General features: G+C 38.0%; 54 protein-coding genes and 2 pseudogenes. 32 read left to right on the top strand and 24 right to left on the bottom strand.

What is annotated here, in order from left to right:
* Positions 1–104: 104 nt before the first annotated feature.
* Entirely contained in the window at positions 105–1,346 is a 1,242-nt protein-coding gene (locus A0J48_RS02060) for an HhoA/HhoB/HtrA family serine endopeptidase (RefSeq protein ID WP_200319850.1), read from the bottom strand.
* Positions 1,347–1,529: 183 nt separating this feature from the next.
* Here A0J48_RS02060 and A0J48_RS02055 point away from each other — a divergent pair, with 183 nt between their 5' ends.
* The 7 genes from A0J48_RS02055 to A0J48_RS02025 all read left to right on the top strand — a co-directional run bounded on the left by A0J48_RS02055 (position 1,530) and on the right by A0J48_RS02025 (position 7,471).
* A complete protein-coding gene (locus tag A0J48_RS02055; protein WP_200319848.1) occupies positions 1,530–2,102 on the top strand; it encodes a TetR/AcrR family transcriptional regulator in 573 nt (190 codons plus the stop codon).
* A 146-nt stretch (positions 2,103–2,248) separates the two neighbouring features.
* On the top strand, positions 2,249–2,587 hold the full coding sequence (locus A0J48_RS02050; RefSeq protein ID WP_200319846.1) for a DUF2834 domain-containing protein: 339 nt from the start codon (positions 2,249–2,251) through the stop codon (positions 2,585–2,587).
* Between the two features lie 348 nt (positions 2,588–2,935).
* Positions 2,936–3,580 carry a MotA/TolQ/ExbB proton channel family protein gene (locus A0J48_RS02045; protein WP_200319845.1) on the top strand — a complete coding sequence of 215 codons (645 nt, stop codon included), beginning with the start codon at positions 2,936–2,938 and terminating at the stop codon, positions 3,578–3,580.
* 92 nt (positions 3,581–3,672) lie between these two features.
* Complete coding sequence (locus A0J48_RS02040; protein ID WP_200319843.1) at positions 3,673–4,077, top strand: ExbD/TolR family protein; 405 nt, start codon at positions 3,673–3,675, stop codon at positions 4,075–4,077.
* A gap of 111 nt (positions 4,078–4,188) precedes the next feature.
* Positions 4,189–4,395 (top strand): glycogen debranching protein, encoded by a 207-nt coding sequence (locus A0J48_RS02035; RefSeq protein ID WP_200319841.1) that lies wholly within the window; start codon positions 4,189–4,191, stop codon positions 4,393–4,395.
* A 112-nt stretch (positions 4,396–4,507) separates the two neighbouring features.
* Positions 4,508–5,098 (top strand): methylmalonic aciduria and homocystinuria type D protein, encoded by a 591-nt coding sequence (locus tag A0J48_RS02030; protein WP_200319840.1) that lies wholly within the window; start codon positions 4,508–4,510, stop codon positions 5,096–5,098.
* Positions 5,099–5,545: 447 nt separating this feature from the next.
* Positions 5,546–7,471, top strand: a complete 1,926-nt coding sequence (locus A0J48_RS02025; protein ID WP_200319837.1) for a GAF domain-containing sensor histidine kinase — start codon at positions 5,546–5,548, stop codon at positions 7,469–7,471.
* On the opposite strand, the gene A0J48_RS02020 is transcribed toward A0J48_RS02025, so the two are convergent.
* Positions 7,468–8,532, bottom strand: coding sequence for a potassium channel family protein (locus A0J48_RS02020; RefSeq protein WP_325078170.1), 1,065 nt, complete (start codon positions 8,530–8,532; stop codon positions 7,468–7,470). The genes A0J48_RS02025 and A0J48_RS02020 overlap by 4 nt on opposite strands.
* Before the next feature lie 136 nt (positions 8,533–8,668).
* Between A0J48_RS02020 and A0J48_RS02015 the strand changes: the two genes are divergently transcribed.
* From A0J48_RS02015 to A0J48_RS02000, 5 genes are all read left to right on the top strand, one after another.
* On the top strand, positions 8,669–9,952 hold the full coding sequence (locus tag A0J48_RS02015; protein ID WP_200319857.1) for an aspartate aminotransferase family protein: 1,284 nt from the start codon (positions 8,669–8,671) through the stop codon (positions 9,950–9,952).
* 179 nt (positions 9,953–10,131) lie between these two features.
* Positions 10,132–10,449, top strand: coding sequence for a hypothetical protein (locus A0J48_RS02010; protein ID WP_200319835.1), 318 nt, complete (start codon positions 10,132–10,134; stop codon positions 10,447–10,449).
* Positions 10,446–10,637, top strand: a complete 192-nt coding sequence (locus tag A0J48_RS27560; protein WP_325078169.1) for a hypothetical protein — start codon at positions 10,446–10,448, stop codon at positions 10,635–10,637. The genes A0J48_RS02010 and A0J48_RS27560 overlap by 4 nt, the downstream gene beginning before the upstream one ends.
* The gene (locus A0J48_RS27555) at positions 10,618–10,803 is read left to right on the top strand and encodes a hypothetical protein (RefSeq protein ID WP_325078167.1); all 186 of its coding nucleotides are present in this window, start codon (positions 10,618–10,620) and stop codon (positions 10,801–10,803) included. The genes A0J48_RS27560 and A0J48_RS27555 overlap by 20 nt, the downstream gene beginning before the upstream one ends.
* A gap of 73 nt (positions 10,804–10,876) precedes the next feature.
* A complete protein-coding gene (locus A0J48_RS02000) occupies positions 10,877–11,932 on the top strand; it encodes a YwqG family protein (RefSeq protein WP_200319834.1) in 1,056 nt (351 codons plus the stop codon).
* 285 nt (positions 11,933–12,217) lie between these two features.
* Here A0J48_RS02000 and A0J48_RS01995 read toward each other — a convergent pair whose 3' ends face one another.
* On the bottom strand, positions 12,218–12,916 hold the full coding sequence (locus A0J48_RS01995; protein ID WP_200319833.1) for a hypothetical protein: 699 nt from the start codon (positions 12,914–12,916) through the stop codon (positions 12,218–12,220).
* Between the two features lie 133 nt (positions 12,917–13,049).
* Here A0J48_RS01995 and A0J48_RS01990 point away from each other — a divergent pair.
* Positions 13,050–13,463: pseudogene (locus tag A0J48_RS01990) on the top strand (hypothetical protein); the annotation flags it as partial.
* A 14-nt stretch (positions 13,464–13,477) separates the two neighbouring features.
* Here A0J48_RS01990 and A0J48_RS01985 read toward each other — a convergent pair.
* On the bottom strand, positions 13,478–14,695 hold the full coding sequence (locus A0J48_RS01985) for an RNA-guided endonuclease InsQ/TnpB family protein (protein ID WP_200319832.1): 1,218 nt from the start codon (positions 14,693–14,695) through the stop codon (positions 13,478–13,480).
* 131 nt (positions 14,696–14,826) lie between these two features.
* Here A0J48_RS01985 and A0J48_RS01980 point away from each other — a divergent pair.
* Positions 14,827–15,381: pseudogene (locus A0J48_RS01980) on the top strand (DUF4351 domain-containing protein); the annotation flags it as partial.
* A 188-nt stretch (positions 15,382–15,569) separates the two neighbouring features.
* Here the strand turns inward: A0J48_RS01980 and A0J48_RS01975 are convergent.
* The 3 genes from A0J48_RS01975 to A0J48_RS01965 all read right to left on the bottom strand — a co-directional run bounded on the left by A0J48_RS01975 (position 15,570) and on the right by A0J48_RS01965 (position 17,555).
* Entirely contained in the window at positions 15,570–16,253 is a 684-nt protein-coding gene (locus A0J48_RS01975) for a Uma2 family endonuclease (protein ID WP_200319831.1), read from the bottom strand.
* A 41-nt stretch (positions 16,254–16,294) separates the two neighbouring features.
* Positions 16,295–16,954 carry a tRNA (adenosine(37)-N6)-threonylcarbamoyltransferase complex dimerization subunit type 1 TsaB gene (tsaB, locus tag A0J48_RS01970; RefSeq protein ID WP_200319830.1) on the bottom strand — a complete coding sequence of 220 codons (660 nt, stop codon included), beginning with the start codon at positions 16,952–16,954 and terminating at the stop codon, positions 16,295–16,297.
* A 352-nt stretch (positions 16,955–17,306) separates the two neighbouring features.
* A complete protein-coding gene (locus tag A0J48_RS01965; protein ID WP_200319829.1) occupies positions 17,307–17,555 on the bottom strand; it encodes a Ycf34 family protein in 249 nt (82 codons plus the stop codon).
* A gap of 86 nt (positions 17,556–17,641) precedes the next feature.
* Here A0J48_RS01965 and A0J48_RS01960 point away from each other — a divergent pair, with 86 nt between their 5' ends.
* The 3 genes from A0J48_RS01960 to A0J48_RS01950 all read left to right on the top strand — a co-directional run bounded on the left by A0J48_RS01960 (position 17,642) and on the right by A0J48_RS01950 (position 22,867).
* The gene (locus A0J48_RS01960) at positions 17,642–18,913 is read left to right on the top strand and encodes a tRNA nucleotidyltransferase/poly(A) polymerase family protein (RefSeq protein WP_200319828.1); all 1,272 of its coding nucleotides are present in this window, start codon (positions 17,642–17,644) and stop codon (positions 18,911–18,913) included.
* Between the two features lie 451 nt (positions 18,914–19,364).
* On the top strand, positions 19,365–22,415 hold the full coding sequence (locus A0J48_RS01955) for a PAS domain S-box protein (RefSeq protein WP_200319826.1): 3,051 nt from the start codon (positions 19,365–19,367) through the stop codon (positions 22,413–22,415).
* 158 nt (positions 22,416–22,573) lie between these two features.
* Positions 22,574–22,867 (top strand): hypothetical protein, encoded by a 294-nt coding sequence (locus tag A0J48_RS01950; RefSeq protein ID WP_200319824.1) that lies wholly within the window; start codon positions 22,574–22,576, stop codon positions 22,865–22,867.
* Between the two features lie 152 nt (positions 22,868–23,019).
* On the opposite strand, the gene A0J48_RS01945 is transcribed toward A0J48_RS01950, so the two are convergent.
* Complete coding sequence (locus A0J48_RS01945) at positions 23,020–23,547, bottom strand: cytochrome b (protein ID WP_234300666.1); 528 nt, start codon at positions 23,545–23,547, stop codon at positions 23,020–23,022.
* A 191-nt stretch (positions 23,548–23,738) separates the two neighbouring features.
* Here A0J48_RS01945 and A0J48_RS01940 point away from each other — a divergent pair, with 191 nt between their 5' ends.
* The 3 genes from A0J48_RS01940 (at position 23,739) to A0J48_RS01930 (ending at position 25,428) form a co-directional block, all read left to right on the top strand.
* The gene (locus A0J48_RS01940) at positions 23,739–24,359 is read left to right on the top strand and encodes a hypothetical protein (RefSeq protein WP_200319820.1); all 621 of its coding nucleotides are present in this window, start codon (positions 23,739–23,741) and stop codon (positions 24,357–24,359) included.
* Complete coding sequence (locus tag A0J48_RS01935) at positions 24,337–24,747, top strand: type II toxin-antitoxin system death-on-curing family toxin (RefSeq protein WP_200319818.1); 411 nt, start codon at positions 24,337–24,339, stop codon at positions 24,745–24,747. The genes A0J48_RS01940 and A0J48_RS01935 overlap by 23 nt, the downstream gene beginning before the upstream one ends.
* A gap of 117 nt (positions 24,748–24,864) precedes the next feature.
* Positions 24,865–25,428, top strand: coding sequence for a Uma2 family endonuclease (locus A0J48_RS01930; RefSeq protein ID WP_200319817.1), 564 nt, complete (start codon positions 24,865–24,867; stop codon positions 25,426–25,428).
* Between the two features lie 84 nt (positions 25,429–25,512).
* On the opposite strand, the gene bchH is transcribed toward A0J48_RS01930, so the two are convergent.
* The gene (bchH, locus tag A0J48_RS01925; protein WP_200319815.1) at positions 25,513–29,223 is read right to left on the bottom strand and encodes a magnesium chelatase subunit H; all 3,711 of its coding nucleotides are present in this window, start codon (positions 29,221–29,223) and stop codon (positions 25,513–25,515) included.
* Between the two features lie 209 nt (positions 29,224–29,432).
* Between bchH and A0J48_RS01920 the strand changes: the two genes are divergently transcribed.
* The 4 genes from A0J48_RS01920 (at position 29,433) to A0J48_RS01905 (ending at position 32,655) form a co-directional block, all read left to right on the top strand.
* Positions 29,433–30,377 carry an N-acetylmuramoyl-L-alanine amidase gene (locus A0J48_RS01920; RefSeq protein ID WP_200319813.1) on the top strand — a complete coding sequence of 315 codons (945 nt, stop codon included), beginning with the start codon at positions 29,433–29,435 and terminating at the stop codon, positions 30,375–30,377.
* Between the two features lie 215 nt (positions 30,378–30,592).
* On the top strand, positions 30,593–31,240 hold the full coding sequence (locus tag A0J48_RS01915) for a hypothetical protein (protein WP_200319811.1): 648 nt from the start codon (positions 30,593–30,595) through the stop codon (positions 31,238–31,240).
* A 236-nt stretch (positions 31,241–31,476) separates the two neighbouring features.
* Entirely contained in the window at positions 31,477–31,863 is a 387-nt protein-coding gene (locus tag A0J48_RS01910) for a hypothetical protein (RefSeq protein WP_200319809.1), read from the top strand.
* A 159-nt stretch (positions 31,864–32,022) separates the two neighbouring features.
* Positions 32,023–32,655 (top strand): hypothetical protein, encoded by a 633-nt coding sequence (locus tag A0J48_RS01905; RefSeq protein WP_200319807.1) that lies wholly within the window; start codon positions 32,023–32,025, stop codon positions 32,653–32,655.
* Between the two features lie 190 nt (positions 32,656–32,845).
* Here the strand turns inward: A0J48_RS01905 and A0J48_RS01900 are convergent, their stop codons facing one another.
* Positions 32,846–33,838, bottom strand: coding sequence for a CHAD domain-containing protein (locus tag A0J48_RS01900; protein ID WP_200319805.1), 993 nt, complete (start codon positions 33,836–33,838; stop codon positions 32,846–32,848).
* A 299-nt stretch (positions 33,839–34,137) separates the two neighbouring features.
* Entirely contained in the window at positions 34,138–34,542 is a 405-nt protein-coding gene (locus A0J48_RS01895) for an NIL domain-containing protein (protein ID WP_200319802.1), read from the bottom strand.
* A gap of 67 nt (positions 34,543–34,609) precedes the next feature.
* On the opposite strand from A0J48_RS01895, the gene A0J48_RS01890 reads away from it, so the two are divergent.
* The gene (locus A0J48_RS01890) at positions 34,610–35,200 is read left to right on the top strand and encodes a thioredoxin family protein (protein WP_200319800.1); all 591 of its coding nucleotides are present in this window, start codon (positions 34,610–34,612) and stop codon (positions 35,198–35,200) included.
* Between the two features lie 94 nt (positions 35,201–35,294).
* Here A0J48_RS01890 and A0J48_RS01885 read toward each other — a convergent pair whose 3' ends face one another.
* On the bottom strand, positions 35,295–35,522 hold the full coding sequence (locus A0J48_RS01885; RefSeq protein ID WP_200319797.1) for a DUF6737 family protein: 228 nt from the start codon (positions 35,520–35,522) through the stop codon (positions 35,295–35,297).
* Between the two features lie 276 nt (positions 35,523–35,798).
* On the bottom strand, positions 35,799–36,272 hold the full coding sequence (locus A0J48_RS01880; protein WP_200319795.1) for a hypothetical protein: 474 nt from the start codon (positions 36,270–36,272) through the stop codon (positions 35,799–35,801).
* A gap of 1,040 nt (positions 36,273–37,312) precedes the next feature.
* On the opposite strand from A0J48_RS01880, the gene sat reads away from it, so the two are divergent.
* Both sat and A0J48_RS01870 read left to right on the top strand, forming a co-directional pair.
* Positions 37,313–38,497: a sulfate adenylyltransferase gene (sat, locus tag A0J48_RS01875; RefSeq protein ID WP_200319793.1), complete on the top strand. Its 1,185-nt coding sequence runs from the start codon at positions 37,313–37,315 to the stop codon at positions 38,495–38,497.
* Between the two features lie 102 nt (positions 38,498–38,599).
* Positions 38,600–40,729 carry a caspase family protein gene (locus tag A0J48_RS01870; protein WP_200319791.1) on the top strand — a complete coding sequence of 710 codons (2,130 nt, stop codon included), beginning with the start codon at positions 38,600–38,602 and terminating at the stop codon, positions 40,727–40,729.
* 208 nt (positions 40,730–40,937) lie between these two features.
* Here the strand turns inward: A0J48_RS01870 and A0J48_RS01865 are convergent, their stop codons facing one another.
* On the bottom strand, positions 40,938–41,141 hold the full coding sequence (locus tag A0J48_RS01865) for a hypothetical protein (protein ID WP_200319789.1): 204 nt from the start codon (positions 41,139–41,141) through the stop codon (positions 40,938–40,940).
* Between the two features lie 432 nt (positions 41,142–41,573).
* On the opposite strand from A0J48_RS01865, the gene A0J48_RS01860 reads away from it, so the two are divergent.
* The gene (locus A0J48_RS01860; protein WP_200319785.1) at positions 41,574–42,446 is read left to right on the top strand and encodes an S-methyl-5'-thioadenosine phosphorylase; all 873 of its coding nucleotides are present in this window, start codon (positions 41,574–41,576) and stop codon (positions 42,444–42,446) included.
* Positions 42,447–42,577: 131 nt separating this feature from the next.
* Here A0J48_RS01860 and phnE read toward each other — a convergent pair whose 3' ends face one another.
* From phnE to A0J48_RS01825, 7 genes are all read right to left on the bottom strand, one after another.
* The gene (gene phnE, locus A0J48_RS01855) at positions 42,578–43,399 is read right to left on the bottom strand and encodes a phosphonate ABC transporter, permease protein PhnE (RefSeq protein ID WP_200319783.1); all 822 of its coding nucleotides are present in this window, start codon (positions 43,397–43,399) and stop codon (positions 42,578–42,580) included.
* A 15-nt stretch (positions 43,400–43,414) separates the two neighbouring features.
* Complete coding sequence (locus A0J48_RS01850; RefSeq protein WP_200319781.1) at positions 43,415–44,146, bottom strand: phosphonate ABC transporter ATP-binding protein; 732 nt, start codon at positions 44,144–44,146, stop codon at positions 43,415–43,417.
* A 144-nt stretch (positions 44,147–44,290) separates the two neighbouring features.
* Positions 44,291–45,265 carry a phosphate/phosphite/phosphonate ABC transporter substrate-binding protein gene (locus tag A0J48_RS01845; RefSeq protein WP_200319855.1) on the bottom strand — a complete coding sequence of 325 codons (975 nt, stop codon included), beginning with the start codon at positions 45,263–45,265 and terminating at the stop codon, positions 44,291–44,293.
* 569 nt (positions 45,266–45,834) lie between these two features.
* On the bottom strand, positions 45,835–46,716 hold the full coding sequence (gene ylqF / locus A0J48_RS01840) for a ribosome biogenesis GTPase YlqF (RefSeq protein WP_200319780.1): 882 nt from the start codon (positions 46,714–46,716) through the stop codon (positions 45,835–45,837).
* Between the two features lie 28 nt (positions 46,717–46,744).
* Positions 46,745–47,116 (bottom strand): VOC family protein, encoded by a 372-nt coding sequence (locus A0J48_RS01835; protein ID WP_200319778.1) that lies wholly within the window; start codon positions 47,114–47,116, stop codon positions 46,745–46,747.
* A gap of 155 nt (positions 47,117–47,271) precedes the next feature.
* Positions 47,272–48,078, bottom strand: coding sequence for an ADP-ribosylglycohydrolase family protein (locus tag A0J48_RS01830; protein WP_200319776.1), 807 nt, complete (start codon positions 48,076–48,078; stop codon positions 47,272–47,274).
* A gap of 497 nt (positions 48,079–48,575) precedes the next feature.
* Positions 48,576–49,163, bottom strand: a complete 588-nt coding sequence (locus A0J48_RS01825) for a Crp/Fnr family transcriptional regulator (protein WP_200319774.1) — start codon at positions 49,161–49,163, stop codon at positions 48,576–48,578.
* A 301-nt stretch (positions 49,164–49,464) separates the two neighbouring features.
* On the opposite strand from A0J48_RS01825, the gene A0J48_RS01820 reads away from it, so the two are divergent.
* Positions 49,465–49,947: an RrF2 family transcriptional regulator gene (locus A0J48_RS01820; RefSeq protein ID WP_200319772.1), complete on the top strand. Its 483-nt coding sequence runs from the start codon at positions 49,465–49,467 to the stop codon at positions 49,945–49,947.
* 18 nt (positions 49,948–49,965) lie between these two features.
* The gene (cysK, locus tag A0J48_RS01815) at positions 49,966–50,928 is read left to right on the top strand and encodes a cysteine synthase A (RefSeq protein WP_200319770.1); all 963 of its coding nucleotides are present in this window, start codon (positions 49,966–49,968) and stop codon (positions 50,926–50,928) included.
* A 173-nt stretch (positions 50,929–51,101) separates the two neighbouring features.
* On the opposite strand, the gene A0J48_RS01810 is transcribed toward cysK, so the two are convergent.
* On the bottom strand, positions 51,102–51,785 hold the full coding sequence (locus A0J48_RS01810; RefSeq protein WP_200319768.1) for a cadmium resistance transporter: 684 nt from the start codon (positions 51,783–51,785) through the stop codon (positions 51,102–51,104).
* Positions 51,786–52,129: 344 nt separating this feature from the next.
* On the opposite strand from A0J48_RS01810, the gene A0J48_RS01800 reads away from it, so the two are divergent.
* Complete coding sequence (locus A0J48_RS01800; RefSeq protein WP_200319767.1) at positions 52,130–52,792, top strand: cadmium resistance transporter; 663 nt, start codon at positions 52,130–52,132, stop codon at positions 52,790–52,792.
* Positions 52,793–52,837: 45 nt separating this feature from the next.
* Here the strand turns inward: A0J48_RS01800 and A0J48_RS01795 are convergent, their stop codons facing one another.
* Positions 52,838–53,635 carry a sulfite exporter TauE/SafE family protein gene (locus A0J48_RS01795; protein WP_200319765.1) on the bottom strand — a complete coding sequence of 266 codons (798 nt, stop codon included), beginning with the start codon at positions 53,633–53,635 and terminating at the stop codon, positions 52,838–52,840.
* Between the two features lie 472 nt (positions 53,636–54,107).
* Between A0J48_RS01795 and A0J48_RS01790 the strand changes: the two genes are divergently transcribed.
* The gene (locus tag A0J48_RS01790) at positions 54,108–54,830 is read left to right on the top strand and encodes a phosphatase PAP2 family protein (RefSeq protein WP_200319763.1); all 723 of its coding nucleotides are present in this window, start codon (positions 54,108–54,110) and stop codon (positions 54,828–54,830) included.
* A 263-nt stretch (positions 54,831–55,093) separates the two neighbouring features.
* On the opposite strand, the gene A0J48_RS01785 is transcribed toward A0J48_RS01790, so the two are convergent.
* Positions 55,094–55,570: an ArsC/Spx/MgsR family protein gene (locus A0J48_RS01785; RefSeq protein WP_200319761.1), complete on the bottom strand. Its 477-nt coding sequence runs from the start codon at positions 55,568–55,570 to the stop codon at positions 55,094–55,096.
* Positions 55,571–55,748 lie beyond the last annotated feature (178 nt).

The raw sequence follows: 55,748 nt of genomic DNA, 5'->3' as shown, positions 1-55,748 counted from the left end.
GAGGCAGGGGAGGCAGGGGAGGCAGGGGGAAAATTCATTCTTTCTCCCATACTTCTTCTTTCTCCTGTAACTCCTGAACTCCTGAACTCCTGAACTCCTATTTTCTATCCCTGGTCTTGTGTGGGAAAAGTACCCGTTGTCACAGATAGGCTGATACTCCGTCCATTACGACGTAAGTCTAGACGTAAATCTCCTCCAACAGAAGTTTTTTCCACTGCTTTCTGCACAGCAGCAGCATCTGTAACTGTTTGATTATTAACTTTTTGAATCACATCACCAGCACGTAATCCAGCTTTTGCTGCGGGTGAATTAGCCATAACTTTGACTATTAACACGCCATTATTTTCATCCACAGTTAAACCACTGTTGGGATCTGAGTTGAGACGTTGCTTTAATTCAGGTGTGATACCCACCATTTGAATTCCCAAGTAAGGATGTTGAGCTTTACCTGTACTGATAATTTGATTAGAAATACGTTGGGCTGTGTTGATGGGAATGGAAAATCCTAAGCCCTGCGCTCCTTGAATAATAGCTGTATTCATACCAATCACTTCCCCACGGGCATTCAGCAAAGGCCCGCCAGAGTTACCAGGGTTAATTGCTGCATCAGTTTGAATAAATTCTACTCGTTTATCGGGAACGCCAACTTGATTGCTGGAGCGTCCAGTGGCGCTGATAATGCCTGTAGTTACGGTATTATCTAAACCGAGGGGATTACCAATGGCGATCGCCCATTGTCCTGGTTGTAATTGGTCAGAATTACCCAAAGTTACTGTCGGTAAATTATTAGCTTTAATTTTTACTACCGCAACATCAGTTAATTCATCTTTCCCTACAACTTTACCTTGAAATGTGCGTCCATCCTTAAGGGTGACACTCACTGTATCCGCACCATCAACTACATGAGCATTAGTGAGAATTCGACCATCAGCACTCAGGATAAAACCTGAACCAGTACCCCGTTCTACCCGACTTCTGCCCTCTAATGGTAGTTGTGACCCAAAAAAGCGCCGGAAAAAGGGGTCATTAAATTCTTCCGGTAACTGGCTTTTAACAGTGCGGGATGAGTTAATTCGCACTACCGCAGGCCCTACTTTCTGCACAACTTGAGTAATAAAATTCGGGTCTGTGTTTGCTGGTAAGGGAGGAGCCGCATTTACCTTCTCCACAGCTAGTTTGGAAGCAGTTTCAGATACCTGCTGTTGATTACCAGCTAAATAACCACCTGCTAAAGTCATACCTGATCCCAACAGCACCAAGGATAAAGAAGTTGCTGCTTTTTTCCAAGGTGCATCGTGATGGCTTTTTGGTAAAAGGTTATCTTGGTCTTGTTTTTGGTTTGGCATTTGCTTTCTGGAAGGATATTTAGAGCTATTACTAATGTAGATATTTTTTTTGATATTTTTGTTGCAATTTTGTAATTCTATTGTCAGATTTCTTCGCCTTTTTCAAATACTCGACTTCTTGACAAACTTCTCCACATCCTTTAACTTAAAAATAACGACCGTTCGATATCAATAAGGCGAGTTATGCCGAAAATTGTTGATCACGAACAATACCGCAAAGAATTACTCGGCAAGTGTTTCCATTTATTTGCCGAAAAAGGTTATGGCGCTGTAACCATGCGGCAAATTGCTCAAGGTTTAAATGTTTCCACAGGAACGCTATATCACTACTTCCCCAGTAAACAAGCTTTATTTGAGCAACTGGTGGAAGAGATTAGTCAACAAGATGTAATTACAGCTTTAGCAGAGTTGGGAGGAAAAAAAAATCTATCAGAAATGATGGTAGCGTTGGGTGATTATCTCGTTAAAAATGAAGATTACCTCATTAAATTGACCTATGTATGGGTTGATTTTTGTCAAACTCAAGACTCAAAAACCATGCTGAGTCCTAGCATTGTTTTCCAACGTGCCAACAAAAGATATCAACAAGCAACCTGTGATGTTTTGGGAATTGAAGATAAAGTTTTAGCATCGTTTGTTTTGAGTTTTGTGAATGGGGTAATTCTCGAAAAATTATGGGGTGGTGAAACGATTGATTTCCTTGAACAATGTGAGCTTTTAGGAAAAATGCTGACTGCGTATTTACAAAAAAATTAATATGTAAATGGGGGTTTTATCGGGAAACTCAAATGAGTTGCAATTACAAACAGCAATTAAGTTGTAAAGTTAATTTGCCGGAAAAATAACGAATGTTCGTGATTATTGGTTATCAAAATCGTACAACTACTCGGTGGTAAATATATATGCTCAAATCTATATACCTACTATTAGCTCTTTTGGGTTTAGTGCTTCCTTATTCTCAGTTTATTCCTTTTATATTCGAGCATGGGCTGGATATCAAACTGTTCTTTGCACAGCTTTTTGCTAACAAGATATCGGGCTTTTTTGGGATGGATGTAATTGTTTCTTCCCTTGTATTTTGGATATTTGTATTTACTGAAGGAACAAGACTTAAAATGAAAAATTTGTGGATTTATATCGCTAGTAATTTGCTGGTTGGTGTTTCCTTGGCACTGCCATTATTTTTGTTTATGCGACAAGGGCAGATAGAACAGCAAAATCAGCCCATTAGTCATGAATAGTTGGTGATAAAATTTGTAAGTATTCAGCTATCAGTAATCAATAATCAGCTATTAAGTAAGTCGGCTTGAAAAAACCGAGGTATGTTACAAAAAGTAAACTCTCTGCAAGTCTCTTCCCTCTTGCCTTTTGCCTCTTGCCTTTTGCCTTGCCATAACGATAAATTTTAACGCCTACCTACTTAACAATAATCCTCAAATTATTCTCTGCCCAAAATTTTAGCCATTGACTCAGTAATCCAAACGCGCTTGGAAAATATAAATGGCACTTCCCCTAGCCATGACCTAGTTATGGTGTTCTCTCTGCCCCAATCTGCTAATCTATCTGTGTGGAGACTGAGAACATAGTAAATGGATATTAGCAATCTCTTTAAAGCAGGTGGGGTGGTTATGTTTCCCCTGCTCTTTTTTTCCGTGTTAGCAGTAGCACTAATTATGGAAAGAATCACCTTTTGGGTAAGGTTGAGTGGTCGTCAAAACAACGTAGTCCGAGCAGTGCTAAATTTTTATCGTCAAGGTAATGTGGTTAGTGCTTTAGATCATTTGCAAAAAAATATGGACTTACCCATTGCACGGATTTTTTTAGCTGCTTTAGAGTTAGAAGAACCAACCCCAGAAGAATTTCGCTTGGCCTTAGAAAGTGAAGCACAAGCAGAAATTCCTTTACTCAAAAGATTCCAAAACATTTTTGATACAATTATAGGTCTTGCACCTCTGTTAGGACTTCTCGGTACAGTTTTGGGGTTAATTACTTCCTTCGCTTCCTTGGATATTGGTGATGTCGGTGGGACAAAAACCGCTGGTGTTACATCTGGAATTAGTGAAGCATTAGTATCAACAGCATCAGGATTAGTTGTGGCTATCTTTACACTTTTCTTTGCTAACACCTTTCGAGGACTTTATCTACGCCAAATTGCCTGGATTCAAGAATATGGTGGACAGTTAGAATTACTTTATCGTCGTCAGTATGAGAGAGTAGTTAAGGGGAACAGGTAACTGGAAACTGGGGACTAGGTTGTAGTTGTTTTCCCGTTTACCAATTACCAATTATCAATTATCAATTATCAATTATCAATTATCAATTGCTTATGCGCCTACCCGATGAACCAGATATTCCAGCACAAATCAATATTGTGCCAATGATTGATGTAATTTTTGCGATTTTGACATTTTTCATTATGTCAACTTTGTTTTTAACTCGGTCAGAAGGCTTACCTGTGAATTTACCCAAAGCAGCAACAGCAAAATCACAAGCTTCAGCAGCACCAATCACAGTGACAATTAATCAAGGGGGAAAAATTAGCTTAAACCGTGAACCTATTACCCTCAATGCTTTAGCAAAACAAGTGCGTGAATTGATGGGTAATAAGTCAGAAGTGATGGTAATTATTAATGCTGATCAAAGTGCCACTCATGGACAGGTAGTGGCAGTGATGGATCAAGTACGTCAGGTAGAGGGAGCAAAATTAGCGATCGCTACTCAAAAACCTTAACTGATTAAATGTCATTTGTCAGTTATTTTCTGACAATTGACCACTTTAATAGTATTCTGAAATTATGATATCAATAACTGTTTTACTAAAAAACTTTTGAGGTAATAAGCTATGACGATTTGGGTAAATGAGCAAATCGATCCATCTGGGATGATTCATGCTTGCATTGCCTGTTGTAATGAATCCCAGGCTAAAGAGTGTCATGAATCCTTCCAGAGAAATTTGACAGAAATCCAAAAGGCATCTGGTTGGGTTGCCAAATTAAGAACTGTAGACTCATGGGAGCAAGTTCCTGTCAACGCTTTAAAACTGAATTAAAGAAAATTATTAACAGATAAAGATTTGACAAATTACCAATTACTAAGCTCAACCTGGTGATTAATTTTTGTATAAGTTATCATCATAAAAAACTTGCAAAAACCGAATTAATGTGGTGAACTATTCCAGTGTTTGCAGTTTCACACAAGGCTGTCCCATTAATTTAGTTGGCAAAACGGGACAAGCAGTGCAAATTTCCATTCATACTCCCAGTCAGTATATCTGTGCCAACTGCGAACGGATATTACCAGATTGGAAACAGCAACAGTTTTTGTGGGTAGTGGTTGTTTTACAACAGTCGAGATATCCACTAGTAGAAATTACAGCAGAAACAGAGCAGGAAAAAGAAAAACTGCGAGAAAAGTTTATGCGGTTTGGTTGTGATGTGGCATTTAATTTGCGCGATCGCGGTTATGTGACTGACCTAATTGATCCACGTACTGGTTATCCCCTACTTTCCCATCCTGGCCCAGTTCCCCACGATGATACAGCAGTTGCCAAGGCTTTACTAGATTATCCAGTCATTAAAAATAAATGCACTGTGTTAGTACATCCAGAATGGGGTACCGCTGTTTATCCGAGTATCCTGCTTTCGGAAGCTCCTCCAGATCTGATAGAATCTGTTTGTCAAGCGATCGCTCCTCTGCATGGATGGACACAGACTAGTAATTACAGCAGCATTCAGCAGTCAGTAGGGGTTTAGCTGTTGTAGCAAAACAGAAAGAATTAAGTTGTTTCCTCTGTTTGCGGTGATTCAGACATCTGGCATAAATCTGAACGAAACCCATCTTTACCATAAATTCATTTTTCCGCTTCAACTTAAAAATGTCATAAATTGTGACAGCGATCACCCATCAAAAGGCGTATTAGACATTACACTGTAATCAGTATTTAGCGATAATATTCGTCGGCTCAGGGAAAAAAGAACAAAGGACAGAAAACTTTTAGCCTTTGTCCAAACTAAGTTGCAACTTCAAAACACAAAATCCACAACAGCATTTTATTCAGTGATACAGCAGCTTTCAGCAGTCAGCAGTCAGCAGTAACATCCTTTTGGTACAAGGCTTTGTCATCAAGATTTGTACCTTATTGATTTGTAATATCCTGTATTGCTTCATTTGTTCTTAACTATTGATTAGCATTTCAAGTTATGGTTCTTCTCCCTCCTTCCGTGGAAAAATCTCATCCTACATCTGTTGATCCTGTTTCTCCTTACCAACGCTTAATCAATGTTTTAGGACAACAAGCACTAATTATCAATAGCTATATCTCATTTTGCCAAGTAGTTGTGCAAGCAATTGCTGAGACTTTTGCAGTTGATTATGTAAGAATTTGGGAAGTAGTTTCTGATCGTCATTCTCTACGCCTAGTTACTAATTATGGATTTTCTCCTGAAGGATTAATCAATTATATTAACGTAGATTCTTATCCATCTTTACACGAAATACTCTCTACTGATCAACCGATTTTGTCCAAACAAATTAATCATTCCGGTGATGATTATCCTACACCACCTCCTGCTGGTAGTAGTTGTGGTTTAATTCTACCGATACTAGCTGAATCTCAAATAGCATTAGGAATATTAGAAATATATAGTAAAATTGAGCGTAGCTTTACCCTTGATGAAATTCATTGTTTGCAAGCAGTTTCTCAGTTACTGACTACTGTAGTTGAACGGGAAAGAGTTTCTTATTTAGAGCAAACTCAATCACAGATTTTCCAGGCGGTTGCAGTAGGAGAAAATATATATGCGATATATAATGACCTATGTTTATTATTAGAACAAATATTACCAAAAGCTTATTGTTTTATCTTAACTCGTGATCCTCAAGAAAATCGGTTAAGAGCAGGAGCAGCACCCACTTTACCTACTAAGTTTGCTCAAGGCGTGGATGGGTTAATCATTGCTGAAGGTGCTGCTTCTTGTGGTACAGCAGCTTATCGAGGAGAGTCAGTATTTGTAAATGATATTGCTAATGATCCGTTATGGGCTAATTTGAAAGATCTGGCTTTAAATGAAAACATTCGTGCCTGTTGGTCATCTCCTTTCCTGTCTAAAACAGGAGAAGTTTTAGGAACATTTGCTATTGCTCATTCTGTTGCCTGTGAAGCTACTTTGCAGCATTTAGATATTCTCAAAACAGCGACTCATTTAGCTAGTATAGCTACCGAAAATGCCCGGTATACAACAGCCTTAGAAAAAGAGATTAAAGAGAAGAATCAAGCTTTGGAAGAATTAAAACAAGTCCAAACCCAACTGATCCAAAGTGAAAAACTCTCTAGTTTAGGTGAGCTAGTTGCTCGAGTTGCCCATGAAATCAATAATCCTATTGGTTGTATCACAGGCAACTTAAAACCAGCCCAAGATTATATTCAAGATTTGTTTGATTTAATTAGTCTTTATCAACGGGAATATCCGCAAGCCTCTGGCACAATTCAATCAGCATTAGAAAATTGTGATTTCGAGTTTATTCAAGAGGATTTACCGAAAATATTACAATCAATGGCTGATTCGACTCAACGAATTTACGAAATTAGTCGTTCGATGCGAACTTTTGTCCGTAGTGATAGCGATAAGAAAGTTGCTTTTAATTTGCATTATGGTTTAGATAGCACCTTATTAATTTTAAAGCATCGTCTCCAAAACCAAGATAATCTTCCAGAGATTCAAGTTGTCAAAGAATATGGAAATATTCCGATTTTTAATTGTTTTCCAGGACAACTAAATCAAGTATTTATGAATTTATTAGCTAATGCTATTGATGCCATTGAATCAGCTGGATTTCAAAGACAACATCAAATTACTGTGAAAACAGCTTTAACCAATAATGAAAATGCCATTATGGTAACTATTCAAGACACAGGAATGGGAATGTCTGATGAAGTGAAAAGCCATCTATTTGAATATTTATACACTACAAAAGATGTGGGTAAAGGAACAGGGTTAGGCTTATCTATTGCTCGTGAAATTGTAGAAGAAAAACATAATGGTCAACTCACCTGTACTTCTACATTAGGTGAGGGAACAACCTTTATGATTTTATTACCAATTAATCCGCCAGAATCAAGCTACTAAATATTTTTTGGTCTTCTTACTTGCTTAGAAATCAGGGGACCGAGGACTTGATTTAAATTCCGTAATTGTTCAGCAGTACCCATACAAATTAGGGTATCTCCAGGCATTAAAATGGTGTCTCCAGTTGGGCCACCAATGAGATTACCATCAAGACGACGAATAGCGAGAACTAATGCACCAGTTTGCGATCGCAGTTTTGCTTTGTATAGACTTTGACCTACAAAAGGACACTTAGCCGGGTCAACTAAAAATTCCTCCATATATAATTGACGGTCTGAACCAGAGAGAATCCCATCTACAAAGTCTAAAACCTGTGGTCTGAGTGCCGCTGCTGCCATCCGCTTACCACCAGTAATATAGGGAGAAATCACCGCATCTGCCCCACCACGTTGTAATTTTTGTAAAGCTTCCTCCGTACTTGCCCGTGCGATCGCCCGAATATTGGGATTAAGAGTTTTTGCTGATAACACTGTATATAAATTTTCCGCATCTGAAGGCAAAGCTGCCACAATACAAATAGCTCGTTCTATCCCAACTTTTAAGAGCGTATCATCTAACGTTGCATCCCCTTGAAAGACAGTGTAACCTTCATTTTGCGCTCTCTGTACAGATTCAATCTCGGAATCAATCACCACAAAATACACACTCTCTGCCCGAAACTCCCTGGCAATTTGTCTTCCCGTCCGACTAAATCCACAGATGATGTAATGTCCTGATAGAGATTCCATTAAACGCCTTTGTTGTCTAAGTCTAATTCCTTCTTGAAAGTAGCCTTCAATAATAGCTTCTGTAAATCTATTCACAATGTAACCGATATTGATTACACCCATTAAAATTAAGGCAATAGTAAATAACCGCCCACGACTACCCAAAGGGTTAGTTTCTCCATAACCCACAGTTGCTAAAGTAATAACAGTCATGTAAGCCGCATCTTCCCATGACCAGCCCTCCACCAACCAGTACCATAAAGTACCAATTACAAACACAAAGACCAAGGCCAAAGCCCCAAACATTAACTCTTTTTGAATCCGTTGATATTTTTTTTCTAGGGTAGAATACACAGGCGATTAAAAATAAAAAATTCAAAACTCAAAAACTTCTACTTCTTCCCAGTTATTTCCTCAATAATAATAAATTTTGAAATATTTCCGAGAAACTAGTAGAGTAGACGATAAAGGATTTTCAGGAGGTGCGGTAGTGAGTTTCCAAAGTCTAGTTGAAAAAGCCACAATCCCCCAAGAGTCAGGTCTTATGCCATCCACACCCTTTGATGCAAATAGTTTCAACCAAGTAGTAATGTCTACTTATGGACGGTTTCCCTTGGCTTTAGAACGAGGTGCTGGCTGTCGCGTTTGGGATACCCAAGGCAAGGAATATCTGGATTTTGTGGCTGGAATAGCCACTTGTACTTTGGGACACGCCCACCCAGCGATGATCGAGGCAGTAACGCGCCAAATTCAAAAACTGCATCACGTTTCTAATTTGTACTATATTCCCGAACAAGGTGAATTAGCCAAATGGATTGTTGATCATTCCTGTGCAGACCGGGTGTTTTTCTGCAATTCTGGTGCTGAAGCCAACGAAGCAGCAATTAAACTAGCGCGAAAATATGCTCATACAGTCCTAGATATTGCTAACCCCATTATTTTAACTGCCAATGCCAGTTTTCACGGACGGACTTTAGCAACTGTCACTGCTACCGGACAACCTAAGTATCAAAAGAATTTTGATCCTTTAGTACCGGGCTTTTACTATGTAGATTACAACGATATTGCCGCAGTGGAAGCAGCTGTGACTGAGTTAGATGAAGGTAATTATCGCGTAGCCGCAATTTTAATTGAACCATTGCAGGGAGAAGGTGGAGTTCGTCCCGGAGATGTTACTTACTTCCAAAAACTGCGGAAACTCTGCGATGAAATTGGCATTTTATTGATTTTCGATGAAGTGCAAGTGGGGATGGGACGCAGCGGGAAATTATGGGGTTATGAACATCTGGGAGTAGAACCAGATATTTTCACTAGCGCCAAGGGACTAGGTGGTGGTATTCCCATCGGTGCAATGATGAGTAAGAAATTCTGCGATATTTTCCAACCAGGGGAACACGCGAGTACCTTTGGTGGAAATCCCTTTGCTTGTGGTGTGGCCTTGAGTGTGTGCCAAACCTTGGAAAAAGAGAATATTTTGGAGAATGTCAGAGAACAAGGGGCAAGACTAAGAGAAGGATTAAGAGCGATCGCTTACAAATATCCTGAGCATATCTCAGAAGTGCGCGGTTGGGGTTTAATTAACGGCATGGAAATCAATCCAGAATCTTCCTTAACTGCACCTGATATTGTCAAAGCTGCGATGGATGAAGGTTTATTATTAGTACCTGCTGGTCCGAAAGTCGTCCGGTTTGTACCTCCTTTAATTGTCACTCAGCAGGAAATTGTTCAAGCATTAAAAGCTGTGGAAAAAGTTTTAGAGAAAATCACAGCATAATTCGTAATTCGTAATTCGTAATTCGTAATTCGTAATTCGTAATTCGTAATTTAAGAATTATCAATTACGAATTTTTTTATCTTGATAGATTTAAACATATCCATTTGTCATAAATTAATCAAAAAAGGCGATAAAATATAATATATTATAATATATTTGTTAGTCATACATAACGAATTATGCCAGAAACAAAATCTACTCATACAGTCCGCAGAGGCAGAATCTTCCCCGAAATTCAATGGACTCCAGAACAAAAAGCGCAATGGCAGACTGAACGGGAAGCATTATCTCAAGAATGCAAAATAATTTTTGAGCAGTTACAACCAGAACTAATTCAAACTCACTATAACTGGTACATAGCAATTGAGCCAAATAGCCGTGAATATTTTATTAATGAAGATCCCTTATTAGCCGCACAACAAGCACATCAAAAATACCCAAATGTCAAACTGCACGTTTTCCGAATTAACGAAACTGGAGTGTGTGGCAAAATATGATATCTGGTAAATTTGGTAATGAGGATGAATTATTGTTTGAGATAGATTTGATAGCTGCTGATGGATTAGAACTATCAGTAGAAGCTCTTTTAGATACAGGTTTTTCTTGGTGGTTAGCAATTAACAACCAGGACAGCACTTGGTTGGATATATTTAGAACAACAAACAATGCTCACAGCCCAGGGTGATGCAGAATTTGACCTCTATTTAGGAAAAGTGCAAATTGATGGACAATATTTTGATATTCCTGTCCATGTAGGACAAGGATTGCCTGAAATTTTACTTGGTCGTCAGTGGTTAAAAAATAGACGTTTGGTAGTAGATATATCGTTGGGTTTATTAACGCTGGGATAATACTTACTACCAATAAAAAAAGACTTTCCCAATACACTAATATTATTGATTATCACATCTAAGGTTAATTAACATGAAATGCAATAAAATATTGAGATTAAGTTCCCTCAGAACTTCCATTCATTTAGACGGCTGTACTGTTACCCATTATCAACAACTGCATCAATTCCCTTCTGAAGCAGAAGCCGAAGCTTTTTTTAATCAAAGTATTCAGGAATTACTCACACATGGTTGGTATGATATCGAGTCTATCCCAGTAGAAGAAAATAACAAAGATTTTACTCCAGATGAATTATATGAAATGTTCTTAGAATTAAAAGATCAGGTAGATGAATTTGCCAATACAATTACCAAACCTTTTATAGAAATCACTCCCTATTCAACAACAGAAACTACCCTATGGCAAAGTAAATTTGGTGGTTTACCTTACTTTCCTAAACATCTTGATTATCCCACAGCCCCAGATGGTACTCCCCTTCATCTTTTAGCACAAATCAATTTTTCAGAAACTCCTAAATTAGAAGATTTACCAGAAAAAGGAATACTTCAATTTTATATTGAAGCCGCAGGTCAGACAGCCTATGGAATTGAAGAATATCCCCAATTAGCACAAACAACTTTTCGAGTTCTTTACTTTCCTGAACCAGATTTAAATAGTGATAATCTCCTAGATAACTTTGATTTTTTACCTCCAGGAATAGGTTTACCGTTAGAAGACTGTTTAGCTTTGAATTTCGCTATTAAATCCACTCCTATGAGTGCATCAGATTATCGGTTTAGAACTTTAGTTAAAAGCTATTTTTCTATCTTTCAACAAAGTAATCTAACTAAAGCACAGGAAAATTCTTTAGAAGAACTCCTAGATGATTTGATCAATGAGTATGAAGAAAAATATGAGGAATCATTAGGAGGACATCGTTTAGGAGGATATCCCGCATTTGTGCAAAATGATGATCGAGAAAATGTAGAGGGAGAGGAAGGTTACGATTTTCTGTTATTGCAAATGGACTCTGATGATGAGCATTCCATCATGTGGGGAGATGAGGGAGTTGGTAACTTTTTTATTCAGCCTTCTGCACTTAAACAGTTGGATTTTTCTCAGGTTTTGTACACCTATGCGTGTTGTTGAAATAATGTTCTACTAGTTTAGTGGAATGCGTCAGATTTCAAAAATCTTTTAACAATTAGATCAACTTAATTAAATGTAAGACCAATACTTGTAGGTTAAGCTAAAAACATTAAATTAGGTAGGTTGGGTTGACGCTAGGAAACCCAACATTTACGGACTTTTGTTGGGTTGCGCTGTCGCTTAACCCAACCTACAAAAACTCTTAACCGAACAGTATTGAATGTAAGACCTCTTTCCAAACTTCTCCTTTACTAAGGGAGAAGCTTTGACTTACCATATTACAGACTACACAGTATTCTGTTGTTGCTTCCATTCCTCAAACGTAGATTGCTTAATCTCACTTGAGGAATAAGGATGTAGTTGATGGTCACGAAATTTTATCCAAAGATAAAAGTCTTTCATCATGTTAAAGTGGTCATCAATTATTTTTTCTAAAGGTATTGATTCATTTTTTTTCATATACTCTTTTGAAGTTTTACTCCAATCAAAATCTTGAATTTGTTTGGTGCTAAATTCAAAAGAATAACTCATGTCCATGAGAGGAGGCTTTGATTCTGAATTAGAAAGGTTTACCCGTTTCATTCTAAAGTGTAGAGTCGGAACAGGTACAGCTTTATGTTGAACGTATCTCCGTAAATCTTTCACAAATGAGTTCTCAAAGCTGTCTTTGAGAGATTCACTTAGTTTATTTTCATACTCAACTGCAAAGTTTCTAATTTCCTCTGCTTTACTTTCTTTCAGCTTTTTTTGAATAGCACGCGTGTGATCTACTAAAGAAAGCCATGAGGCTGCATAGTTATGAATTAAGCGCCCAAGTTCTCTTCCACCATAGATGTGTAATTCCATATACTTTTGGTCGTTAGATATAAATTCATCACTTGTCGTGAGTTTTATATAGCTTTGAATAGTTTTTTTAAAGTCCCGATAGTTTTCCTCAAGAATATAAAAACTGTAAAAGCTAATAGCACCAAAATTTTCTACCATCTCATATCCTCAAAAGTTAGCAACCTGTAATTTGTGCGATATTATCATGTATTTACCTAAAAATCCCTGTAAACAGACTTTATTAACCCATCACTAACAATATAAAATAACCTTACTATCTACCAAATAACAAATGACCGAAGAACGAGAAAGAGCCGACCAAGACAGCCCGTGGAAAGAAATATTAGAAGCATACTTTCCCCAAGCGATGCAATTTTTCTTCCCGCGAACAGCCGCATTAATTAACTGGGAACGTCCCCACGAATTTCTAGATAAAGAATTTCAACAAATAGCCCGCGACGCTGAACAAGGAAGAAGATACGCAGATAAATTAGTCAAAGTTTGGCAACACCAAGGACAAGAAATTTGGCTGTTGATACATATAGAAATTCAAGCCAAATCAGAAGAACTCTTTCCTGAAAGGATGTTTTCATACACCCTGCGGATTTTTGACCGTTTCGGCAAACCTGCCATTAGTCTCGCTATTTTATGCGACGCAGACCCCAAATGGCGACCAAACCAATACAGTTATAATTATCCTGATAGTTACTAAAAATATAGTCAAATATTTCTAGCTTGGTAAGGTCTACACCTGACAGGGCTAACTACAAGCCTCTCTACTGAGTTTCTATCAAAGATAGACTCCCCAACTACTTTTCTTAATATATTCAGAGAACCGTTTAAATCTGCTGAATAAGGTTTACCTGACAGGGACTTAAATAAACCTCTTTTAACTCTTTTACCTAAATATTGCTCATGCTTTTTAATTGGTTCAAAATCCAAAAAACTACATTTTGATGTGTAGCTTTCCTCTGTAATTTGTACCTTAATTCCTACAAGTTTAGCTTTGTATTCTAACTGTTGGATGAATCGAGCATGAGGAATATTGGTAAAGTTTTGGTTATTTTTACTTCCTAAGTCAATATTCTGTTTGCAATTCTCATTTTTACCTATAATCAAATGTGTGATATTTTGGCTAACTAGTTGATTAATAAGAAATCTACTAGCTGTGTGGAGGTAGTAATCCACTTTATTATTACGTTTGAGTGTTAATGCTTCTATTTTTCGAGAAGAATTTTGATTTTTAGGTAATTGAGATTGGAGACTAGCTTTAACTTTGTTGTAGAACTGGTTACAAGATTTAATTGCCTTGCCGCAAACAATAAAAGGTTTAAAATCTAAACAATTACTACTAACAGTAGCTAAGTTATTTAAACCTATATCAATCGCTGCGATTCTATTATTAACTTCTATGGTGGCTTCTTTTCTTTCATAAACTGCCTCAATAATGTAGACATTATTTTTAGGAATAATCCTCACTTCTTCAATTTGAGCAAGTTTAGTTTTAATTAAAATTGACAATCCAGAAGGTGAGATTAAACCTTGTTTTAAGGCTTTTTTAGAAACCGCCTGATTATTAAAAGTTAGGACATTTCTACCTTTTTGTTTATGTTTATATTTAGGTAATTTTGGTTCACCTAAAAACTTATCTGGATTTAACTGATATTCTTTCTTTGCCTCCTGGTAAGATTTAAAGCATTTATCAACTTGTTTAAATACCAGTTGAGCGACTTTGCTCGGTAAAGCCTTGTAATCATCAGTATTCTTGAGTGAATGATATATTTGATTGAATGTTGGTATTGGTTGACCGCTAAAAAAAGCCTGACGACATAGATAAACAGCACAGTTAAACAGATTTTTTGATAAAAAAGACATTTTATCAATTTCTCTAAACCTGATGTGATTCTGTTTAATTATATGTCGCTCAACTAATAGCATTGTGACTCCTTGTGCTTAACAATACACTCTGTGTTTCTCTTTCTTTTTAGTCCATATTTTTAACCCTCAAATATAACACAAATGATTATGTTTGACTATATCTGACTAGATTTTTGTTATTTAAACTATATACCAGGTTAAACTTTGAATTTGGCACAGTCAAATTGCTAGATTACCAAAACCGTTGGGCAGAATTAGAAGCCAGTGATAATCCTTTTGCAACGGTGGTAATGGCACATTTAAAGACACAACAAACCAGTAAAAAACCACAAGAACGTAAAACATGGAAATTTAGCTTAATTCGTCGATTGTATGAACAAGGATTGCAAGAAAAGGATATTCGTAACCTTTACCGCTTTATAGACTGGGTTATGATTTTACCAAAGGCATTAGAAGCGGAATTTTGGCAAGATTTTAAACAATTTGAACAGGAGCGTACTATGGCTTATATTACCACCGGTGAGCGCATTGGTTACGAACGAGGAATAACAGAAGGTAAACAGGAAGGTGAGCAAAATCTTGTGGTACGACTATTACAAAAACGGTTTGGAGAGTTACCAAAAGAAACTAAAGCGAAAATTAAAACCCTTTCTCTAAATCAGTTAGAAGAACTGGGTGAAGCATTGCTAGATTTTACAGCTATTGAGGATTTATTGAACTGGTTGGAAACTCATTCACCAGAATAGAAAGTTTACCTTTCATCAATTACTACAGCAAGGTAAAATTTAACAATGGACAATTGACAATTACTTCTTCCCAAAAGTGAGAGGATTAGGAAATAGAAAATTTTTTCTTTTTTTCTTCTTGAAAAGAGAGGTTTTCAACCTTGAATAAAACAATTGTCAATTGTAAATTATCAATTATCAATTGATAACTATCCTAACTTTTCCACAAAACTCTGATGTTCTGCACTTGCTAAACCTTGCTGTAAAATTTCTAATACTTTAGCTAAATTACCTGTCAACAAAGCAGATTTATCCAACCATAAACCAGGAAAAACCTGAGAACAAAAAACACCCTCAGCATTAGCTTCTAACTGGCGATATTCTCCATCTTTTAAAATAAACCAATCAAATTCACCGTCATAAACTCGCCAAATTAAATATTCCTGTACTTGATTTCGACGATATACTTTCAGTTTATCATGGGCATCAATAGCCGCACTACTAGCCGCAATTTCTACAATTAATTCTGGCGCACCTTCAACATAATCATCTTCACTTATCCGTGATTGTCCGTTGTTTTCAATTCTCAAAAGTGCGTCTGGTTGAGGTTCGTTATCTGCATCTAGACGGACAGTGGTATTATCCGCTAGTTCTACCCCTGGTGTAGCTGACTCATAAGTTGCTAACCAACCCATTATATAAGCATGGGGTTTTCCATGACTTCTAATTCTGACAGGTGATGCCATATAAACAATTCCTTCAATTAAATCCGCTTTTTTCACATCTGGCATTGTATGATAACGACGTTCAAACTCAAAACGGGTAAGTCTATCGCCGTTTTCTAGAGGTGGAATTAATTGCACAGGTTTGATAGTATCTTGAGTCAGCGTCATAATTTTTAACCCACGAATTCAACCATTAATTAATTCTATTATTAAAGATCAACAGGATGTTGACCATAATAGGGTAAAGCGTCTGACCAATGAGGACGTTTACCTTGTTGCCAGTCTAAATAAGCTAATTCTAAAATACTCGTTACAGTTGCCGCTAAACCAGATGTGGCTTTAATAAGTTGATATTCAGTTTGCCAATTTGCTAAAATTTCTTGCCATTTCTCTGGTGTAAATACAGTATCTGATAATAAGGCAGTAATACTAGATTTATCTAAATCTATTTGATAAATTGCCCCAAAAACTTGACCTCTTTGGGCTTGCATTTCTACAGCAATAATTGGTTGTGTTTGTTGAATTTGGTTTTTGTGATGCCAAGCAAATGCTGCTAAAGTAGAAACGGCAAACACAGGAATTTCTAACTGTTGTCCTAAAGTGCGGCCAGTAACCAAACCAATACGAGTTCCAGTAAAACCTCCTGGTCCTTTAGCAACAGCGATAAATGCTAAATCTTGCCAAGTTTGGGGTTGAATTAAATCAATTAAATATTGATGGAGATAACTAGATACATCACGTCCCAAATTCCAAACATTGCTGCGGATATCATCTGCAAAGTTGCTAATTACTAAACCTAATTCGGGTGTGGTGGTGTGCAATGCTAAAGCGTATTTTTTGCCAGGTAGAGTTTCTAGATTATTGTTCAAGGTAGTTTATTGATTATAAATAAGTCATGCAAATTATCATAACGTAAGTTGCTAATTAAGGAAACTGTCAGAATCAGGATGTCCAGGATTAAAGGATTAACAGGATGCAACTAGATATTTTATTACTAATAAGCCATGACCATTAACAATACATTCTACAAATATCAGGAAACTGTCAGAATCAGGATGTCCAGGATTAAAGGATTAACAGGATGAAACTAGATATTTTATTACTAATAAGCCATGAAAATTAACAATAAATTACACAAATATAATGTAGAGACATTTTAGGAAACATCTCTACAAATTGAAACCAAACAAAATATCAAATCTCAAATCTCAAATCTCAAATTTAGGTTGGTACTAATTCACCGGGACGCAATTTAGCCCATTTACCCATTTCTTGTTTAAAGCTGAGACAACCAACTACATCCCATTCCATTTCAATTATTTCGCCTTTTGTGCGAATATTGACATTAATGGAAGGTTCGTTGGGATCAAAATCTGGGGTTTCGGTCAAGTGGGGTTGTTGATGCTGAGTTTCTACAGCATTGTAGGTTACACAACGGTCTACATAGTGGCAGTTGACGCAAATACACATAATAGAACCAACTCCAGGAACCTTTATAGTTAATGTAGCTTACGGAAAAATGTTAAGCATTAGTTGGTGGATTGATTTTTATTACAATGAATAATTTAATTGTTGATCGTTTAGATGCCAAAAATTGGCCTTTTAGTTTGGAATGGTTGCCACAACCAGCTTATATGGTGGGTGGTGCGGTACGAGATGCGATTTTGGGTAGAAGTCGGGAATATTTAGATTTAGATTTTATTATCCCAGATGATGCGGTAAAAGTGGCACGGGCGATCGCCAAACATTATCAAGCTGGTTTTGTTTTACTTGATGCAGAAAGAAAAATTGCCCGTGTGGTTTTTCCCCATGCTACTGCTGATTTTGCCCAACAGGAAGGAGACAGTTTATTAACTGATTTGCACAGAAGAGATTTTACAATTAATGCGATCGCCTATAATCCCCATACTCAAGAAATTATCGATCCTCTCCAAGGTTGTGCAGACATAGAAACTGGTACATTACGCATGATATCACCCGCTAATTTGCAAGATGACCCTTTGCGATTAATGCGGGCTTATCGTCAAGCGGCTCAACTGAGCTTTACCATAGAACCATTAACCCAAACTACTATTCGCACCTTAGCAGCAGAGATTAGTAAAGTTGCATCCGAACGAGTACGGGTAGAAATTGGTTATCTCTTAGCTAGTTCTCAGGGTACGCCTTGGCTAACTAATGCTTGGCAAGACGGTTTATTAACTTATTTATTCCCCCATGCTAACCGTGATAGTTTACTAAAATTAGCCGCAGTTGATCAAGCTGCCAGTTTAATTAACAAAAATTACCCACAATTAGGAGAAGAACTACAGCAATATGTCCGTGATACCGTCAAAACCACTTGGCTAGGTATTGCTAAACTAGCTTGTCTTGTTGATCAAAATCTAGAAATTGCAGAAATTCAACTCCAGGAAAATACTTACAGCCGTGTAGAAATTCGTGGTGTTGTTACCGCCCTGCGACTGTTCCCGCAGTTCAAAAGAACTAATCTTTCTCTACGAGAACAGTATTTTTTATTTCAGGACGTAGGAGTTGCATTTACTACTACAATTACCTTTGCTTTGGCAGATGATATGATCATAGAGGCGATGTCTGGCGATAATCCGCTAGGGGTTTATACACCCTTAATCAACCGTTACCTGAACCCTGATGATCTGGTAGCTCACCCCTCACCGTTAGTGAGTGGTAAAGAGGTGATTATAGCACTAAATATTCCGGCTTCACCACTAGTAGGAAAAATTTTAAGTGAAATCGCTATCGCCCAAGCAGAGGGAAAAGTTTCCACACCAGAAGCAGCGATAGAATTTGCCAAGCAGTTTGTGGGCGGTTAGTTGGGGAATCTTGAATTGGCTTGAGTTTAGTTTGGTAACAAAGAGTTTCAAATTAAAATCAAAAGAAATTTCCATTCACTATGATAGTGATATGACAGACGGCCAAAAGTCTATCATCTGGATACAAATATATAGGTAATGGATCAATACTTGTCGGTTAAGCTAAAAACATTAAATCAGGTAGGTTGGGTTAACGTTAGGAAAACCAACACTTACAGACTTTTGTTGGGTTGCGCTTTCTTTGGACCCAACCTACAAAAACTCTTCACCGAACAGTATTGGGTAATTGGTAATTGGTAATTGGGAATAGCAAAGACAAACTATACCAAACTTATGAACAGTAATTAGCCAGATTTGAGATTAGTATTAAAGTAAGATTGAGCATGGCTAATTGATAGATAAAATGATGAGAATTCGGAAAAAATACACTTCAAACCTTGAAAATTAGACAATGCAAGGCAAGAATAATTACCAGGAGCAAATTGCAGCCGAATTATCAGTAATGCACCAACAGGACCAGGAAATTAATTGTACTGAAGAAGGTATGATTTTCCAGCTTGCTGATACCACTATCCAGGCGTGTAATGTTTCTGCCCAAAGAATACTTGGATATACAACTGAGCAAATACTGGGAAAAAATCCCTTTCAATCTCCCTGGCAAATTGTGCATGAGGATGGATCAATTTTTACGCCAGAAACTGTTCCATCTATAGTTAGTTTACAAACGGGTAAGCCATGCAAAAACATGATTATGGGAGTTTGTCAACCGACTGGTGAGCTAGTTTGGTTATTGGTAAATTCCCAGCCTTTATTTCAAGCGAACAACTCTATTCCTTATGCAGTTGTCACCACATTTACTGACATTACAGCAGTTAAACGCCAACAATCTAGGAGTGGTGCTTGTATTACAAACAATAAACAAATAATCACAAACGGGAAACTCAATCAAGCTACACCAATTTCATCACATACTGATAAGCAAAAGCTAGAGCAGCCAGTTGTAAAACCTACATCTGAAAATCGCACCAAAGCTTTCTTATCCATGCAAAACCATATTTTGGAATTGATTGCTACGGGTAATTCTCTGTCTGTGATTCTCAAAAAGTTAGCTCAGTCAATAGAGGAGCAGTTAACTGGGGTTTTCTGTTCCATCATGTTACTCGATGATTCGGGAACAAAACTTTATCCCGGCGTAAGTTCTAGCTTGCCGGAACAATATATTCAAGCATTAAAGAATGGTGTTCCCGTAGGTGCAGATGTCGGCAGTTGTGGTACGTCTGCCTATATCAAACAGACAGTAATTGTCTCAGACATCGCCAGCGATCGCAAATGGGTAAATTACCGTGATTTGGCATTGACTAACAACCTGAAAGCTTGTTGGTCTACGCCTATTTTTGATAGTCAAGGCCATGTTTTAGGAACGTTTGCACTGTACTATCCGACAATTCGTATTCCTCAAGCATCAGAACGGCAACTAATTGAAAGAGCATCTCATCTAGCAGGTGTAGCAATTGAACGTCAAAGATGGCAACTGGCTTTACAACAAAGTGAATATCAATTGCGATTGATGACGGAAACTATTCCCCAACAGGTATGGACAGCACAACCGGATGGTCATGTTGATTATTATAATCAGCGATGGTGTGACTTCACAGGCAAGACGCAAGAACAACTTAAAACTGATGGGTGGGAGCAAATTATTCACCCAGAAGACTTACCAAAGGTAGAAGAACTGTGGGATAAAACGGTGCAAAGCGGGAGTGACTATGAAGTAGAAACTCGGATGCGCTCTGGAAGTGGAGAGTACCGTTGGATTTTGGGACAAGCACGTCCTTTGCGAGATCAACAGGGACAAATTGTTAAATGGTACGGCACTAATACGGACATTACAGACCATATCCAAGCCAGGGAAGCTTTACGAGAAAGCGAGTTAAACTTCCGCACTTTGGCAAATACTATGCCGCAGATATTCTGGACTGCCAAACCAGATGGTTGGGTAGACTACTACAACCAACGCTGGTTCGAGTACGCGGGTATGAATTTGGAGGAAACTCAAGGTTGGGGCTGGCAAGCTATAATACATCCCGACGATGTGCAGTTGTGTGTGGATATTTGGAGTGAGTCGGTTCGCACAGGTAAAGATTATCAAATTGAGTACCGTTTTCGTCGTGCTAGTGATGGACAATATCGCTGGCATCTCGGTCGAGCTTTTCCTCTACGTAATGACAAGGAACAGATTATTAAATGGTTTGGTTCTTGTACTGATATTGATGACAACAAACGGGCAGAGGAAGCATTACGGAATGTTCTACAAGAAAAGCAAGCAGCTTGTGAAGCTGCTGAAAAAGCAAATCGCATCAAAGATGAGTTTTTGGCTGTTCTCTCCCACGAACTTCGTACCCCACTTAATCCTATTCTGGGGTGGTCTCAACTGCTGAAAACTGGCAAACTGGACAAAGTTAAAACTGATGAAGCCCTAAAAAGTATTGAGCGTAATGCAAAATTGCAGGTTGACCTAATTGACGATTTGCTGGATGTGTCCAGGATTTTGCGAGGAAAGCTAACTCTGAATATAACTACAGTTCATTTGGCAGATGTAATTCTCTCAGCATTGGAAACGGTGAATTTGACTGCTGCTGCTAAAAATGTTGTGATTAAAAGCCAACTAGAAAAGAATGTAGGAAAAATTAGAGGTGATGCGGTTCGCTTGCAACAAATTGTTTGGAATCTTTTATCTAATGCGATTAAGTTTACACCTGAAGGTGGACGGGTAGAAGTAAAGCTAGAGCAATTTGGTTCAATGGCTCATATTACAGTTAGTGATGAAGGTAAAGGTATTAGCCGCGATTTTCTACCTCATATATTTGAACACTTCCGACAAGAGGATGGTTCAACTACCAGAAAATTTGGCGGTCTGGGGTTGGGACTAGCAATAGTTCGCCATTTGGTAGAGTTACATGGTGGCACTGTGGAAGCAGATAGTCCAGGAGAAGGACAGGGGGCAACTTTGACTGTGAAACTACCATTAATATCTTCTTGGCCAGAAATAGTCACCGAGCATCAGTGTGAAGATGAATCTATCAATTTAAATGGGATTAAAGTTTTAGTTGTGGATGATGATGCTGATTTACTAGATTTTGTGAAATTTGTGTTGGAATTGTATGGTGCAACCGTCACCACAGCTACATCAGCATTGGCAGCATTGCAAATGTGGGTAAGGTCAAAATTTGATGTTTTGGTGATTGATATTGGAATGCCAGATATGGATGGTTATGAATTATTAAGAAAAATTAGGGTTTGGTCGTCAAACACAGGTGCAGAAATTCCAGGAGTAATTAAGAAGGATGCAAGTATGCCGAAAGCCATTGCGCTGACAGCATTTGCTGGAGAGTCTGCACAACAACAGGCGATCGCCGCAGGATTTCAAATGCATATATCCAAACCTGTAGAACCAGATGCTTTAGCGGCGGCTGTTGCACAATTAGTCCAAAGAAATTTCTAATCCAGCAAGGCTTTACTTTCTACGCAGTCTAGTTACTAATTTTTTGGTGCTGGATAGAACATAAAAATCTATCTTTAGATTCCGTATATTTACAATTGTATTATTCTTTTATAACAGCATACTATGTAGCCCAATAACTTTTCATTATCTCAGGTATTATGAAATCAATTCTACAAACCTACGTAGATCAAGAAATATGGTTATTAATGAGAGATAAATGGTATTTTGGCACAATTATCAAAGTTACAGATGAATTGTTGTGGTTTAAACACAGAACTCACAACAAAGAGACAGAGGAAGATACTTTGTGGGAAAGAGTTGTCAAAATCAGTGAAGTAGTTGCTATTGATAAGGTTTTATCTGTGATTAGTCGTAAACCTGATGTGTTTATATCCAAATTATTGGAAGTTGATAAGCACACCAATAATCATCAGCAAGAACATGAAAAATAATTACAGTAGCTATCAGCAGTCAGCAGTCAGCATTCAGCAATAAAAACCTCTTAATGCAAGGCTGTGCAATTAAAGTTTGTACCTGCACTAGGAATCTGTTGTAAATGAAGGTATTCAGAAGTCAAATGATGCTGATTTCTGAATACTTTTGTTTAATCACTGGATAAAGTCTTTTGAAAATTAATAAGTTTTACAAATTTACGCCACAGCGATCGCACGACTTTTTGCTGTTGGATTGTATGTAAAATAATAAAAGCCAAAAAAGCATAAGCTAACCAAAAATGCAAACTTCTACCGATTTCTACCATTGCCGAATTTTGGGGAAATATATCAGGTAAAAGAATACCAAAAACTTTGACATTATTACTTTTAAAAGAATTAGAAAGCAAAAAACCCGTAACAGGAACAACCCACATAAAGATATATAAACTGGTATGTAGGGCGACAGTTTTTAACCATTCTGGGGTAAATTTAGGAAATCTTTTTGTATATTTGCGCCACCAAACCCGCAACAATACCAAAATTCGCCAAGTGAGAACCGCCATTGTTAAAGCGCCGATTGATTTGTGAAAATCATATAGAGAGGGACGAATAAAAACCTCTCTTGGCAACCTGGCCATTAATGTTCCAGTCACAAATAAAATTAAATAACCAATTGACATCCACCAATGGATAGACATTAGGTGTTTAAATGCGGAATTTTGTCTAGTTTTAGAAGGTGTATTGACTGAAAGCATATATGATGATTGGTTTTTATCTATGATTATGAAGAATTGTAAATTTAGTTAAGCGAAGATTTAAGTTATACGCTCGTGTTTTTGGGTTAAGGTAGATTTAAGGTAGTGGAAAATATCGCCAGGTAAGTAAATCAATGCTATACAGCTTTACATTCCCACAGGAGATAATTGACAGTATTCAGGAAAGGATAAAAGTCCTGGAAAGATGCTTAAATGATGCTAATCCGCAAGATGAAGTGATGGCTGAGATTTTAGAGTTAGCAAATAGTCGGCAAATAACTCTGAGTCAGTTTCAAGATGAAGTGATAAATTTGCTATACAAGCTTAATAAATTTATGAAGCTGGCTGAAGTTGTGAAGGTAAAAGAACAACAGAATGAATTATCAATTCTACTTTTTGTTAGATACATTTTGGGGTTTAAAGACATTTTGGATCAATATTGGGACTTTATGTTTATTGCTTATGGTAAAAGAATCTTCAAAATACTACTTGAATATGTTTACAGTACATACAATATAATTGAAAATCAACGTGCATCTAGCTCATACTCAGAGCAGGAAAAATATATTTTTGAAGAAACAATTAGAAATTTAATGCAATCACTCATCAAATTTAGTTTACGAACTCGGTTAGTAACTGAAGAAGAAGCTAAAGCTTTCAACAAGGAAAATAATATTCCCCAAGAATCAGAAGCTATGCTGATTTCTTTAGCATCTACAAAAAAATGGGATTATGTGTATAGAAAACTGGCATAATCCTGAATTCGTTAATAAAGAAGATGTATTAAGTATACATAAAAAGCAGATTAACCTTTATGGTGGGTTATTTGGTATCCGCGATGAAGGTTTATTAGACTCTGCAATTTATCAGCCTCAAGCAAGTTTTGGGGGAGAACTATTACATCCGACAATTTATGAACAAGCAGCAGCGTATTTATTTCACATCTGTAAAAATCACGCTTTTGTAGATGGTAACAAACGTACTGCTTTTGATGTCATGGTGACGTTTTTAAATATCAATGATTATGAATTGAATTTGACACCAGAGGAAGCATATCAATTAACAATGCGGGTTGCTGATGATAAGATGAGTAAGGAAGATTTGATAGAAATATTGAGAGATTGTATAATAGAATTATTTTAAAAAATGATTCTTGATAAAATTGTAATATCCATAACCCTTGAAAATTAGAACGGAAAAAATCTACTTGAGGTTTTTACATAAAAAAAAACATATTACTTAAAGGCTAAGAGTAGTTAAATGAACACAGTCACCTTAAACCTAGATCCAATTATTCGCCTTACAGATGATCAGTTTTACCAACTCTGTATGGCCAATAAAGATGTAAGCTTAGAACTAAACGCACAGGGAGAATTAATTATTGTGCCACCAGTAGGAGGAGAAAGCGGCCGTAGTGAATCTGACTTAAATTTTAAAGTCAGTCTGTGGAATCACCAAACAAAACTAGGAATAGTATTTAGTTCCTCAACAATATTCCGACTTCCCAATGGTGCAAAACGTTCACCTGATGTTGCTTGGATAAAATTAGAACGTTGGGAAGCATTAACAGAAGAAGAAAGAGAAAAATTTCCCCCACTTACACCAGATTTTATCATTGAACTGAGATCAAAAACCGATAGACTTAAAACCCTGCAAGAAAAAATGCAGGAATATATTGCCAATGGTTTGCGTTTGGGTTTGTTAATTAATCCTCAAGATAAAGAAGTAGAAATTTATAGAATTGGAAAACCTGTAGAAATTGTCCAACTTCCTGCTGTACTTTCTGGAGAAGATGTTTTACCAGGGTTTGAATTACAAATTTGAAACCTAGATTAAAGTCACCTGATTATTAGATAAAACATTTGGTTGGGTTGCGCGTTGCTTAACCCAACCTACATCTGTAATTTTCTAAACCGTTACTCCTTCCAATTCTTCATCACTCAATTCATACAACTGACGCAATTTTTCTAACCTATTTCCATCAGCATTCCATAAACCACGTCCTGATGCTTCCAACATTCTCCCCACAATATTTCTAAAAGCTTCCGGGTTGGCTTTGCGTAATTTTTCCGCCATTTCTGCATCTAAAGCATAAGTATCTGCGGCTTGATCATAAACCCAATGATCTCGAAAATCTGCTGTTCCACCCCAACCTATTAACGCTGTCATACGTTGGGAAATTTCAAAAGCACCACCAGAACCTTGGTTAGCCATTGCTTCAGCCCATTTAGGATTTAATAACTTAGTTCTGTACTCCATTCTTAATAAATCATCTAAATTTCTGGGTGTGGTATCCTTAGAAAAACTTTCCACAAAACTAGCTGTAACTTTTTTCCCGCTTTGTTGTTCGGCGGCTTTTTTCAAACCTCCGGTATTGGCATAATATTCCTGAATATCAGTTAAACCATATTCTACCGAATCTATTTCTTGAACAATGCGATCGCTTGTTTTTAATAAAGTCTGCAATACTTCCGGCCTAGCTTGTCCTTTATCCTGTCTTCCATAACTAAACACATTACGACTTTCCCAAGTTTTACCCAACTCATCGCCACTTTCCCAATTACCATCAACCACCCTATCATTAACCAAAGAACCAAAATCACCAGATGGATTAGAAAACAATCTTGCAGACGCATTTTCCACACCTTGCGCTTTTAATTCCAAAGCGTGTTTTTTAATAAAATTCTGTTCCTCCGGTTCATCAGCATCCGCAGCACGTCGAAATAAATCATCCAACAATTCAATGATATTCACAAAACTATCACGGAAAATTCCTGATAGATTTCCTAACACATCAATTCGCGGATGTCCCACTTCCGAAAGAGGCTTTAAATCATATCTGACAATTCTTCCAGTTCCCTCCTTCACAGGTTCAGCGCCAACCAATTCTAAAAGAATTGCTAAAGACTCACCCTTAGTTTTAATAGCATCCAAACCCCATAACAAAACCGCCACAGTTTCAGGATATTTCTTATGTTCCTGCAAATGCTGATCAATAATTTTTTGTGCTATTTCCCTACCTCTTTCATAAGCAGCAGGAGAAGGCATTCTATAGGGATCTAAAGCGTGAATATTTCGACCTGTCGGTAACACACCCGCACCATCTCTTAATAAATCACCACCAGGCGCAGGAGGAATATATTCACCATTCAAACCCCGTAAAAGATTAGTCAATTCATCAGTAGATTGATTCAATAAACTTACAATTTCTTTTCTTTCTTCTTCTCTTCTTCCTTCGCTTCCTTCGTGCCTTCGTGGTTCATTCTCTTCTCCAAAAAAAGCATCCAAATAACCAGTTAACTCCTCCTGATTCGGTGCTTCACCCAAAGTATGTAACCCAGAAGAAAACAGACGATTTTCTAGAACCTGCAAATACTCATACAACTTCACCAAATAATGATCAAAAGCATGACTACTAAACATTCGCACATTTTCCGGAGTAAACGGAATACCCAACCTTTTCGCATCATCAAAAGGACAATCTACTTCTAACCCAGTATCAACAATCTTCTTACAAATACCCTCCTTCAGCACATAATTTTTTTCTGGATCTTCCCGATATTCAGCAATCAAATCACGTAAATTCACCAACTCCTTATATAAACCAGCCCGACCATAAGGAGGTACATTATGAGAAATTAACACCCCATAACCGCGACGTTTGGCTAAAATTGATTCCGAAGGATTATTAGCGGCATAGATATATAAATTCGGCAGATTTCCTAACAGAATATCCGACCAAGAATAACCAGTATTTCCTAAAGGAGAACCGGGCAACCATTCCACAGTGCCGTGCATTCCAAAATGAACAACAGCATCAGCTTGGAAATCATTTTGCAACCATTTATAAAAAGCCGCATATTGGGGATGAGGAGTTAAATCTCGCTCAAACATTAACCGCATTGGATCACCTTGAATTCCCAAAGGTGGCTGTACACCAATCCAGATATTTCCTAACTGTACACCACCAATATTAAACTCATCACCATAAGTTTTAATCCCGCTACCTGTGAGGTATTTCCATTGTTTTTCAATTCTGGATGTTTGCAGATATCCTAACCATTTTTCTAAAGTTTTAGCATTTACAGTATTAGCATTTGTGGGGAAAGGTTTATTTGATTCCCAGGTTTCTAATTCTTCATCGGCTGCTTTAACTTGTTTAATTAAATCTTCTCCATCTTCAGGAATATCACCAACTGTATAACCCTGTGCTTTAAGTGCATGAAGTAACTTAATCAAACTGCGAGGAACATTTAATAATGCAGCAGTTCCTACCGCACCATAACCGGGAGGAAAACCATATAAAATAATTGCTATTTTCCGATTTTCTGGTGGTGTGTTTCGCAGTTCCACCCAGTTTTTAACTCGATTAATTAAACGCTGTACTCGTTCAGGAACTAAATAAATGTTTTCTCCGACTAAACCACCTAAAGGAATAGTATCAATCGCCCCATCTAATTCGGGAAGTGCATATAAAACCACACTTTGTAAACCACCAATTCCTTGACGAGTCCATGAATAAATATCTTGAATTAATAGAGGTGCAGCAACAATATAAGGTATATTTTTAGCTGTGAGAATGCGTTTAGCAACTTCAATTTGTCGTCCTGCTTCCATTGAACCCGCAGGGCCACCAACTAGAGGAAAACCAATAGTAGAAATTATGGCATCAACTTTGACAGCTTCAGCAGAAAGAGAAGGAGTTTCTATATTTCCTTGTTTTCTTTGTTGGGTTTCATAGTCTGTTGTCATCCAATCTCTAACAGCAACATGACCTTCAACTCCATTAATAAAAATTGGTAAAGGTATTAAACCTGCATCTTCAAATTTTTTAATCAATTGGGGAATATAATTTTGTTTTGTAATCACGTGCTTTCTATAAAGGAGAATACCAATAACTGGGAAATTTCCTCTTACCTGTTCCCTGTTCCCTGTTCCCTGTTCCCTTGTTTTATACCATTCCAAATATAACTTTGGTGATGTAAAAAATCCTTGATAATCTGGATGTAATAATCCCATATTGGGTGTTTCGATAGGTTCTGGTATATCACCAACTTTTAAATCTAAATATTTTTCTGCTAATATCCAAAATAAAGCCGCTACATTCTCTGTTCCTCCTGCGTTCCAGTAACCGTAAATAATTAACCAGTTGCGTAAATCTTGAACTTTTTGTACTGGAACAAATTTTAATAACTTCGGTCCAATTTTTAAGAAACTGATATAACCTGCCAGTTTATCTTCTTCCTTACCGTTGCTGAATTTGTCAAGGATGAATTTAACGGGTTTTGGCATTCCTTTGGGTTTATCACCAATAGAAAATGATCCTATTTTCGTCAAACTCATTAATTCTAGTGCTGACTCAAAAATTAGTCGGATAGGTATATTAACGATGTGTTCCCGCAACCATAAAACTTGGTCATAATCAAAAATTAAACTACCAAAAAACACATCTGCACCTTGGAGTGCTGCTTGCACTTCGTCAGAGTTAGTGCTAATGTTGCGATCGCTAAACACCCGAATATCCAACTCTGGACAGCGAGAAGTAGCTAAAAAAGCCGCTTTTCGGTACAAATCAGCGTTAAACGATTCAAAACCAGCAATCAAGACAATTCGTTTCATGGACTTTGGCGACAAAATATTTCTTTACTCTGATCTTAAACATTGTTGCGGTTTCATGGGGGAATATCTACCTATTGCTGTCACCAAAAAAATCTGAAATGCCAATTCCCATAAATTGCAAATCAGCACTAATATACAATAGGAAACACCACCAGATAGGCAAAATCGGCATTTTTTCACTATTTGGAAAGTAAGTTGAGGACACCAAGATGAAATTTGGCATTGATATGGGTCATAATTGCCCACCAGACACCGGAGCAAAAGGCATTAAATTTGAAGATAATTTAACTGTAGAGGTAGGTACTAAAGTTATAGCTAAGTTAAAAAGTTTAGGTCATGAAGCAATATCCTGTACACCAAATAGTGCAGGTTCAGTCAGTCAATCACTCGGTAGACGGTGTGATATAGCTAATAGAAACAGAGTTGATATTTTTGTTTCTATTCACTTTAATGCCTTTAACGGACAAGCTAATGGCACAGAAGTATTTGCCCAAAGCGATGCTGGTAGAAAAATTGCCCAACCTGTCTTAAATGAAATTATTAAGTTAGGATTTTTTAATCGCGGTGTCAAGAATGGCTCTCACTTGTACGTGATTAGAAATACAAATATGCCCGGTATTCTCATAGAATGTTGCTTTATTGATTCAGCCAAAGATATGCAACTATATGATGGCGAAGCAATGGCTACGGCAATAGTCACAGGGTTAACAGGTAAACCAGGTACTGCAACGGCTGTAAGCACTGTACCAGATGTAGCAACAGATCCAGATACTTCTATTCTCAGACTGCAAAAAGTTTTAAATCAACTCAAAATAACTGATAAAAATGCTAAATCTTTAGTAGAAGATGGCTTCACAGGTCCTGCAACATCTTCCGCGATCGCCAATTTCCAGAAGATTGTCGGAATTATTTCTACAGGGATGATCAACTCTACTACTTGGGATGCAATAAATCAGATATTAGCTAAACGAGTTATACAAGGAAATCAAACCAGTGGCCCAATAATGAGATACTTGCAACATCGTGTCGGTGCTGTTCCAGATGGGATCTATGGATCTAACACAGAAGCAGCAATTAAGAAATTTCAACAGCAAAACAGTTTAACCGCTGATGGTATTGTTGGGCCTGCGACCTGGCAAAAATTAATAGGTTAAGAGAACGGGGTGTAGGGGCAGGGGGAAATTTTCATTCTTTCCTTTTTCCTCTTTCTACTGAACTCCTGAACTCCTGAACTCCTGATAGCGAAGCGTGGCGTAAGCCATACTCCTGAACTCCTTTTTTCCAGAGAGTGCATAAACTAAAAAAGGTCAACCTATAAGTCAATGAAGGGAAAAAACCCCCACTCATCTCACACTTTAGGAGTATGACCATGAAATTACGTCATTTTACTGGCTCTTTCTTAACAGCTACCGCCCTACTCACCACCACATTACCAGCTTTTGCAGGACCCTTTGAAATCAAACCTGCCGGTGTGTTCTCTCCAGCAGTTGTCAACCCTGGAAAAGTTATAGGAAATGGAACACCCAGTACATCCACTCCTAGCAACCCAGTTGGTAACAGTGAAATTCAAGGTTTAGGAGATCATCAATCTTGGGTTGATCCTAAAACTCTCGCTAAAGACCCCCGCGTTTTATGTAGTGATGTTGGTTTAGGTAACAATACTCGCAGTAGTTCCAGTAAAATTGCCTTAGCAACTTCTACCAGCACTCGTTCTAGTTCTTCCAGTAGTCACAATGATGGTGGTGGTGGTGGTGTGAGTTTCTTAGGTATTGGTGTTAGTGGTAGTGGATCTAGTCAAGGTAGTAAAAATCAAAGTCAATCTCGTGACGATCGCACCAACAGCACAGAAGAAAAGACTAGCAGTTCTTCAACAGTCGCTCAAGGTAAGAATTGTGATGCTTTCGTCAATTCCGCTGCTGCTAGAGATATGAACTATCAAGATAATCTCACCAAACGTTATGAAATTAAAACTGGTCGTCGCGGACAACAAGTAAATCAACTTTTAGAAGATAAATAAAGGAATTGATAATTGATAATTGATAATTGATAATTGACAATTGTTTCATTCAAGGTTTAAAGCCTCTCCTTTTAAGGAGAAAAAATAGAAAATTTCCTATTCCCCAATCCTCTCACTTCCTCCTAAAAGGTAATTGTAAATTGTCAATTTTTAATTGTCCATTTTGAATAATTGGTGATGGGTGATTGGGAAAATTTCTCCGCCATCACCTTATTTAGTTTGAGGAAAAATCAACAATGAAAAACTCAATAGGAGGGATAATAATTTCCCTCAGCACAATTTTTTGTTTATCTATGACATCTATTACCAACGCCCAAACACCATCTCGCTCAATTCGTGATTCGGAAATTCTCCCATATCTGCTAGATAATCCTCAAAATAATTCCTCGGTGCGCGTGCGTTGTGTATCTCATCAAACACAGGAAACTAACAAAAAAAGGCGCATTATTAGAGATAGTTTGCTGCAAGACAATACCAACACCGTCACCATTGAAATTGAAGGTAGTTGTCGCGGTGTCAGAATTATTTCTCCAGCAACACCAGAGTTATTTTATCCCTCTGATTTTAACGATCAATGGCTAATTCGTGAAGGTTCAGGTTGGAACTGGTTGTTGAATCATTAACCGCAGGGAACAGGGTGTAGGGTGTGGGGTGTAGGGTGTATGGTGTGGGGAAAGTTGACAGATTCATTTCTGCTAGTGCATAAACTCAAAACTTCAAACCTATTGATTAAGTGAAGGGTTCAAACCTCAAAAATCAACTTACACCACAGGAAAACGGTTATGAAAACACAAATGCTTTTGAGTCTAGTTTGTTCTGTATCTTTATTAGGTTCTCTTTCACTACCCGCTAAGTCCCAAGAAGTTCCTACTCCACCCCCAGTAGTCAGTCAAGAAATTACTATTCCTCAAGATACAGCAATTATTGTCTCTTTTCCTGCACCAGTCACCGTAGATGTGGGACAAAAAAAAGATTATCCTCTCACTGTTCCTTTATCTAGTGCAATTAAAGATGCTCAAGGTAATGTCATTGCTCCAGAAAATACACCTGTAACTATTGTTTTAAAACCTGCTGAGGGTGGTGCTAAAATTGTGGCACAGTCCTTAGTTGTGAATGGAAAAATTGTTACTATTAAAGCCTCAAGTCAAATTATTCCTGGTACTACTATTACCCATAAACGAGCTAATGATAAAGCTGTGGAAAATGGTTCTATTTGGGGCAGAATTGGTGGTAGTACCTTGGGCTTTTTAAATCAAGGTGATCCTGATAAATTTGACCAAGGAGCAATGTTAGGAAGTGCGGTAGGATTGGTTTCTGGTTTACGTTCCGCTGAAAATACCCGTGTTGTACAAATTCCTCAGAGCAGTGTTTATGTGTTATCTTTAGATGCTCCTATTAGCTTATCTTTGCGCTAATAATTTATTTTACAGGCTAATTACTTCCAGCGATCGCTCTTGTTGCTAGTACACACCATGCACTAATCTCTCTTTTCGCTACACTCCCACAATTTTATAGCCGTAGACAATGCCTAAAACTTAGACACCTAAAGGCTTTTATAGCTGTCACCTGTCACCTGTCACCTGTCACCTGTCACCTGCTATATCTCTAACCATTCATAATATTAAGAATTTGCGGAGTTTGTAGTATCACTAAATGAAACCTATGTCTATTTTCCAATTTCAAATATTGTTCTTGTATGGGTTGCCACTGCTGCCATAATTGATAACGATTTGCGGCCAATAAAGTAATTAAACCTCGTAATTGAGTTTTAATTTCCGACTTGAATATATTCACCAACCACTCATTTAAAACCATGCTATCTTGCAACATACCCAAAATCTCTTGAATACCTTTGACTTCGGTAATGTGTTCTGCAAAATCTGCACCATATAATTCCGTAAATAACTCCATTTGATAACGAATACGTTTAGCTTGTTTTCTCAAACTATGCAAAGTTTCACCTTGCAAATGCAGATTTTGTTCTAGCTGTTCTGGTGTCCAGTTAGTTTGAACTACAACTTCTGATTCTACAACTTCAGTTCCAATCATCCACCCTGGATGTAAAAAGAATTTACTTAACTCTGGTAATAGCAAATCTGGTAGCACCTGCTGAATTGGCAAAGATGCTAATGGTTGATAACTAGGTTTTTCTAACCAATCCTCAAAGCCTTTTTTAAAAGATTTATAAAATTCATCTTTAAATGTTTTCTGAACATTAGAAACTTCAATTTCTCGTTGTTTAGCTAAAATAGAAAAAGCTGTTTGTAAAGTGGCTTGTTCTTTCTGGACTAAATGTGGTTTGTAATTATTTTCCAGCATTTCTTTTAGCACATCTAAATCTCGGAGATTTCCCAAGATTCTGGCAATTCTCCCAATATTTTTATCACTGACTGACTTGGGTAAATTTAAAGAGAATCCAAACCGACTAACGGCTGTGCGTAAACGACGCATTCCCACCCTCATTTGGTGAAGTGCTTCTGGGTCTTCATCTTTTTTAACTGATTTTTCCCACTTTACGGTTTTCTGAAAGTGTTTTTCAATCGCTTGATATCCACAGTCTCCTAGAGTTGTGATTGTCGTTTTTGTTGCTATTTTCATAATTGATAACATTTGACTATTTATCGAGTTTCTGCATCATAACACCAGTCAAAAATTTATCTTTATGCTTTTATAGTTTTTTAAACAAAAAAAGTTGATATGGCAATCCGGTTGAGTTCCTGAAATGACTTGTATAGGTGAGGAACAGGGCATAGAGAATAGAGGAAAAATAACGAGAGATGTGTAAAAATTTTCTACATAAATCAAGTAGGAATGTGATGTTATTTATTTCTGTGGATACTTGATATTTTTTTCAAAATATGCATTATTTTCTCAAGCGAAAATCATCAAAATAAAAACTACAGATTAGTAGAAATAGCCTGTACTGGACAGGTGGGGATGCACTGTTCACAAACGATGCAACGCGATCGCGTAAAGGTAAGTTTATATGTCTCTGAATTCAGGGAAAGGGCTTCAGTGGGACAAACTCCAGTACACAAGCCACAATCAACGCATACATCTTGATCAATGAGAATTTCACCTAAATTATGGGAAACGCTGATATGTTGCGATCGCATCCATTCAATAGCCGCATCTAGCTGATCAATATCTCCCAATAGTTCCACCACTAGTTTACCAATTTGATTAGGCGCAACCTGGGCGCGAATAATATTAGCAGCAACATTGAAATCTTTTGCCAGTCGGTAAGTGACAGGCATTTGAATCGCACGTTTAGGAAAAGTCAGGGTAACTCTTTTTTTCATGGGTGAGAGTTTGGTGTTTGGTAAACTAAAATAATAACCACGCTTAACAAGTTGTAATAAATTAATTATGACTAAATCTACACCTGTGAATACTCCCACCAAACCAGAATCTACCCTTGGGGGACGTATTAGAAACCTCTTAATTGTCATTGTAGCGATCGCCCTGAGTGTGGCGCTATTTTTAGGACTGCGAACCCAGACAAATTCAGCATCCCTTACCCAACTAGATCAAGGTTCAACACCCTTAGAATTAGCAGTTAGCAATAATAAACCTAGTTTAGTAGAATTCTATGCGGATTGGTGTACCGTCTGCCAAAAAATGGCTCCCGATATCGCTCAACTCAAACAACAATATAGTGACAAGCTCAATTTTGTCATGTTGAATGTCGATAATAACAAATGGCTACCAGAAATGCTCAAATATCGAGTAGATGGCATTCCCCATTTTGTGTTTTTAGGCCAGGAAGGAGAAGCAATAGCCGAAGCCATTGGTGATATACCCCGTTCCGTCATGGCCAGCAACTTAGAAGCCTTAGTAACAGGTGCTACCCTACCTTACGCTCAAGCCAGCGGCCAGGTTTCCAAATTCTCCGCCCCAGTATCAACAAATGGAAATCAAGATGATCCTCGTAGTCATGGTAGCCAAGTTGTAAATTAATTCGTAATTCGTAATTCGTAATTCGTAATTCGTAATTCGTAATTACTAATTTTCTCTTCTGCTCCCCCACACCCTATACCCCACAACCTACACCCTAACTTTCATCTTCTAAAACACCACTGCGAATCATCAATTGTGGCCAAAGTAACAAAAAGAACCCCATCCAAATTAAAACAGGTATAGCCACGAGGATTGTCAACCAGATAATTTTAAAGATTAACCAGCTACCACCAATCAAAAATACCCCTGTGAGCATAATTGACCAAGGTTGGCACCACCAAGGTTTATAACTCCAGGGGTTAATAAATTTTTTTTCTGACATTGTTGATGTTTAAAAAAGGTTTTTATCAAAAAAGACAAAATGCAAGGAGTATAAAAAACAGAAACCTCATTAGTAGTAGGAATTTAATCTACTACAACTTGTTCAACAATTGATAATTACCTATCCCTAAAGGATAGAGCATGGAAAGCCAGGAAAAGTTTTGATTGCTATTTCTCTTGCAAAAGAGAGGTTTTCTGGCAAATTAAATAATTGTCAATTATCCATTGTCAATTATCCATTGTCAATTATCCATTGTCAATTATCCATTGATAAACTTTAACGTCCATCAGGATTCCATTTTTCCAAAGCTATATATTGATTCTGCACCAAATCCAAAGGTTCAATCACACCGCTAGAACTAGACACACGAAACCAATAAACTGGAATAGTGGTTTTGTCTGGGTGATTCTCAAACACTCTCACTACATAAAAAGGCGTATCGGGAGTGGGAGAACTATCAACAACCGCTGCAACTCGTATACTACCCCTAGAAAGTCTTTCAATTTCTCGTGCTTTGCGTTGCACTTGTGGTAGATTCCACACTAAATTGAAGGCTTTTTTTTCATCTATGGTTGTGGCCACTTTATCTGTTTTAGCCGCAGCTGATAAATAAGCTAATTGCTGATAACTATGGTTTTTCTCACTATGACCAATGTTTTCAATACTGGAATATCCTCCTAATACTCCGAGAATTAAGGACGCAATTAGAGGGTAATAGTTGACTTCTTTCTTAGTGTTACCCCTAAGCATAATGATGCACCTCCGTAACTATGTACTTTTTATCCCTGTATAACTATTATACCAGGGGTGATACCCCTCATGTCTAGTCTTGACAAGATTGTCGATGTGAGTATACGTAATTCCATGAAATTTGGCAAACATTTTTTAACTTACTGGAACTACAAAGCTGGATCAACAATAGCGATCCCCATCTCATACTATCCTATAGCTAATCTGAGATTTATGGGTAGTTGTTTGTTGTGCAAACAATCAGATCCCCGACTTCTTAAATAAATTAAGGATGCTGATAATTTTGCTTTTCATAAATTAAATACGATTCCCAGAGTCATGATTCCCATTTACAGGAAATTACCTAAAATAAGTGATCAAGCCGTGTAGAAACCTGAAATTATTGGTAAGCAGATAAATAAATTTTCTATGTGAGAGCCGTAAGTATTCAGCTATCAGTAATCAGTAATCAGTAATCAGCCAATAGCAAGGATTCAGACTTTTTAAGTTTAGGAATGTCATTTACATCTGTTTCTTTTCATTCTTTGTATTTCAATCTTTCAAGTACATAGCTGACGGCTGACGGCTGACGGCTGACGGCTGAATGCTGACTGAGAGCCTAATTATGAAAACATCGCTAAGGAGTTTCGAGCAAAAAACGTAATACCCAGACCCCCAACTTCTTAAAGCAATCTGAGATTTATCTCGCGTGCGTTTTACGTTTAATTATGTTGACTCACTAAATCTGAAGGAAAAAATTATTTTTCTTACCTACACCCCACACCTTCTAATCTAGGACTTACGCAGAAAAACGAAAAATTAAGGGTTTTGACAAAGAGGTAAAGTGGTCGATAAATCAAGGTCGAAGAGATGAAAACCCTTACACCCCTACACCCCTACACCCTTACACCCAGCCATGACGACAGATTTTGTGCGTAAGTCCTATAATCTCACCCTTTCCTACCAACAAGGGACAAAATTTTTTTGGCAACTTCTACCAAAAAGTACCGAGAATTTGATAACTTAGTACATAGTTTGCAACAATTAGAGAAGGAATCACGTTGAGTTACCATCCAGATGCCATTGCCCCCCACGGTGGAGAGTTAATCAACCGAGTTGCTACACCGGCACAAAAAGAATTATTTCTCTCCAAGGCTGAATTTTTACCGCGAGTGACACTTGATGAGCGAGCCGTTTCCGATTTAGAAATGATTGCGATTGGTGGTTTTAGTCCGCTAACAGGTTTTATGAACCAAGCAGACTACGATCGCGTGGTGATAGAAATGCGGCTGGCTAATGGTCTTGTGTGGTCAATCCCAATTACACTATCTGTCACCGAAGAAGTTGCTACCCCTCTACAAATAGGTGATTTAATCCGTCTTGATAACCCCAACGGCGAGTATATTGGGGTGTTGGAATTGAGCGAAAAGTACACCTACGATAAACAGCGCGAAGCTATAAATGTCTATCGCACAGACGAAGCCAAACATCCAGGTGTTCAGGTAGTCTACAATCAAGGTTCTGTGAATCTGGCTGGGGATATCTGGTTACTGCAACGTGATTCTCATCCCCAGTTTCCCACCTACCAAATTGATCCTGCTGCTTCTCGGCAAATGTTTAGAGAAAAGGGCTGGAAAACTATCGTTGGCTTCCAAACTCGCAACCCCATCCACCGCGCCCATGAGTACATTCAAAAGTGCGCCTTGGAAACAGTCGATGGTCTATTTTTACACCCCTTAGTAGGTGCAACTAAAGAAGACGATATCGCCGCTGATGTCCGGATGCGTTGTTATGAAATTTTGCTAGAACACTACTACCCTTTAGATAGAGTCATTCTGGCAATTAATCCAGCCGCAATGCGTTATGCTGGACCAAGGGAAGCTATTTTCCATGCTTTAGTACGTAAAAATTACGGTTGCACACATTTTATCGTGGGACGCGATCATGCTGGCGTAGGTGACTACTACGGCACCTATGATGCTCAATATATCTTTGATGAGTTTGCGCCTGAAGAATTGGGCATTGTGCCAATGAAGTTTGAACACGCTTTCTACTGCACACGCACCAAACAAATGGCGACAACTAAAACCAGTCCTAGTAAACCAGAGGAACGAGTTCACCTATCAGGGACAAAAGTCCGGGAAATGCTCCGTCGCGGTGAGCTACCCCCACCAGAATTCTCCCGCCCAGAAGTGGCAGCAGAGTTAACAAGGGCAATGCGTATCCAACAACCAGCATTAGTTTAGGATTGGCTCTCAATTAGCAAAAAGTATAGTTAGAAACTTTACTCTACAGATTTTAGCCCTTTAAGCTATGATGCTGAAGGGCTATGGTCTGATAGTTAATTTATGAAACGGCGTGGGTTTTTAGAACGAATTGGCTCCATACTGGCAGTATTGGGACTAACTGAAGCTGAGTGGTTGACTTTAGGAAATCGCTATTATCAAGCTTTGGCACAACCCAAACCGCGCAAGTTAGCTCTATTAATCGGTATAAATCAATATCCACAAAGTCCAGCCCTTAGTGGTTGTTTAACCGATGTGGAATTGCAAAGAGAACTGTTAATTAACCGCTTTGGCTTTGCATCTGCGGATATTCTCACCTTAACGGAGGAACAAGCCAGTCGGGAGTTTATTGAAGCAGCTTTTTTAGACCAACTTAGTAAGCAAGCTAAAGCTGAGGATACAGTAGTTTTTCATTTTAGCGGCTATGGTACTCGTGTTAAATTGGCAACTTCACTAGAGACTGTGGAAAATGCCTTAATTCCTGTGGACGAAAATATCCAAAATAAAAGATTAGTCAATTATTTATTAGAAGAAACTCTGTTATTATTATTGCGATCGCTCCCCACAGATAGAGTAACAGCCGTATTAGATACTAGTTACTATACTCCCACACAGCCCTCCAGTTTGCGATTTCGCGCCCGTCCTGAATTGTCAACAGCAAAATTAGCACTTGAGGAATTGGAGTTTCTGCAACAGCTACAAGCGCAAAACTCAGCAGTTAACAAAGCAATGGTGTTGAGGGCAACTTCAGCCCCAAATCAGCAAGCAGGAGAATCGCTCTTTTCTGGTTTCAGTGCAGGATTATTCACCTACGCTTTAACTCAATATTTATGGGAAACTACCCCAGCCACAACCATTCAAATTCTTCTCTCTCATGTCAGTAGTTCTATCAATAGAGTGGGTAGCCCACAACAGCCCGGTTTATTGACTGAAAAGAAAAATCCTCAACATAGTTTAATTACTGATAATTTTCCCTTAGTATCTACCGATGCAGAAGGAGTGGTGACAGCCAAGGAAGAAGATGGTAAAGAAGTCAAGTTATGGTTGGGAGGATTACCCCTCCAAGTTTGGGAATACTATGGGGTTAATTCCAGATTCACTCTTCCCACAGGAGAACAATTAATATTAAAATCACGGACTGGGTTAACTGCAAAAGCGCAGATGTCCAGCCAGGAAGCTATTGCATCCCTACAAGTTGGGCAACTGGTACAAGAAGCAGTCCGTGTTTTACCACGGAATATTACTTTAACAGTTGCTTTGGATTCTAGCCTAGAAAGGATTGAGCGTGTAGACGCTACCAGCGCCTTTGCTGCAATTTCCCGTGTAGCAAACATAGCAGCAACAGAACAGCGGGCTGATTATGTATTTGGTAAGCTACAAACCACACCTAGTCGTTATGGTCTTTTTTCTCTTGGTGGTGAGTTAATTCTCAATACCGGTGGAGAAGTGGGAGAAGCGGTGAAAGTGGCAGTGCAGAGATTAACACCAAAATTTTCTACTTTATTAGCAGCAAAATTATGGCGACTGACAGAAAATGAAGGTTCTTCCCGCTTGGCTGTGAAAGCAAGTTTAGAAATTACCAGCAAGATATCGCCTCGTGTCGTCATGCAACGACAAACATGGCGCAGTCGTGGTGAAGAAACTACAAATAATAAAGCCGTGACTACCCCAGGAAAAAATATTCCTACAGTTCCTGCTGGTAGTCAAATGCAGTACCGTGTGGAAAATTTGAGCGATCGCCCTATATATTTAATGTTAGTGGGATTAAATAATACTAGAAGTGCTATCGCTTTTTATCCTTGGCTAATCTCCCCACCGGGAAATGTCTCCGATACCAAACCCCATCTGCAAGACATAGTTATTTCTCCAGGACAAACTCTCAGATTACCTGAAAATAATGCTACTACTGGCTGGATGCTGCCGTCCTCAATTTTCTTTTGTGAACATCAGCTAGTTTTTAGTACCTCCCCCTTCACTGAAACCCTGACAGCCTTGGGAACTCCTAAATATCTTACCTCTGATCAACAACCTATCAGCCCATTAATTAATGCTTTAGGAGTTACTCAAGTCTTGCTTCAAGATTTACATAATGCCAGTCAAATCACAGCGGAAATTAATGGAACTGCAACTGATTCATATATATTGGATGTGAATAATTGGGCAAGTCTTAACTTTAGTTTCCAAGTAGTTTGATTGTAAGCACTCAGCTATCACAGATCAGCTGTTAGCAAGAAGCTGAACAACTCCATCCCTGCTTGTAAATTTCCTCAACAATTCTAAATTTAATTTCCATCTGTTTTATAGCAGGTGACAGAGTTTAAATATGAATAGAGTTACCTACACCCTCTACTCCAACCCTTAATGTTCAAACAAAAGCTACTCATGATCAGCGATTTTGTTTTTAGTCTACCACTTTAATCAATCCTCTTTTTAAAGCATCAAATACTTTATTAATTTGCAGAATATTCTCTTCACTTAGTCCTTCTTTGGATAGAAGACTAGACATCATTATCTGTTGATCTTGGCGTGTAATTCGGCGATTAGCAAATATGCGTTCCAAGATTGGCTCTAAATTGTTTGTGTGTGAGTTGACAGTAGATTGCATATTTTTTCCCCAGCATTTTATATATTTTTTAGACAAATGACAGCAGCAGTCAAGCGATTTTGGATTTACGATTTTGGATTTTGGATTGACGTTAGCGAAGCGTACGCAGCGCAGCGAGTATTTTTCCGTCCTGAAGAACCAGGGGCTATACCAAATTTTTTTAATCTAAAATCTAAAATCTAAAATCTAAAATTCCCAGTTAGCAGTCAGTAGTCAGCAGTAAAGCTTTTTTGGTGCATGGTTTTGTAACTCAATCTTGTAATTTATTTACCTGCAATCTGCTGTATTTGCAGAATAACAAAGATTTAGTAAACTTGCCATTCGTAGCTTTACGTAAACACAAAAATCAAGCTAATTCGTGGTTTGTAGCTTGAGAAGGTTCATATTTTCGGTAGAATAACTTAGCTGTTTCAGAATTTCAGATTAAAAAATATGGCATTAGCACAGATTGGGATTATTGGTGGCAGTGGTTTATACAAAATGGCATCTCTGAAAAATGTGGAAGAAATAGAAATTCAGACACCTTTTGGCTCACCATCAGATGCTGTAATTCTAGGGACGCTGGGGGAAACAAAAGTTGCTTTTTTAGCTCGTCACGGTCGTAATCATACTTTGTTACCTACGGAGTTGCCGTTTCGTGCCAATATTTATGCAATGAAGCAATTAGGTGTGGAATACTTAATTTCTGCCAGTGCAGTCGGTTCTTTGCAAGCAGAGGTAAAACCATTAGATATGGTAGTACCAGATCAGTTTATTGACAGAACAAAAAATCGTATTTCTACCTTTTTTGGTGAAGGAATTGTAGCCCATATTGCATTTGGTGAGCCGATTTGTAAAAATTTGGCTGGAGTTTTAGCTGATGCGATCGCCTCGTTAAATTTACCAGATGTGACTCTCCACCGTGGAGGTACTTATGTATGTATGGAAGGCCCCGCATTTTCCACGAAAGCTGAATCAAATCTTTATCGTAGTTGGGGCGGGACAATAATTGGGATGACAAATTTACAGGAAGCAAAGTTAGCTAGAGAAGCGGAAATTGCATACACAACTTTAGCTTTAGCCACCGATTATGATTGTTGGCATCCTGATCACGATAGCGTGACGGTAGAGATGGTAATTGCTAATTTACAACGCAATGCGGTAAATGCACAAAAAGTAATTGAAGAAACTGTGAAGCGCCTCAGTGAAAATCCCCCTACAAGTGATGCACATTCCGCTTTAAAATATGCAATATTAACCAAATTAGACAATGTACCCGCAGCAACTAAGGATAAATTGGCTTTGTTGTTGCAGAAATATTTATAGAAGGGAATAGGTGACAGGTGACAGGTGACAGGTGACAGGTGACAGGTGACAGAAATAAAATCCTTTTCCACTACACCCTACACCCTACACCCTATACCCTGCACCCTATATCCTACACCCTACATCCTTGTTTACATGGAATCGAGGTGGCGACGTAATTTACTGCTGAAAAAGTCAATTACAGTCACTACCACCAACAGTACCAACATCATGGTTGTGGCTTTGGTGTATTCAAAACCATCTATATAGCTTTTTAACTGAAAGCCAATTCCACCTGCACCAACTACACCCAGTACAGAAGCAGCACGAATATTATATTCAAACATCCACAGGGTATAACCTAAACCCAATGGTAATATCTGGGGTAAAATTCCATATTGAGCAATTTGCATCCTGGATGCACCAATTACTTGTAAAGATTCTAAAGAACGAGAATCTACGGCTTCAATGGCTTGCTGATAAAATTTAGCCAGATAGCCAATGGTGTAAATTGACAAAGCTAATGTACCCGCAGGTGCGCCCAAACCAGTAGCAGCGACGAATATTAAGCCGAGAATAATTGAGGGAACGGAACGCACAGCATTTTGGAGTAAATTTGCTAACCAACGCAACCACAAGGGAGCAATATTATTAGCACTAGCTATAGCTATTGGTAGAGAAAGAATTGCACCGATAGAAGTTCCCCAGAGAGACATTTGTACAGTTTCAATTAATGCCTTGATTGCTATATCTACAACCTGCCAATCTGGTGGAAATAACCTGACAATAAAATCTGTGATGTAAGGCCAGCTATTTTTTAGTAGTTCAAAATCAACTTTTAAACCTCGCAAAGCCCAAATATAAACTCCCACCATCACTAACAGGATAACGAGATTAATTATCCAAGAGTATTGGCGTATAAGTTGGGAATTTAAATGAGAATTTAAATGGGAATTTAAATTTTTACTTTTCATATTTTTTGTATATTTCTACAAGCTTAAAACTTGGGGAAATTGGGCTTGCAGGTTATCGCATTTGCCATCATAAACAATACGTCCAGCATCTAAAACTATTGCTCTTTGGGCGTATTCTGCGGCCATGCCCAAATCATGTAAAACTGTGATAATAGTTAAGCCTTGCTCGGTATTTAGTTCTGCTAAAGTGTGCATTACTTGTTGGGATGCAACTACATCTAAACCGGTGATGGGTTCATCTGCTAAAAGAATTTGCGGGGATTGAATTAAAGCACGAGCGATCGCTACTCGTTGCTGTTGTCCACCACTAAGTTGAGCAGTTTTTTGGTATATATGTTCTTTTAAACCAAGTTGTTCTAATAATTCTATGGCGAGAATGCGATCGCGTTTAGGAAAACCAAACAAAGTTTGTCTAGTTGTTCTCACACCCAAACGACCACAAAGCACATTTTCAATAGCTGATAATTGCCGAATTAAACCACCACCTTGAAATAACATCCCAACTTCCCGGCGAATTTTTGGTAATCTTTGGGAAGTCATTTCTAGACCATGAATGTGAATTTCTCCTGACACCAATGGGACTAATCCTACCAGCGATCGCAATAAAGTAGACTTACCGGCACCATTGAGTCCCAACAAAACCACAAACTCACCTTGATTGATATCAAGATTAATACCGTTGAGAATGGGACGATTCAGAGATGCAATATAAGCTGTCTCTAGGTTATGACATTCAATCAGTTTCACGCTGGTAATCAGTAATTGGTAATTGATAATTGGCTGTGGGAAGTTATGTCTGGCTTTAGTATTACTAAAGCCTTGCTTCTGAATTTGTGCTTGATTTGTACTTGAGTTGTACTTGAGTTGTACTTGATTTGTACTTAATAATATTTATGGTTCTATGCCAACGTTTTTCAAGGCATTACGAATAGGTTGAAGATGACGATTGTGATCAACTCTCACCAATTCTGTAGAGTTATACAAGCTTTTTAGCATTTCGTTGTTTTCTGACTTGTTCAACTTGAGTAAAGCGTTAATAATTTTTTCCCGCATTACTACTGGAACATCATCATCAATGGCGATACCATGAGCAGGAACACCAGAGATTTTATACAACACCCTCAGCTTACTCTTATCTTCAGCGGAGAGGTATGGAGGAAACATAGCATATTCTGATACAACAGCCACATCTGCTTGGCCACGTACCACCGCTTCTAAGGCTTTACTGTAATTACCACCGTAGGAGATTTGACCAAAGAAACCATCCAAGCGATCGCGGTTGGGTACAAATCCCTGTTTTACTAACTCACTGACAGGGAAAATAAACCCAGAACCAGAGGTAGGGGAAGTAAAGGCCATTTTTTTACCGCGCAACTGTTCCAGAGTCGCTTTAGCGGTATTTTTGCTTTTCAACTGGCTATTGGCGGGAACTACAAATATGGAATTATAGGTGTATCTACCTGAATAGTTGGGACGGACTTCAGCTAAGAATAAACGCGCATTCGCTAATTGTTCAGCTTTCAAAGCCGGACGACTACTCAAGAAAGCCACATCAGCCCGATTTGCTCGTAAAGCTTCTACAGCAGCTGTATCATCACCAATCTGTGCTTTGACAGGAATTCCCAATTCTTTGGACAAAAAACTGCCCACTGCGTTGGCTTTAGTTTGCAAATCTGTAGAATCAGAACGACTAGGAAAAACTATTGTTAAGGTTTTTAGCTTTTGGGCTAGTAAGCTAGATGTTTGTTGATGGGGATTGGGTTTAGCCACTGTTGCTTGCATTCCCCCCAAGGTGCTAACAACCAACCCTGTTAAGGCTGCAAATGTGCCACCAGCAGCCAATAAGCCCTTTTTATTTACACTCACTTTATTGGTATTCATTAGGAAGAATTCTCAGTATTTTTGCAAATTAGTTTCAACTATTCCGATAAATGAATGTAAAGCTTTTAGGAATAAAAGTCAATAATCAGGAGAAAAACTCCCAGGATGTAGAAGTATATGATAGTTGAGTGTTAGTTGTAGCGAACTGCAAACATAAATCATCAAAACCGCAAACAAGGATTTTGAACCCACATTAAGGTTCTTGTCAGATTTTGGTGATCTTGGTTGGGACAAGGCAGAAGGCAGACGGCAGAGGACAGAAGGAAGGAGGAAGGAGGAAAGAGGAAGGAAAAATTCCCACAATTGAAGCAGTGCAGGGATCATGGAACATCTGCATCACAAGAAAGCCGCAAGCGATCACTCCTTGAAGTCACAAATCTCACGCCCCGATAACAAAATGTTTTAAAACCTTCTGCCGTCTGCCTTCTGCCCTCTGCCTTAAAGCGCGTAACTTTCAATGATCACCAAAATCTGACTGCCCAGATTTTTAACTGCTCATTTTCTACTCAAACTACTCATTTGCTACTCAAAAAAGGCTGGAAACCCCTTGTAAATCAATGGGGTGGAATTTCTAAAGGTATATTACCTAAAAGTCCTTTGCGAAAATCAGTGATTAATGTTCTAGCAGCACGTTCTACATCTCCCTTATAACGATGTTCTGCTAAAACGTGCAAGTATGCTTCTCCGGTGTGGATGATGGAGTCAACTTCATAGCGTGAAAGTAACGGGTGTGATGGTAACAAATGAGGATGGGTTTCTTGCAGTTCATTGACAATATCTACGAAAGCTGCTGCTACTAGCTGATTATCATAGGAGGCTTCACCAATATCGTCACAAATAGCTAGTTTTACTGCTGCGGCTTGATTTTCTATTCTGGAGGGAATAACACCGGGCGCATCTAGCAATTCTAACTGTTCAGAAATTCGTACCCAACGCAGTTGACGAGTCACACCAGGACGTGCTGCACTTTCAACTACTCGTTTTCCCAAGAGACGGTTGATTAATGCTGATTTTCCTACATTGGGAAAACCAATCACAACAGCACGAACTGGACGAGGTAACATTCCCCGTTCTTTTCTCCGTTTATTGAGTTCTACTCCTGCTGCTTGAGCCGCTTTGGCTATGGCTGTGATACCTTGGCCATGTTGAGCATTGGTAAAATGAGGGATTTGTTCTTGACTTTTAAACCAGTCTTCCCACAGCGATCGCACTTGTGGTGAAATCATATCTAATCGGTTAATTACCAATACCCGTGATTTACTTCCCACCCATTCGTTCATTTGCGGATGGTTTGTAGTTATAGGAATACGTGCATCTCGCACCTCTAAAATCACATCTACTCGTTTTAGTTGTTCTTTGAGATTTTTTTCAGCTTTGGCAATGTGACCGGGATACCATTGAATGAGATTTAATTTGTAGTTTTGAGTTATAGACATGGTAATTCGTAATTCGTAATTCTTAATTTTACTGCTGATAGGATTGATGTAAAATCAGACGGTTGCCATCAGGGTCGTAGGCGTAAATTTCTCGACCGTGGGAAGCTGTAGAAATTTCTCCTGGTGGGGGATAGCCTAAAGATTGTAGGTGAGCGATCGCATTTTCTAAATTCCTCACTTCTAAACATAAACTTAGCGGACTTTTGGTATTAACCACAAATTCTAATTCATAATTTTTGTGGGGTTGAAAAATACCTAAAATAAATCCGTTAATTTGAAACTCCGCATAGATATTGGGAATTAAGTTTTTTGGTTCTTGTTCAAGTAACTGAATATAGAAATTTACTAAACTCCCAAAATTAACTGTGGCAATAGTTGTGAATATATGATTATATTGCATATTGATTATTTTCAGGATCATCCAAATAGGGAATAGGGAAAAAACTTTCTGTGTACGGGAGTTTTTTTCAACCATCAAATTTATATTTGATATGATTTTGAATAATACCCGATAAGCCGGACATTTCCCTACATCCTGCACCCTGCCTCACTACACTAGGCATAATATTGAGACATAAACTTGTCAGTAATAGTCCAGAGATGTTCATCTAATTTAGTGAATATCCATTCAGCAATATCTACTGGAACACCACCATAAAATGCTTCGGCAATACCACCTGTAATACAAGCAATGGTGTCACTGTCTCCACCAATAGAAATGGCATTGCGAATAGCATCTTCAAAATCAGTTGATTCTAAAAAAGCAATAATAGCTTGGGGAACAGAACCTTGACAGGAAACATCAAGTTTGTAAGTTGGTCTAATTTCATCTAAAGTTTGCTCTAAATTATAACCAAAAGTATTTTGGATATAGGATTTGATAGTAGTTTTATCATAACCAGTACGAGCTAAAAATATAGATGCGGCTGTTGCTTGTGCGCCTTTGATACCTTCAGGATGGTTATGAGTAACTTCCGCACTATGTTGCGCTTCTTCTAATACAATATCCAAGTCATCAAACGCAGATGCGATAGGACTAACGCGCATAGCAGATCCATTACCCCAACTGTTGTATGGTTCTGTGCTACTGGAATTTGCCCACTGCATAAAACTGCCACCATAACCAGCATAGGGATATTCACAGTAGTAAGATCTAAATTGTTCTATATATTGGAATTTATCAATATATTTAGTATTGTCGGGAAATTCATCGGCATTGAGAATGACATCAGCTACTGCAAGGGTTAATACGGTGTCATCTGTAAAATGACATCTATCGTTAAAAAGTAGGAAGTCCTTGGTTTTTATGTTGTGAAGCTCAGAGACGGAGCCAATGATAGCACCTGCGATCGCACCCAACATACTTCTCTCCAGCCTGTAATATTTAAGTTAATTTTTTCTGATGTACTACTACTTTATAAAGCGTAGAACTTCTTAAGAAAGCTGACTTTGATCCAATGATAAGTGACAATTGTTTCATTCAAGGTTTAAAACTTCTACTTTGAAGAGGAAAAAAGCAAAAAATTTCGATTTTTCAATCTTATCCCTGGAAAGGAGAGGTAATTGTCAATTTTTCATTGATAAAATTGTAACAATGATAACATAATAAAGAGTTTATGTTAATGCTTGGCGGCAAAAATTGGCGCAAAGTGTTCAAACAGATAAATAATTAAGTATACATAACCGTATATCAGTATTTGTTCAGTATTTGTTTTGACGGTATCTAAACGCTAGATTAATTGACCTCTGTTTTCCGTTAAATCTACTCATATCTTGAGGATAGGTTCTTGTTTAAGAGTATATGAGTAGATTTAAATAGATATTGTAAAAGCTTAACCTTCCTTTAGGCATGGTAAGTGTCAAATTTCGTAGTACCAAACATCCTCTTGTCTGACTACAATCCGATTTAAGGAAAGTCTATCAATTAATCCTTCTTGTTCCAATTGTCCCAGCAAGCGAGTAATAGTCACACGGGTAGAACTAATCAGTGTTGCTAAATCTTCATGAGTCAGACGCATATCTATTAACCGTCCTTGCTCGACTTGTGAGCCAAATTTTTTTGATAACCATGCTAGTAATTGAATCAGCATGGTTTCTACTTTTTTATGGCTACGAATTAGCATTAATTCTTCCGCTTGCTTGATGTGATGAAGTAAAGTCTCTATTGGTTGATGCCAATCATCCACAGGTAAAATAGTTGCTTCTACTGTGGTTAAACACTCCATTTGATACGGTTTCATTTTTGATAGGAATTCACCTACTACATCTCCTGGTCCCCATAATCCTAAAGCTACTGTCGTACCGTCTTCTAGATAAGTGTAAGTAAGCACAAATCCGCTTTGTATTTGCCAGAGAGTATTTTTTTTACTGGGCATGAGCGATCGCCTGGTGAAATTTTGGCGATTACTACTAGTAGATGATTGAGTAAGTCCTGTGTATAATGACATCAGCGTAAATATAACGATTTTCCGATGTTCTAACCGTAGTATACATGATTATGGCATGAAAAACTATCAAAATCGAGAAGAAAGAATTGGTATTGGGGAACAGAAGATCACTTCTTCACCCTTATTTTTATTAGCTCCTGGGTTTTATACTCCTGTTTGATTTTACCTAATTTTGAGAATTTTTAGGAAAAACACCAGTAAGCCGATAGATTTATGATATTTTGAGAGCAGTAAGTGAGATGCTATTACATCCGACACTTGAAAGAAAATAATTTTCGTAAAAATTCCGTTAAATCTATCAATGTACAGTAGTATTTTAAGTACGGACTTGAATAGCCAAAGTTACGCTCTTCTGGATCTTTCTGCCAAGGTGGAATACGCACTACTAGCCTTGTTAGAACTGGCCACCCACCACGATAAAAAAGTTCCTCTGACCATGAACGAGATTGCTGCCAAGCAACCGATACCAGAGCGTTATTTAGAACAAATTCTGACTCACCTGCGACGTGCGGGTGTAGTCCAGAGTCAGCGTGGTTCAAAAGGTGGTTTCGTGTTAGTGCGTGAACCGTGGCAGGTTACTTTGCTAGAAATTGTCACTTTGGTAGAAGGGGAACGCAAAGAGAAAGAAAACTCTGAGACTCCGACTATAGAAAAAACTTTGGTTTTAGAAGTTTGGGAAAAAGCTAACATTGCTTCTATTGAAGTATTACGCGGCTATACACTCCAAGATTTGTGCCAGGAAAGAGAAATCCGCACTCAAAACAGTCCCATGTACTACATCTAGTTATCAAGAGGTATGACCATGCGAATAGCAAACAACATCACCGAGTTAGTGGGTAAAACACCCTTAGTAAAGTTAAATAAAATTCCTCAAACCTGGGGAGCATTGGCGCGAATTGTTGTCAAATTAGAAAGTATGAATCCTGCTGCTTCTGTCAAAGATAGAATTGGCGTAAACATGGTGGAAGCAGCAGAAGCAAAAGGTTTAATTATTCCTGGTCAAACTATTTTAGTAGAGCCGACTTCTGGAAATACAGGAATTGCTTTAGCGATGGTTGCAGCTGCTAAGGGCTATCGTCTAATTTTAACTATGCCAGACACCATGAGCCAGGAACGACGACTGATGTTAAGGGCTTATGGGGCGCAGTTGGAGTTAACACCAGGGGTAGAAGGAATGCGGGGTGCGATCGCCAAAGCCACTGAAATTGTGGCCAGAACCCCCAATGCTTATATGTTGCAACAGTTTAGCAATCCTGCCAACCCCCAAATTCATGCTCGCACTACAGCTGAAGAAATTTGGAATGATACAGATGGTGAAGTTGATTTTCTCATTGCTGGAGTGGGAACTGGAGGGACAATTACAGGCGTTTCCGAAGTTATTAAACAACGCAAACCCAGCTTTCAAGCGATCGCAGTTGAACCAGTCAACAGTCCAGTATTAGCAGGTGGAAAAGCAGGACCACACAAAATTCAAGGTATTGGGCCTGGATTTATTCCCGCTATTTATCGTTCAGAACTTGTTGATGAAGTCATTCAAGTCACAGATGAACAGGCAATTTCCTACAGTCGTCGTTTAGCAAAAGAAGAAGGTTTGCTATCAGGAATTTCTGCTGGTGCTGCTTTATATGCAGCTTTGCAAATTGCCAAGCGTCCAGAAAATGAAGGCAAATTGATAGTGATGGTACAGCCTAGTTTTGGGGAACGCTACCTCAGCACTCCACTATTTAAAGATCCAGAAGAGAGTGAATGGTTGACACAAGTTTAATAGTAAGCATTCAGCCGTCAGCCGTCAGCTATGTACCTGAAATCTTGAAATACAAGAAATGAAAAGAAACAGATGCTCTCTAACATTCCTGAAATTAAAATTTCTGCATCCTTGTTATTGCTGCTATTGGCTGATTACTGATTACTGATAGCTGAATACTTACGTTTAATACTTTAGTCATTGCTCGCTTTTTTCACCAAAACCAGCAAACAAAGACAACTAGCAAGGAGTTTTAGAGGACTTAAAGCCTGACTTTTCCAAACAATTACAGCCCCTAAACCCATCAGTACGAAAGGAACAAGATAATTACCGTAACTGGTTAAAACCTCAGCAATTTTCTGCTGGTGGGTTAATTTATATGCTGCGTAACACCAAATAGCTAAAAGAATAAAAAATAAAGTGATTATTACTAAAAAGCCATCTAATCTAATGCTAGAAAATAAAGTTATATAAATGCTAATATTATCACTACCATTGGCAATAGTTATGAGTGTGATGGTGTAAATTTGGGGATTAAAAAAATTCTGAGTTTTTGATTTTGCAGATGGTGTAATTTCTGCTAAAACTTCAGGCAATGAATCTGTTTCTTGATTCACCAAACTACTTATACCAATAGCTAGAGGAACTAAACCTAATAAACCAATCAAGTTTGCAGGTAGAATCAAACCGCCCAATAAACCTGGTAAACTCAGAATGACGAGAATAGTAAAGCCTATATATTGACCAAGAACAATTTGCCAAGGGCGAAAGTCATCATTTATTTGAGCAAAAAACACTAATAAAATTACAAGGTCATCAATATTGGTTGCCCCAAACGCAACTACTCCGTTGATAATTGCAGTAAGAATACTGCTCATTTATTTATGCCCCGATTTTGCTAACAAATATTTTTATTAAAGAACTAGTTTGATTTTATCAGCATTTACTTTTCGGTGATTATTGTCTCACAATTAAACCATAAGTTTGATACTTTGAACCTATTTTTTGTGCCAGTTCCAGAACTAAAGGATGAAGCCAATCAATAATTTCAGTTGATTGTAGATATTGTTCCATCTGTTCATATTTGGAAAATTAATGGTATTTAGTATACCTGGATTTTGCGTATTTAGTCTAATAGTCAGAGAAAAGTGGATATTTTTAGATGCGATAGAAGCGTGAAAATTTGGTATGTTGATAAATTGTAATATGATAAAATTTTACCATGAGTAGTCTTATTACTGCTTTTACACAAGGCATGATTGCTTTTGCCGCCACTAATATTGACGATATTATTATTTTGCTACTATTTTTTTCACAAATAGATCATAATTTTCGCCGTAGACATATTTTTATTGGTCAATATCTTGGCTTTGCTGCCATTATTATCCTCAGCTTACCAGGATTCTTTGGTGGCTTGGTTATTAAGCGAGAATTTATTGGATTATTAGGAATATTGCCAATAGTCATGGGTGTTAAACAATTACTAAATCGGCAGGAAGAAAGTTCAGAAGTTCAAACTGTTAATACTGATTTTTTGTTACCATCACATCCTAACCCTATAGTTTCTTTCTTGCTGAGTATTCTTCACCCCAATACTTATAAAGTTGCTGCTGTGACAATTGCTAATGGTGGTGACAATATTAGTATTTACATTCCCCTATTTGCAGGTCAAGATTTTGCTAGTTTAGGGATAATTTTGGCTGTATTTTTGGGCATGGTAGGAGTTTGGTGTGGTATTGCTTATTTGTTAAGTCGTCAAGCTGCTATTGGTTATATTTTAAGTCGTTATGGTCAGGGTATAGTGCCGTTTGTTTTAATTGGTTTGGGGTTGTTTATTATGTATGAACGAGGTACTTTTGATTTATTACTTTTGAAGGAAAATTAAAACGCAGAGGTACACAGAGTTTGGCGCAGAGGTACGCGGAGGTAATTATGCTTGTGCTACTAATTTCCAACTCACCATTATTAAGATGCTATAAATAATGAATCTGAGGGGACGTTGGGGTGTGATTTGGCAAAGTTTAGCACCAATGAGAACTCCAGGAACAGAACCAAGCCAAATTGGGAATACTAAACTCCAATTGACAGTTCCTAATGTCAGGTGTCCCAGTGAGGTAAACATTAATAAAATTGCGGCTTGGGTAATGTCTGTACCCACTAATTTCCGGGCATCTAAACGGAAGAAGGCTATGAGAACTAAAGCAAACATAGAACCTGAAGAAACGCTGGTAATTCCTACACAAAAGCCTAAAACTGCACCAAGAATAACAGTTAGAAAACGTCCTTTATTGGTTTTGACATTTAATTTTGGTAGTGCAGGTAAATTGACTTTGGGAAAAAAGGTCATTAACAACAGTTGTATGAATGCTGTCAATGTGACTATTAAAATCATTATTCCCAATAAGCGTAGCAAAAGATTATCTATATTCTGTTCTCTACTGCTTCTGAGAAGGTGTAAAATTCCTACGCCCAGCAATGAACCGGAAACGCTACCTATTGCTAACCATTTGACTATTTCTAGGTCAAGGGTTTTTTGTTGCCAATGTTTGACTCCACCAACTACTTTCATTAATGTGGCGGCTACAACATCAGAACTGATGGCAACAGAAGGTGGTACGTGAAAGATAAAAATCAACATGGGAGTGATCAGAGATGCACCGCCTATTCCTGTTAAACCAACGATGATGCCAATTATAAAGCTGAAAACTGGTAGTAATAAGTAGTCCATATTCCTAGCTGGTAGTGGGTTTTAGGGGTTGAGTATGACTATAGACTTTGTGAGTATGGTGTCATAACTCCTGAAGAATGAGATTTTCTGCTTGGTGGAAATGCAGGCTGTGGTTTTTTTAACTTTCTACAAATTCCTAAAAGTCGATTGACTTACCGTATATTAATATTAATACTCCCAAAAGTCTAGTGTCAATATCAGTAAATTGATATCTGTTTGCGTAATTATTCTGTCTAGGAGGGAGAATAAAAGTATCAATAATCTAGACAAATACAAACTACAGTTATGTGAGATTCTATGGCTGGATAAAAAATATTAGATGGGTAATGGGTGAATATAATTTATGTTTAATATCATGTCTGGCTCATTTAATTACTTATAATTAATAAGTTATTTCCCATTCCTTATTTCTTGTCCAAACAGATATGAAGCTAGAACAAACGGAGATAATATATCAATTAGGTTTATGATTATGAATAAAGCCAAGATATTGAATAATAGACACAGATCACCAATTCTTTTTCTCAAAAACCTGCTGCTTTCCCATTGGCGTTCTTTATTATTGATGTTGATGGGTGTGTATTTACCGTTGCAGGTTGTGGAAATCCTGGCGGTAAAAGTTTGGCAAAATGAAGGTGGTTTTCCTTGGGATGTGCCAATTTTGATGGCTATTCATTCTACTGCTACTCCCCAACTAGATGTTTTTGCAGTAGTTCTGACTAAGTGGGGATCATTCTGGACTGCATTCCCTGTTTTGAGTGCGATCGCTCTAATTTTATTACGTAAACGCAGATTGAGAACTCTGGCTTATTTACTCACTACGGCTGTGGGAAATTTAATTATTAACCGCACTGCTAAAGAATTCATGCACCGAGTGCGTCCTCAATTGTGGCTATCAAAAGCACCTGAATTTGATTATGCTTTTCCTAGTGGTCATGCAATGACAAGTATGACTTTGGTAGCTATTTTAGTGATTTTAACTTGGCATCGTCCCTGGCGCTGGTTGGTTGTGACTTGTGGTAGTTTATACCTCTTGGCAATTGCTTGGACACGCCTATATTTAGGAGTTCATTTTCCCAGTGATATTCTTGCCGGTTGGATGGTTGCGTTAGCTTGGGCTATTGGTGTCAGTCTTATTCTCAAACCTAATTTGCATAGAGGGAACAGGGAACAGGGAATAGGGAATAGGGAATAAGTAAGGAATACAGACATTTTTGTTTTCAATCAATATGTACAATTAATTTTGCTTGGGTACTGATAATTTTGGAACTCAACAAACAAAGCCCACGAATGTGGGCTGATTAGCTGACTGCTGAATGTTATATTAGATTTCCATGTTTAATAGAACTTACGCAAAAGAACGAAAAAATAAGGTTTTCGGAGGATAGGTTCATCAAAAGAAAAAACCCCTACACCCTACACCCTACCCTGATGATAAATTTTGTGCGTAAGTCCTGTTTAAGTGTGATGTTTACAACCACCTTCACCATGATGATGGTGTTCGTGATTATTTCCATGAGCGCAACCTTGTAAATCTTGCTGCATTAGGTTTTCACTCATTTCTTTAAAAGAGTCATCTACGGGTTTTAAGCCGATCCAAGCATCAATTTTTTCGGTATCAAAGCCTATTTCCCGTTTATCCCCTACTTCTAGTAAAGGACGACGAATTAATAGGGGATCTCTGAGCATCATTACTAAAGCGGTGTCAGCGTCGATGTTTTCAGGGTTCACTTCTCCAGATTTGATCCTGGGTGCGGCTTTGTTGAACCATTCGATGACGGGGCGATCGCCAAAAAATGATTTTAATCTTTCTACAGTCCAAGGTTCTGTTAATAGGCTATATGCTACTACTTGATGGCCTGCGGCTGTTAGTAATACTTTTTGTCTGGTATTGTTTTTACAGCCTGGTTTTTCATAGAAAATTACTCTGGCCATTGCTATTTCTCCTATAACTTTCTGGTTTGATTTCTGGATGGCAAATAATTAAACACAGATAAACACAGATGAACGCAGATGAAAGATGATGGACTTTATTTATAGGTAAATATTCTGGATTTTTTTACCTATTTCTACCTATTAATCACGATAATCTGTTATTTATGTTTTTGCCACT

Source organism: Sphaerospermopsis aphanizomenoides BCCUSP55, from assembly GCF_001586785.1.
In the GTDB taxonomy this organism is placed as follows: Bacteria; Cyanobacteriota; Cyanobacteriia; order Cyanobacteriales; family Nostocaceae; genus Sphaerospermopsis_A; species Sphaerospermopsis_A aphanizomenoides_A.
The sequence above is the reverse complement of the archived record's forward strand: the minus strand, read 5'-3'. Positions and strand labels throughout refer to the sequence as shown.

Bases quoted from the DNA above. Each gene is read 5' to 3' on its own strand.
- A0J48_RS02025 (WP_200319837.1), top strand. From the start codon at position 5,546: ATGGTTCTTCTCCCTCCTTCCGTGGAAAAATCTCATCCTACATCTGTT.
- A0J48_RS02040 (WP_200319843.1), top strand. From the start codon at position 3,673: ATGCGCCTACCCGATGAACCAGATATTCCAGCACAAATCAATATTGTG.
- A0J48_RS27555 (WP_325078167.1), top strand. From the start codon at position 10,618: ATGCTCACAGCCCAGGGTGATGCAGAATTTGACCTCTATTTAGGAAAA.
- A0J48_RS01895 (WP_200319802.1), bottom strand. From the start codon at position 34,542: ATGAAAAAAAGAGTTACCCTGACTTTTCCTAAACGTGCGATTCAAATG.
- bchH (WP_200319815.1), bottom strand. From the start codon at position 29,223: ATGAAACGAATTGTCTTGATTGCTGGTTTTGAATCGTTTAACGCTGAT.
- A0J48_RS01790 (WP_200319763.1), top strand. From the start codon at position 54,108: ATGAATAAAGCCAAGATATTGAATAATAGACACAGATCACCAATTCTT.
- A0J48_RS01920 (WP_200319813.1), top strand. From the start codon at position 29,433: ATGAAATTTGGCATTGATATGGGTCATAATTGCCCACCAGACACCGGA.
- A0J48_RS01870 (WP_200319791.1), top strand. From the start codon at position 38,600: ATGAAACGGCGTGGGTTTTTAGAACGAATTGGCTCCATACTGGCAGTA.
- A0J48_RS01915 (WP_200319811.1), top strand. From the start codon at position 30,593: ATGAAATTACGTCATTTTACTGGCTCTTTCTTAACAGCTACCGCCCTA.
- A0J48_RS01800 (WP_200319767.1), top strand. From the start codon at position 52,130: ATGAGTAGTCTTATTACTGCTTTTACACAAGGCATGATTGCTTTTGCC.
- A0J48_RS01910 (WP_200319809.1), top strand. From the start codon at position 31,477: ATGAAAAACTCAATAGGAGGGATAATAATTTCCCTCAGCACAATTTTT.
- A0J48_RS01985 (WP_200319832.1), bottom strand. From the start codon at position 14,695: ATGCTATTAGTTGAGCGACATATAATTAAACAGAATCACATCAGGTTT.
- phnE (WP_200319783.1), bottom strand. From the start codon at position 43,399: ATGAAAAGTAAAAATTTAAATTCCCATTTAAATTCTCATTTAAATTCC.
- A0J48_RS01945 (WP_234300666.1), bottom strand. From the start codon at position 23,547: ATGTCTATCCATTGGTGGATGTCAATTGGTTATTTAATTTTATTTGTG.
- A0J48_RS02035 (WP_200319841.1), top strand. From the start codon at position 4,189: ATGACGATTTGGGTAAATGAGCAAATCGATCCATCTGGGATGATTCAT.
- ylqF (WP_200319780.1), bottom strand. From the start codon at position 46,716: ATGTCTATAACTCAAAACTACAAATTAAATCTCATTCAATGGTATCCC.
- A0J48_RS01975 (WP_200319831.1), bottom strand. From the start codon at position 16,253: ATGACGCTGACTCAAGATACTATCAAACCTGTGCAATTAATTCCACCT.
- A0J48_RS01935 (WP_200319818.1), top strand. From the start codon at position 24,337: ATGTGTATAGAAAACTGGCATAATCCTGAATTCGTTAATAAAGAAGAT.
- A0J48_RS01810 (WP_200319768.1), bottom strand. From the start codon at position 51,785: ATGAGCAGTATTCTTACTGCAATTATCAACGGAGTAGTTGCGTTTGGG.
- A0J48_RS01965 (WP_200319829.1), bottom strand. From the start codon at position 17,555: ATGTGTATTTGCGTCAACTGCCACTATGTAGACCGTTGTGTAACCTAC.
- A0J48_RS02055 (WP_200319848.1), top strand. From the start codon at position 1,530: ATGCCGAAAATTGTTGATCACGAACAATACCGCAAAGAATTACTCGGC.
- A0J48_RS01960 (WP_200319828.1), top strand. From the start codon at position 17,642: ATGAATAATTTAATTGTTGATCGTTTAGATGCCAAAAATTGGCCTTTT.
- A0J48_RS01955 (WP_200319826.1), top strand. From the start codon at position 19,365: ATGCAAGGCAAGAATAATTACCAGGAGCAAATTGCAGCCGAATTATCA.
- A0J48_RS01825 (WP_200319774.1), bottom strand. From the start codon at position 49,163: ATGTCATTATACACAGGACTTACTCAATCATCTACTAGTAGTAATCGC.
- A0J48_RS01785 (WP_200319761.1), bottom strand. From the start codon at position 55,570: ATGGCCAGAGTAATTTTCTATGAAAAACCAGGCTGTAAAAACAATACC.
- A0J48_RS01835 (WP_200319778.1), bottom strand. From the start codon at position 47,116: ATGCAATATAATCATATATTCACAACTATTGCCACAGTTAATTTTGGG.
- A0J48_RS01900 (WP_200319805.1), bottom strand. From the start codon at position 33,838: ATGAAAATAGCAACAAAAACGACAATCACAACTCTAGGAGACTGTGGA.
- A0J48_RS02000 (WP_200319834.1), top strand. From the start codon at position 10,877: ATGAAATGCAATAAAATATTGAGATTAAGTTCCCTCAGAACTTCCATT.
- A0J48_RS01940 (WP_200319820.1), top strand. From the start codon at position 23,739: ATGCTATACAGCTTTACATTCCCACAGGAGATAATTGACAGTATTCAG.
- A0J48_RS27560 (WP_325078169.1), top strand. From the start codon at position 10,446: ATGATATCTGGTAAATTTGGTAATGAGGATGAATTATTGTTTGAGATA.
- A0J48_RS01795 (WP_200319765.1), bottom strand. From the start codon at position 53,635: ATGGACTACTTATTACTACCAGTTTTCAGCTTTATAATTGGCATCATC.
- A0J48_RS01995 (WP_200319833.1), bottom strand. From the start codon at position 12,916: ATGGTAGAAAATTTTGGTGCTATTAGCTTTTACAGTTTTTATATTCTT.
- A0J48_RS01885 (WP_200319797.1), bottom strand. From the start codon at position 35,522: ATGTCAGAAAAAAAATTTATTAACCCCTGGAGTTATAAACCTTGGTGG.
- A0J48_RS01890 (WP_200319800.1), top strand. From the start codon at position 34,610: ATGACTAAATCTACACCTGTGAATACTCCCACCAAACCAGAATCTACC.
- A0J48_RS02050 (WP_200319846.1), top strand. From the start codon at position 2,249: ATGCTCAAATCTATATACCTACTATTAGCTCTTTTGGGTTTAGTGCTT.
- A0J48_RS02010 (WP_200319835.1), top strand. From the start codon at position 10,132: ATGCCAGAAACAAAATCTACTCATACAGTCCGCAGAGGCAGAATCTTC.
- A0J48_RS01950 (WP_200319824.1), top strand. From the start codon at position 22,574: ATGAAATCAATTCTACAAACCTACGTAGATCAAGAAATATGGTTATTA.
- A0J48_RS01930 (WP_200319817.1), top strand. From the start codon at position 24,865: ATGAACACAGTCACCTTAAACCTAGATCCAATTATTCGCCTTACAGAT.
- A0J48_RS02045 (WP_200319845.1), top strand. From the start codon at position 2,936: ATGGATATTAGCAATCTCTTTAAAGCAGGTGGGGTGGTTATGTTTCCC.
- A0J48_RS01865 (WP_200319789.1), bottom strand. From the start codon at position 41,141: ATGCAATCTACTGTCAACTCACACACAAACAATTTAGAGCCAATCTTG.
- A0J48_RS01880 (WP_200319795.1), bottom strand. From the start codon at position 36,272: ATGCTTAGGGGTAACACTAAGAAAGAAGTCAACTATTACCCTCTAATT.
- cysK (WP_200319770.1), top strand. From the start codon at position 49,966: ATGCGAATAGCAAACAACATCACCGAGTTAGTGGGTAAAACACCCTTA.
- A0J48_RS01860 (WP_200319785.1), top strand. From the start codon at position 41,574: ATGGCATTAGCACAGATTGGGATTATTGGTGGCAGTGGTTTATACAAA.
- A0J48_RS01820 (WP_200319772.1), top strand. From the start codon at position 49,465: ATGTACAGTAGTATTTTAAGTACGGACTTGAATAGCCAAAGTTACGCT.
- A0J48_RS02060 (WP_200319850.1), bottom strand. From the start codon at position 1,346: ATGCCAAACCAAAAACAAGACCAAGATAACCTTTTACCAAAAAGCCAT.
- A0J48_RS01830 (WP_200319776.1), bottom strand. From the start codon at position 48,078: ATGTTGGGTGCGATCGCAGGTGCTATCATTGGCTCCGTCTCTGAGCTT.
- A0J48_RS01905 (WP_200319807.1), top strand. From the start codon at position 32,023: ATGAAAACACAAATGCTTTTGAGTCTAGTTTGTTCTGTATCTTTATTA.